This is a genomic window from Roseomonas alba (assembly GCF_019430885.1).
In the GTDB taxonomy this organism is placed as follows: domain Bacteria; phylum Pseudomonadota; class Alphaproteobacteria; order Acetobacterales; family Acetobacteraceae; genus Neoroseomonas; species Neoroseomonas alba.
This window is the reverse complement of sequence record NZ_JAHYBZ010000006.1, coordinates 392,544-446,402: the sequence shown is the minus strand read 5'-3', so window position 1 is coordinate 446,402 and position 53,859 is coordinate 392,544. Positions and strand designations below refer to the sequence as shown.

At 68.8% G+C, this 53,859-nt stretch carries 58 protein-coding genes and 1 pseudogene (2 of these 59 running past the window's edge); 28 read left to right on the top strand and 31 right to left on the bottom strand.

What is annotated here, in order from left to right:
- The 5 genes from KPL78_RS19005 to KPL78_RS18985 all read right to left on the bottom strand — a co-directional run.
- A protein-coding gene (locus KPL78_RS19005) for a hypothetical protein (RefSeq protein ID WP_219764550.1) crosses the window boundary here: on the bottom strand, positions 1–219 show its 5' portion. It extends 99 nt beyond the left edge of the window; the window shows 219 of its 318 coding nt (coding positions 1–219); it begins with the start codon at positions 217–219; its stop codon lies off the left edge, out of view.
- The gene (locus tag KPL78_RS19000) at positions 212–616 is read right to left on the bottom strand and encodes a hypothetical protein (protein WP_219764549.1); all 405 of its coding nucleotides are present in this window, start codon (positions 614–616) and stop codon (positions 212–214) included. Before KPL78_RS19000 ends, KPL78_RS19005 begins: the two co-directional genes overlap by 8 nt.
- Positions 616–1,560 carry an AAA family ATPase gene (locus tag KPL78_RS18995; protein WP_219764548.1) on the bottom strand — a complete coding sequence of 315 codons (945 nt, stop codon included), beginning with the start codon at positions 1,558–1,560 and terminating at the stop codon, positions 616–618. Before KPL78_RS18995 ends, KPL78_RS19000 begins: the two co-directional genes overlap by 1 nt.
- A gap of 81 nt (positions 1,561–1,641) precedes the next feature.
- Complete coding sequence (locus tag KPL78_RS18990) at positions 1,642–3,624, bottom strand: transposase domain-containing protein (protein ID WP_219764547.1); 1,983 nt, start codon at positions 3,622–3,624, stop codon at positions 1,642–1,644.
- Positions 3,621–4,079, bottom strand: a complete 459-nt coding sequence (locus KPL78_RS18985) for a DNA transposition protein (protein WP_219764546.1) — start codon at positions 4,077–4,079, stop codon at positions 3,621–3,623. Before KPL78_RS18985 ends, KPL78_RS18990 begins: the two co-directional genes overlap by 4 nt.
- Before the next feature lie 209 nt (positions 4,080–4,288).
- Between KPL78_RS18985 and KPL78_RS30300 the strand changes: the two genes are divergently transcribed.
- Positions 4,289–4,672 (top strand): hypothetical protein, encoded by a 384-nt coding sequence (locus KPL78_RS30300; RefSeq protein WP_255569188.1) that lies wholly within the window; start codon positions 4,289–4,291, stop codon positions 4,670–4,672.
- A gap of 37 nt (positions 4,673–4,709) precedes the next feature.
- Here KPL78_RS30300 and KPL78_RS30855 read toward each other — a convergent pair.
- The 4 genes and pseudogenes from KPL78_RS30855 to KPL78_RS18960 form a co-directional block, all read right to left on the bottom strand.
- A pseudogene (locus KPL78_RS30855) lies at positions 4,710–4,835 on the bottom strand (hypothetical protein); the annotation flags it as partial.
- A 17-nt stretch (positions 4,836–4,852) separates the two neighbouring features.
- Positions 4,853–5,014 carry a hypothetical protein gene (locus KPL78_RS18970; RefSeq protein ID WP_219764543.1) on the bottom strand — a complete coding sequence of 54 codons (162 nt, stop codon included), beginning with the start codon at positions 5,012–5,014 and terminating at the stop codon, positions 4,853–4,855.
- Positions 5,014–5,886: a ParB/RepB/Spo0J family partition protein gene (locus KPL78_RS18965; protein ID WP_219764542.1), complete on the bottom strand. Its 873-nt coding sequence runs from the start codon at positions 5,884–5,886 to the stop codon at positions 5,014–5,016. Before KPL78_RS18965 ends, KPL78_RS18970 begins: the two co-directional genes overlap by 1 nt.
- The gene (locus tag KPL78_RS18960) at positions 5,883–6,191 is read right to left on the bottom strand and encodes a helix-turn-helix domain-containing protein (RefSeq protein WP_219764541.1); all 309 of its coding nucleotides are present in this window, start codon (positions 6,189–6,191) and stop codon (positions 5,883–5,885) included. The genes KPL78_RS18965 and KPL78_RS18960 overlap by 4 nt, the downstream gene beginning before the upstream one ends.
- A gap of 187 nt (positions 6,192–6,378) precedes the next feature.
- Here KPL78_RS18960 and KPL78_RS18955 point away from each other — a divergent pair, with 187 nt between their 5' ends.
- Positions 6,379–6,960, top strand: a complete 582-nt coding sequence (locus KPL78_RS18955) for a helix-turn-helix domain-containing protein (protein ID WP_219764540.1) — start codon at positions 6,379–6,381, stop codon at positions 6,958–6,960.
- Positions 6,961–7,377: 417 nt separating this feature from the next.
- Here the strand turns inward: KPL78_RS18955 and KPL78_RS18950 are convergent, their stop codons facing one another.
- Positions 7,378–8,058, bottom strand: coding sequence for a cytochrome b/b6 domain-containing protein (locus KPL78_RS18950; RefSeq protein WP_219764539.1), 681 nt, complete (start codon positions 8,056–8,058; stop codon positions 7,378–7,380).
- Positions 8,059–8,191: 133 nt separating this feature from the next.
- On the opposite strand from KPL78_RS18950, the gene KPL78_RS18945 reads away from it, so the two are divergent.
- Entirely contained in the window at positions 8,192–9,388 is a 1,197-nt protein-coding gene (locus KPL78_RS18945) for a LysM peptidoglycan-binding domain-containing protein (protein ID WP_219764538.1), read from the top strand.
- A gap of 476 nt (positions 9,389–9,864) precedes the next feature.
- Here KPL78_RS18945 and KPL78_RS30295 read toward each other — a convergent pair whose 3' ends face one another.
- Complete coding sequence (locus KPL78_RS30295; RefSeq protein WP_255569185.1) at positions 9,865–10,269, bottom strand: hypothetical protein; 405 nt, start codon at positions 10,267–10,269, stop codon at positions 9,865–9,867.
- A 51-nt stretch (positions 10,270–10,320) separates the two neighbouring features.
- Between KPL78_RS30295 and KPL78_RS18940 the strand changes: the two genes are divergently transcribed.
- The 6 genes from KPL78_RS18940 (at position 10,321) to KPL78_RS18915 (ending at position 16,134) form a co-directional block, all read left to right on the top strand.
- A complete protein-coding gene (locus KPL78_RS18940; RefSeq protein WP_255569183.1) occupies positions 10,321–10,995 on the top strand; it encodes a phosphatidylserine decarboxylase in 675 nt (224 codons plus the stop codon).
- Positions 10,992–11,867 carry a CDP-alcohol phosphatidyltransferase family protein gene (locus KPL78_RS18935; protein WP_369412779.1) on the top strand — a complete coding sequence of 292 codons (876 nt, stop codon included), beginning with the start codon at positions 10,992–10,994 and terminating at the stop codon, positions 11,865–11,867. The genes KPL78_RS18940 and KPL78_RS18935 overlap by 4 nt, the downstream gene beginning before the upstream one ends.
- A 78-nt stretch (positions 11,868–11,945) precedes the next feature.
- Positions 11,946–13,496, top strand: a complete 1,551-nt coding sequence (locus KPL78_RS18930) for a sensor histidine kinase (RefSeq protein ID WP_219764536.1) — start codon at positions 11,946–11,948, stop codon at positions 13,494–13,496.
- Positions 13,497–13,795: 299 nt separating this feature from the next.
- A complete protein-coding gene (locus tag KPL78_RS18925) occupies positions 13,796–14,647 on the top strand; it encodes a cytochrome c (RefSeq protein WP_219764535.1) in 852 nt (283 codons plus the stop codon).
- Positions 14,644–15,057, top strand: a complete 414-nt coding sequence (locus tag KPL78_RS18920) for a protein-tyrosine phosphatase family protein (protein WP_219764534.1) — start codon at positions 14,644–14,646, stop codon at positions 15,055–15,057. The genes KPL78_RS18925 and KPL78_RS18920 overlap by 4 nt, the downstream gene beginning before the upstream one ends.
- 96 nt (positions 15,058–15,153) lie before the next feature.
- Positions 15,154–16,134 carry a Bug family tripartite tricarboxylate transporter substrate binding protein gene (locus KPL78_RS18915; RefSeq protein ID WP_219764533.1) on the top strand — a complete coding sequence of 327 codons (981 nt, stop codon included), beginning with the start codon at positions 15,154–15,156 and terminating at the stop codon, positions 16,132–16,134.
- 16 nt (positions 16,135–16,150) lie between these two features.
- Here KPL78_RS18915 and KPL78_RS18910 read toward each other — a convergent pair whose 3' ends face one another.
- The 5 genes from KPL78_RS18910 to KPL78_RS18890 all read right to left on the bottom strand — a co-directional run bounded on the left by KPL78_RS18910 (position 16,151) and on the right by KPL78_RS18890 (position 20,626).
- Positions 16,151–17,260, bottom strand: a complete 1,110-nt coding sequence (locus tag KPL78_RS18910; RefSeq protein ID WP_219764532.1) for an enolase C-terminal domain-like protein — start codon at positions 17,258–17,260, stop codon at positions 16,151–16,153.
- 78 nt (positions 17,261–17,338) lie between these two features.
- Positions 17,339–18,583, bottom strand: a complete 1,245-nt coding sequence (locus tag KPL78_RS18905) for a CaiB/BaiF CoA transferase family protein (protein WP_219764531.1) — start codon at positions 18,581–18,583, stop codon at positions 17,339–17,341.
- A gap of 76 nt (positions 18,584–18,659) precedes the next feature.
- Entirely contained in the window at positions 18,660–19,031 is a 372-nt protein-coding gene (locus KPL78_RS18900) for a hypothetical protein (RefSeq protein ID WP_219764530.1), read from the bottom strand.
- Between the two features lie 15 nt (positions 19,032–19,046).
- A complete protein-coding gene (locus tag KPL78_RS18895; protein ID WP_219764529.1) occupies positions 19,047–19,799 on the bottom strand; it encodes a CoA-transferase in 753 nt (250 codons plus the stop codon).
- Positions 19,796–20,626: a CoA transferase subunit A gene (locus tag KPL78_RS18890; protein WP_219764528.1), complete on the bottom strand. Its 831-nt coding sequence runs from the start codon at positions 20,624–20,626 to the stop codon at positions 19,796–19,798. Before KPL78_RS18890 ends, KPL78_RS18895 begins: the two co-directional genes overlap by 4 nt.
- 85 nt (positions 20,627–20,711) lie before the next feature.
- Between KPL78_RS18890 and KPL78_RS18885 the strand changes: the two genes are divergently transcribed.
- From KPL78_RS18885 to KPL78_RS18875, 3 genes are all read left to right on the top strand, one after another.
- Positions 20,712–21,254 (top strand): GNAT family N-acetyltransferase, encoded by a 543-nt coding sequence (locus KPL78_RS18885; protein ID WP_219764527.1) that lies wholly within the window; start codon positions 20,712–20,714, stop codon positions 21,252–21,254.
- Between the two features lie 37 nt (positions 21,255–21,291).
- A complete protein-coding gene (locus KPL78_RS18880) occupies positions 21,292–21,801 on the top strand; it encodes a hypothetical protein (protein ID WP_219764526.1) in 510 nt (169 codons plus the stop codon).
- Between the two features lie 163 nt (positions 21,802–21,964).
- Positions 21,965–22,459 (top strand): flavin reductase, encoded by a 495-nt coding sequence (locus KPL78_RS18875; protein ID WP_219764525.1) that lies wholly within the window; start codon positions 21,965–21,967, stop codon positions 22,457–22,459.
- 248 nt (positions 22,460–22,707) lie between these two features.
- Here KPL78_RS18875 and KPL78_RS18870 read toward each other — a convergent pair whose 3' ends face one another.
- A complete protein-coding gene (locus KPL78_RS18870) occupies positions 22,708–24,129 on the bottom strand; it encodes a mannose-1-phosphate guanylyltransferase/mannose-6-phosphate isomerase (RefSeq protein WP_219764524.1) in 1,422 nt (473 codons plus the stop codon).
- A gap of 162 nt (positions 24,130–24,291) precedes the next feature.
- Here KPL78_RS18870 and KPL78_RS18865 point away from each other — a divergent pair, with 162 nt between their 5' ends.
- Positions 24,292–24,744: a PaaI family thioesterase gene (locus tag KPL78_RS18865; protein WP_219764523.1), complete on the top strand. Its 453-nt coding sequence runs from the start codon at positions 24,292–24,294 to the stop codon at positions 24,742–24,744.
- A 310-nt stretch (positions 24,745–25,054) separates the two neighbouring features.
- Here KPL78_RS18865 and KPL78_RS18860 read toward each other — a convergent pair whose 3' ends face one another.
- From KPL78_RS18860 to KPL78_RS18850, 3 genes are read right to left on the bottom strand one after another with little or no spacing between them, the layout of a single operon-like run.
- Positions 25,055–26,560 carry a tripartite tricarboxylate transporter permease gene (locus tag KPL78_RS18860; protein WP_219764522.1) on the bottom strand — a complete coding sequence of 502 codons (1,506 nt, stop codon included), beginning with the start codon at positions 26,558–26,560 and terminating at the stop codon, positions 25,055–25,057.
- 18 nt (positions 26,561–26,578) lie between these two features.
- On the bottom strand, positions 26,579–27,175 hold the full coding sequence (locus KPL78_RS18855; protein WP_219764521.1) for a tripartite tricarboxylate transporter TctB family protein: 597 nt from the start codon (positions 27,173–27,175) through the stop codon (positions 26,579–26,581).
- A 38-nt stretch (positions 27,176–27,213) separates the two neighbouring features.
- Positions 27,214–28,191 carry a Bug family tripartite tricarboxylate transporter substrate binding protein gene (locus KPL78_RS18850; protein ID WP_219764520.1) on the bottom strand — a complete coding sequence of 326 codons (978 nt, stop codon included), beginning with the start codon at positions 28,189–28,191 and terminating at the stop codon, positions 27,214–27,216.
- A 149-nt stretch (positions 28,192–28,340) separates the two neighbouring features.
- On the opposite strand from KPL78_RS18850, the gene KPL78_RS18845 reads away from it, so the two are divergent.
- From KPL78_RS18845 to KPL78_RS18825, 5 genes are all read left to right on the top strand, one after another.
- Positions 28,341–29,516, top strand: a complete 1,176-nt coding sequence (locus KPL78_RS18845; protein WP_219764519.1) for a M20 metallopeptidase family protein — start codon at positions 28,341–28,343, stop codon at positions 29,514–29,516.
- A gap of 102 nt (positions 29,517–29,618) precedes the next feature.
- A complete protein-coding gene (locus tag KPL78_RS18840) occupies positions 29,619–30,410 on the top strand; it encodes a creatininase family protein (RefSeq protein WP_219764518.1) in 792 nt (263 codons plus the stop codon).
- Positions 30,411–30,728: 318 nt separating this feature from the next.
- A complete protein-coding gene (locus KPL78_RS18835; protein WP_219764517.1) occupies positions 30,729–31,712 on the top strand; it encodes a ketopantoate reductase family protein in 984 nt (327 codons plus the stop codon).
- A 63-nt stretch (positions 31,713–31,775) separates the two neighbouring features.
- Positions 31,776–31,922 carry a hypothetical protein gene (locus tag KPL78_RS18830; protein WP_219764516.1) on the top strand — a complete coding sequence of 49 codons (147 nt, stop codon included), beginning with the start codon at positions 31,776–31,778 and terminating at the stop codon, positions 31,920–31,922.
- 635 nt (positions 31,923–32,557) lie between these two features.
- Entirely contained in the window at positions 32,558–33,916 is a 1,359-nt protein-coding gene (locus KPL78_RS18825; protein ID WP_219764515.1) for an LLM class flavin-dependent oxidoreductase, read from the top strand.
- A 257-nt stretch (positions 33,917–34,173) separates the two neighbouring features.
- Here the strand turns inward: KPL78_RS18825 and KPL78_RS18820 are convergent, their stop codons facing one another.
- The 3 genes from KPL78_RS18820 to KPL78_RS18810 all read right to left on the bottom strand — a co-directional run bounded on the left by KPL78_RS18820 (position 34,174) and on the right by KPL78_RS18810 (position 37,660).
- Positions 34,174–35,763 carry an ABC transporter substrate-binding protein gene (locus KPL78_RS18820; RefSeq protein WP_219764514.1) on the bottom strand — a complete coding sequence of 530 codons (1,590 nt, stop codon included), beginning with the start codon at positions 35,761–35,763 and terminating at the stop codon, positions 34,174–34,176.
- A gap of 182 nt (positions 35,764–35,945) precedes the next feature.
- Positions 35,946–36,701, bottom strand: coding sequence for a metallophosphoesterase family protein (locus KPL78_RS18815; RefSeq protein ID WP_219764513.1), 756 nt, complete (start codon positions 36,699–36,701; stop codon positions 35,946–35,948).
- Complete coding sequence (locus KPL78_RS18810) at positions 36,686–37,660, bottom strand: hypothetical protein (protein WP_219764512.1); 975 nt, start codon at positions 37,658–37,660, stop codon at positions 36,686–36,688. Before KPL78_RS18810 ends, KPL78_RS18815 begins: the two co-directional genes overlap by 16 nt.
- A gap of 63 nt (positions 37,661–37,723) precedes the next feature.
- Here KPL78_RS18810 and KPL78_RS18805 point away from each other — a divergent pair, with 63 nt between their 5' ends.
- Complete coding sequence (locus tag KPL78_RS18805; RefSeq protein WP_219764511.1) at positions 37,724–38,314, top strand: cytochrome b; 591 nt, start codon at positions 37,724–37,726, stop codon at positions 38,312–38,314.
- Positions 38,315–38,583: 269 nt separating this feature from the next.
- Here KPL78_RS18805 and KPL78_RS18800 read toward each other — a convergent pair whose 3' ends face one another.
- The gene (locus tag KPL78_RS18800) at positions 38,584–38,796 is read right to left on the bottom strand and encodes a hypothetical protein (RefSeq protein WP_255569178.1); all 213 of its coding nucleotides are present in this window, start codon (positions 38,794–38,796) and stop codon (positions 38,584–38,586) included.
- Positions 38,797–38,880: 84 nt separating this feature from the next.
- Here KPL78_RS18800 and KPL78_RS18795 point away from each other — a divergent pair, with 84 nt between their 5' ends.
- Together KPL78_RS18795 and KPL78_RS18790 are read left to right on the top strand one after the other, a co-directional pair.
- Positions 38,881–39,213, top strand: coding sequence for a DUF1491 family protein (locus tag KPL78_RS18795; RefSeq protein ID WP_219764510.1), 333 nt, complete (start codon positions 38,881–38,883; stop codon positions 39,211–39,213).
- 108 nt (positions 39,214–39,321) lie between these two features.
- Positions 39,322–39,615, top strand: coding sequence for a GYD domain-containing protein (locus tag KPL78_RS18790; protein ID WP_219764509.1), 294 nt, complete (start codon positions 39,322–39,324; stop codon positions 39,613–39,615).
- A gap of 272 nt (positions 39,616–39,887) precedes the next feature.
- On the opposite strand, the gene KPL78_RS18785 is transcribed toward KPL78_RS18790, so the two are convergent.
- From KPL78_RS18785 to KPL78_RS18765, 5 genes are all read right to left on the bottom strand, one after another.
- The gene (locus tag KPL78_RS18785) at positions 39,888–40,751 is read right to left on the bottom strand and encodes a GGDEF domain-containing protein (protein ID WP_219764508.1); all 864 of its coding nucleotides are present in this window, start codon (positions 40,749–40,751) and stop codon (positions 39,888–39,890) included.
- 6 nt (positions 40,752–40,757) lie between these two features.
- Entirely contained in the window at positions 40,758–42,788 is a 2,031-nt protein-coding gene (locus KPL78_RS18780; protein WP_219764507.1) for a peptidoglycan -binding protein, read from the bottom strand.
- A 352-nt stretch (positions 42,789–43,140) separates the two neighbouring features.
- A complete protein-coding gene (locus KPL78_RS18775; RefSeq protein ID WP_219764506.1) occupies positions 43,141–44,277 on the bottom strand; it encodes a flagellar motor protein MotA in 1,137 nt (378 codons plus the stop codon).
- Positions 44,274–44,810, bottom strand: a complete 537-nt coding sequence (locus tag KPL78_RS18770) for an OmpA family protein (RefSeq protein WP_219764505.1) — start codon at positions 44,808–44,810, stop codon at positions 44,274–44,276. Before KPL78_RS18770 ends, KPL78_RS18775 begins: the two co-directional genes overlap by 4 nt.
- Positions 44,807–45,652, bottom strand: coding sequence for an inositol monophosphatase family protein (locus KPL78_RS18765; protein ID WP_219764504.1), 846 nt, complete (start codon positions 45,650–45,652; stop codon positions 44,807–44,809). The genes KPL78_RS18770 and KPL78_RS18765 overlap by 4 nt, the downstream gene beginning before the upstream one ends.
- A gap of 144 nt (positions 45,653–45,796) precedes the next feature.
- On the opposite strand from KPL78_RS18765, the gene KPL78_RS18760 reads away from it, so the two are divergent.
- Complete coding sequence (locus KPL78_RS18760) at positions 45,797–46,255, top strand: hypothetical protein (RefSeq protein WP_219764503.1); 459 nt, start codon at positions 45,797–45,799, stop codon at positions 46,253–46,255.
- 177 nt (positions 46,256–46,432) lie between these two features.
- On the opposite strand, the gene efp is transcribed toward KPL78_RS18760, so the two are convergent.
- Positions 46,433–46,999: an elongation factor P gene (gene efp, locus KPL78_RS18755; RefSeq protein ID WP_219764502.1), complete on the bottom strand. Its 567-nt coding sequence runs from the start codon at positions 46,997–46,999 to the stop codon at positions 46,433–46,435.
- Positions 47,000–47,186: 187 nt separating this feature from the next.
- On the opposite strand from efp, the gene KPL78_RS18750 reads away from it, so the two are divergent.
- From KPL78_RS18750 to KPL78_RS18735, 4 genes are all read left to right on the top strand, one after another.
- Positions 47,187–48,146 carry a winged helix-turn-helix domain-containing protein gene (locus KPL78_RS18750; RefSeq protein WP_219764501.1) on the top strand — a complete coding sequence of 320 codons (960 nt, stop codon included), beginning with the start codon at positions 47,187–47,189 and terminating at the stop codon, positions 48,144–48,146.
- A gap of 686 nt (positions 48,147–48,832) precedes the next feature.
- Positions 48,833–49,630 carry a hypothetical protein gene (locus KPL78_RS18745; protein WP_219764500.1) on the top strand — a complete coding sequence of 266 codons (798 nt, stop codon included), beginning with the start codon at positions 48,833–48,835 and terminating at the stop codon, positions 49,628–49,630.
- An 87-nt stretch (positions 49,631–49,717) separates the two neighbouring features.
- Complete coding sequence (locus KPL78_RS18740; RefSeq protein WP_219764499.1) at positions 49,718–50,278, top strand: transposase; 561 nt, start codon at positions 49,718–49,720, stop codon at positions 50,276–50,278.
- Between the two features lie 210 nt (positions 50,279–50,488).
- The gene (locus tag KPL78_RS18735) at positions 50,489–51,388 is read left to right on the top strand and encodes a DMT family transporter (protein ID WP_219764498.1); all 900 of its coding nucleotides are present in this window, start codon (positions 50,489–50,491) and stop codon (positions 51,386–51,388) included.
- 82 nt (positions 51,389–51,470) lie between these two features.
- Here KPL78_RS18735 and KPL78_RS18730 read toward each other — a convergent pair whose 3' ends face one another.
- Complete coding sequence (locus KPL78_RS18730) at positions 51,471–52,457, bottom strand: lysine-2,3-aminomutase-like protein (protein WP_219764497.1); 987 nt, start codon at positions 52,455–52,457, stop codon at positions 51,471–51,473.
- Positions 52,458–52,494: 37 nt separating this feature from the next.
- On the opposite strand from KPL78_RS18730, the gene epmA reads away from it, so the two are divergent.
- Together epmA and KPL78_RS18720 are read left to right on the top strand one after the other, a co-directional pair.
- On the top strand, positions 52,495–53,517 hold the full coding sequence (gene epmA, locus KPL78_RS18725; protein ID WP_219764496.1) for an EF-P lysine aminoacylase EpmA: 1,023 nt from the start codon (positions 52,495–52,497) through the stop codon (positions 53,515–53,517).
- Positions 53,518–53,551: 34 nt separating this feature from the next.
- Positions 53,552–53,859: the beginning of a hypothetical protein gene (locus KPL78_RS18720; protein WP_219764495.1), read on the top strand. It continues 391 nt past the right edge of the window; 308 of the gene's 699 nt are visible here — the first part of the coding sequence; its start codon is at positions 53,552–53,554; its stop codon lies beyond the right edge, outside the window.

Below are 53,859 nucleotides of genomic sequence, written 5' to 3'. Positions count from 1 at the left end.
GATGAAGTCGATCGCGGCCTCCAGCGCCGCATCGTCGTCGTCCGCTTCCGGCACGCCGGGGACGAGCCAGGTGGTGTTGTCGTAGGCGACGCGGCCGACGCGCTCGATCGCCTCCTGCAGGACCGGCTCGCTCTCGCCCTGGCGGAGCAGCAGCGAACCCTCGGGCGCCTTCTGGCCGATGCCGATGACGCCGTCGCGATGGCACCAGGCGTCAGCCACGGGTGCGGCCCTCCGCGGCGGCGATCGTCGCATCCACGCTCTCCAGCGCGGCCTTCTTGCGCTGCGCCACCTGCTCCATCTCGGGATCGCAGAACGTCGATGGCAGCGGTTCTTCCACCTGCCATTCGAACGCGAGGCGCGTCGTGCTGCGGACATGCGCCGCGAGATCCTCGCGCAGCTCGAAGCGCGCGAGCGTCAGCGCCAGGTGCATGGACGTCGCGATATCGGCGGCCAGCGCCATGCGCTCCAGCTCATGCTCCGCGTCCGCGCGCGCCTTGGGGTCCTGCGCCTCGCGCGCAGCGAGCAGGAGCACCTGGAGTGCCCCGACCCAGGTGGCCTTCGGCAGCTTCACATTGCGCCCGCGCCCATCCAGGGGATTGTCCATCTGCCGGGGCATCACGCGGCCTCCGCCTGCAGGGCGGCGCCGCCGCTCAGCCGATCCCACGCCATGGCGATGTGGCCCTCGCCCATCGCCTCGGCGCCATCGCCACCCGCCAGCATGTGCGCCATGCGCACTACCTTGTTGACGTTGCGCAGGGCACCGGGCTTCCGCGCGATTTGGTGCAGCAGCTTGCGTTCGGCCGCGCCCTGCACGCCCCACGCGTCCAGCAGCGCCTCGATATCGTCCTTCAGCACCCGCGGGCGACGCAGCGGCATGCCGATGCGGCTGAAAAGCTGCGCGTACTGCGCGCTGCGCGCCCCGCCTTCGAGGCGGGCATAGACGTGCTCATTGCCCATGAGCGCGATGCCGACGCCCGCGATATCGAAGAAGCTGCGCAACTGGTCCAGCGTCGGGCTGGTGAGGTGCTGCGCCTCGTCGATCAGGATGAGACCCTGGCTGCCCGCCATCTTGCGCATCAGGGACCGCGACATGCGTAGCGCGGACACGCCGGCGGGTTCCACCCGCAGCTCATCATTGAGGGCGTGCAGCAGGGCATTCGGCGAGGACATCGCCGGTTCCGCCGTCACCATCCACACATTGGGATTGCGGGAGGCATGCCAGCGCGCCGCGGACGTCTTCCCCACGCCCGGGATGCCGGTGATGACCACCATCTCCGGCGTGTATTGCCCGTGCTCCAGCGTCGCGAGGATCGCCTCGGCGGTCTTCGTCAGCACGAAGGCGGGCGCGCGGGGCTGCATCGCGCGGGTGCGTTCCTGCGTCTCCAGGCTGTTCAGCCAGGACAGCACCTGCTCGGCCACGCGCTCGTTGCGCCCCTTGTAGGTGCCGCCCATCCAGTTCGTGAACGTGCCGTAAGGCAACTGCATCCGGCGGGCGATCTCGGCCATGGTGATCTTGCGGTCGGCCATCACCGCACGGACACGGACGCGGATTGCGTCCATATCCTCCGGGCTCATTGTGGGTTCAGCGACGTCGCTGGGCATGATAGGTCTCTCTCTGTCGTGGGTTCCGAGGGCCGCTGTTCAGGCCTGGTCCTCGGCGTCTTCGTCCGGCACCAGCCGGAGCGTCGCGGCGGCTCCAACGCCGCGACGCTGCCGCTGGAAGGCGACAAACAGGCGCTCGGACCGTTCCTCCGAGGTCTCCTCCTCCTGATCCGTGATGGGTTTGACCGCGGCATTGCCGCGGAACAGCGGGCGCACCACGCGGGGTGCGGTCGTGGGCGGCAGCGGGCGTTCGAGATCCGCGAGATCGCGCGCGAGCTGCTCGGCATCGATCCGCCGTTCGGCGTCCGCGACCATCTTGATGCCCTTGTTGCGCTGCTTCTTCGCCTGCGCCGTGCGGCGCGCAGCGTCCACGTCGCCGAAGCCGCTGTCGGCGATGCACTCGGCGGTGACGAAGAACTCGCCCGAGGCCAGGAAGATATGCACCGGCGCGTGCAGGTGCTCGGGGTCGAAGCGGATGGTGACGGGCCGGCCGCGCAGCTCGACCAGGCGCGGATCGTGGTAGCGGTTGCCCATCAGATGGACCGTCGCGTCGCGACGCACCCGGACCTCGTCCGCGGCCAGCAGGAAAACGCGGCGCTGTGCGTCCGACGCCATGGTGATCGGCGCCTGCGCGTAGCTCTCGGCGAAGGTCTCGTCGAAGGACCGCCCGCGGCAGTTCGCGGCGGTGCGGCCTGGCCGCGCATTGTGCTCGGCGATGCCGGCCTCCAGCACCGCCAGGAAGGTCGCGAGCGGCACGGCCTTCGAACCGTAGTCGTGCGGCTTGTTCGACGTGCTGTTGCCGGTCCACGCCCCGACGAAGGCCGGGTGCCGCGCGATGTCCCGCGCGAAGTCGCCGAAGGCGCGCTCGATCGGCTTGGAGCGGCCGCTGTACGGCTTCGCCCAATGCACCTCGACGCCCAGCGTCGGGAATATTCCGAGCGGCTCCTCGGCCCGGACCTTGAAGCGAAAGCGGCGCTTCAGGCCGCCCGACATGGTCTTGTTCGCCGCCGCCAGCGTGTTGTCGATCGTGACCCGGCTGGGGATGCCGTACTTCTCGACAACATCGCCGAAGGCGAGGCGGAAGGTGTCGCCGGTCTCGTCCGGCCCCACGCGGTAGCCCAGGAATTTCCCGCTGTAGAGATCCTGGAAGCACACCACCATCGGGCGCGCCTTCTCGCCGTCCGGCCATTCGACGAAGTTGTCGAAGCGATGGCCGTCCGCGTTCAGCCATTCCATCGCGTGCAGCATCGAACGGTCGCGGCGCTGCGTCGGGAACAGGGCGTCCGTCGCCTCCGGTCCCTCGCGGTGCCAGGTGCGCACCACCTCCGGCAGGGCGCAGATGCGGCGATACAGTGTCCGCTTGGATGGCAGCGTCCAGCCACGCTGCGCCGCAACCCTTTCCAGGTCGCGCCAGCACGTCTCGAACGTGGGCTGGTTCGGCAGCAGGTAGCGCGCGCGCAGCCATTCCCAGGCCTCGTCGCTGCAGGTCGCGCGAGCGCCGGTTGCGCCCGCATATTGCGGGACCAGGCGCGCCAGCCAGGACGCGCGCGGCACGCCATCGACCAGACTGGCCCATTCATAGAGCTGCGAGCGCGACACCTGGTGCGTGGCCGCGACTTCCATCATCGCCAGCCTGCGCGGCCGGCCCTGGTTCACCAGGGTGGCCACCGCATCCAGCGCCGCGACACGCGCGGCGGCGCGCGCCTTGTGTTTCTCGGGCTGGCGCTCATAGGCGGCCCAGGCGGCCTCGTCCGACAGGCGCTGGAGCGTCGCGTCCTTCTCGGCCGTCGCCGCCGTCGCCGCAGCGCGGGCCAGGATCTTCGCCTGGACGTAGCTGGGCAGGACCGCGAGGGCGTATTCGACCCCGCCACCGCGCCCCTGGCGGCGGCGCCAGAGGCGACCTTCCGCATCGGGGTGGTTCCATTCCTCGCGCTCGGCCTGCATGGCGAGGCCCCGGCGCGTGTCCGGCAGGCCCGGCAGGGCCATGGCAGAGAGTTCGGTAAGGGTGAGCCAGACGCTCACAGGCCACCCCCTGTCCGCGACAGGCGATCAAGCCGCCGGAGCTGCTGGCGCATCTCCTCGCGCTTCTCGCGGATGGCTTCCTTGGTGATGGCAGGCAGGTGCTGGCGCTCGATGACGGCCCAGCCCATGGGCTCGGCCAGCAACTCCAGAAGGCGCCGGTCTTTGGTGGCGTGCAGCAGCGCCAGGAACCGCGGCACGCTGATCTTGTGGTCCGCCCGCGCCTGGCTGGCGTAGGCATCGAGCATCGCGGGCGAGACAGTCTCGCCGAGATAGGCCGACATGCGTGCTGCGATTTCCTCCCGCGGGATGCCGCATTCCCCAAGCGCCACCGACACCGCGCGCGACAGGCGGGCCGCGAAGGTCGCGGCGCGCACCTGCTCTTCCGGGAAGCGCACCGATGCCTCGGGCGGCTGCCAGTCGAGCAGGTCGAGCTGTGCGGGGTGCTGCGGCGCCATGGTCAGGACGTCGCCTTCCAGATGACGGCGGCGACGAAGGCGACGACGATGGCGAGCGAGACCCCACCGATCAGGCGGAAGACCCCGTCGCCACGGCAGCGTTCCGGGGCGCTCATGCCGCGATCCCCCGGGTGGGGCGCACGAGGCGGTGGACCGCCCCGCGCGCCCCTTCCATCATCGGCGTTGCCACACGACCGATGGAGGAACTGATGACAGAGGAGGAGTTCTGGGCCGAGATCGCGCCCAGGAACCTATCCGACGACACGCGCACGGCGCGGATCGCGGAGTGGTATGCGCGTCGCGCCGTCCTGTCGTTCGGAGAGGAAATGGCCGCGATGCTGGCGGAGCTGCTGGCCGGACTACGCGAGACCGGCTCGATCGATGACGCCGCTGCGGCGGCCGTCATGCTGCGCTGGATGGACGCATTCGCCGAATGGCGGAAGGGCGACGGGAAGCCGAACAGGGACGTGGTCATGGCGACCTATCTCCCTGCGGAATTGGCATGGTGCCTGCCTGGCCTGGCGCCTGCGACTGAGACCCGGCCGACACGGCACGGGAGGAAGAAGCGGCCGCGCGGCGCCCCTCCCGCATGACGCTCACCAGCTCCGGCGGCAAAGCCTTGATCGCGCGCCGCATGGCGTGGTCGGAGGGTTCGGGCAGATCATTCTTCAGCGCGAACGCGAGCGCTCGCCTGAGGCAGTCCGCCATCGAGGGCCGCTCGAGCCGGAGGAACTCGGCCTGAAGGAAGGCACTCACCTCGGGATGAAGCCCGCTCACGGCCGCACCGCCTGCGCCATGATGGCGAGCGCGCGCAGCATGTCGCGCGGGCCGACCAGATCGGCGCCCCAGAGCCAGCCGATCATGCCGGTCGCGAACAGCGCGCCGCCGACGCATGCGGTCAGGGTGACGCGCGGCGGGCGGGGGCGGCGCGTCATCACGCGGCAGCCTCCGCGTCCTCAGCGTCTGTCTGGGCTGCGCGCGAGAGGGCGCGCTCAATCATTTTGCGGTCGCCGCGGATGCTACAGAGCACGTCCAGGAACCGGCGCTTCGCCTCGGTGTGCGATGCCTTTCCCCAGGCGCTCATGATCGCGCGATATTCGCGGTCGATCTCCGCGACCGCACTGACCGGGGGGCGCCCCACGATCTCGACCAGGGCCGCCGACACGGTGCGGGCGGTGGCGCCCTCGCGGACCAGGCGCTCGGCGATCTCGCGCTGACGTTCCGGCGCTTGGCCGGCAAGCTGGTCGAGCTCGGCCCCGCTGTCCGCGATCGGGTGGGTCGCGATCAGCGCCCGGACCTCGGGGGCGATGGCGGCGCGGGCCACCGCGCGCTGGATGGTGCGCTCGTCGACGCCCAATTTCAGGGCCGTCGCCTTCCCGAAGGACCAAACCGACAAGCTTGTCGGTTTGCCCGCCTCCCGCTTCCCGCCCCGCTTGGCTGCGGGGTTCATCGCTTCATAGATGGCCTTGCGCTCGGCCAGGAACACGGCCCGGTCGAGGGCTGATAGCTCGCGCCGGACCAAGTTCTCGTCGATCTCGATCAGCCGCGCCTGCAGCTCGTTGACCTCGACCACCTTGGCGGGGATTTCGGTCCAGCCGGCCTTGCGGGCGGCGGCGACACGATGGCCGCCGGCGACCAGGCGGTAGGCGCCGGCGGCTCCGTCGACCACGGCAACGATGATCGGGGTGTCGAGCCCGCGTTGGAGCAGGCTCTCCGCGATCATGGCGGCGTAATCGTCGTCGACCGCGCGGAGGCGCTCGCCGATGTCAATCTGGTCGAGCGGGATGGACAGGACAGGCGTGTTCACGCGGCCTCCGATTTCTGACGGTGCGGGGTGGGTGCCGAGCGGCTACGTTCCGGGCCGATGGCGACGGGCCGGCCCTTGAGGGGCAGCCCTTCGGCGTCGTAGCGACTGGGCCAGATGTCCTGAGGTCTGACCCCGAGCCGGGCGGCGATGATCGCCTCCGCCCGGGGCCAGGGGACATCCAGGGCTCGTTTGGCAGCGCCGACCGAAAGGCCGGCGGCCCGGGACAGGGCAGACAGGGTGGAGCCGGTCTTGCGGACGGCCGCCTTGATGTCCTCCGGGTGCCAGTCGTTAGGGCGCTTCGGCATCGTGTCTCCTGAGCAGGCGGCTGGCGGGCCGCGTGCTCGGGTTTGTGGTTTGGCAAACGGAGATTGGCCGAAAATGGGAAGACACTCAAGGCCGATTTCGGCCAATTCGCCGCTTCCAGGTTCGGCGCAGGCCGACCGTATGGCCAAAATCGGCCATATCATTGAATTCACTTGGTGAATTCGGAACATGGAAGAGGATGCGGAAGATGGAAGCGGCGTTCCATCTTTGAAGCCCAAAGGTGGAAGGCGGGATCGAGCCCGCGGCGCGCGGGTGAAGATGGCTGTCGCGCGCGTCGGTGGGGCCGAGGATTTGGCAAAACTGGCCAACGTTCCTTACGGCACCATCACCAACTACACCGGGGGTGGGGAAATGAAGCTGTCGAATGCTGTCGCGATCGCGGATGCCACCGGTGTGCGGCTGGAGTGGCTGGCCACGGGCGAGGGGGCGATGCTTCGCGCTGCGCCGGATGCGCCGCAGTCCGAGGCGCAGCCTGTCTCCGGCAAGCGTGCACGCTTGCAAGCGAGCGCGCGAGCCAGGAAGGGCGTCGCGGAGCCCAGTCCAGCGAGGGAGGACGCGACGTCCCTGGGTCTCACCTGGTCGGTCAATCTGGACCGCCTGGCCCGCGCCTATGAGATGGCACTGCAGGGCATCGTGGTTCTGCCCGGCCGGGCGCCTGACCCCAAGCGCCTGCTGCAAGTCATGCTGCTGATCTATGATGAGATGGCGGACGCCGAGGCGGCCTCTGAGAGCGCTCCGACGCCCGATTGAGAACCCTCTCAGAGCCTCAGAGCGCGACCCAATTTTTTCCGGAACCCAATGTCAAAATCATCCAATGAGCCCCGATTTCCGGAACCTGCCGCCCGCGCCTGCAGCGTCGCCGTCGAGCGTCGAAAGCCCAATTTTTCTGGGGGTTTGTCCCGCACTATCCCCGACAATCCCGCATGATCCCGGATGTCCGGAAGGATGTGTCAAGGAACACTGGCGCCGGGCGCGCGCTGGCCATTTCCAGACACGCGTTTCGTATTCAACGTCCGGAAGCATGCCCGAGCGCCGCGCACCAGGCTCGCTTCGACACCACGGAACCGGCTTCCTGCCCAACACCAGGTATCGGTTTCCAAAGGCCCTGTGGCCTTTGGTGAGGTGGGACCGAGAGGGGCAAAGCCCCTCTCGGTCCCACAGCCGCCGTCACCCGCCGAACCGCGTGACCCACCACACCGCGGCCCCCGAAGCCGCCAGCAGCACCAGCCCCAACAACGCTGGCGCATGCCGCGGCCCCCGCGCGACCGAATCGGGCAGCCGCTTCACCCCTGTCACCATCGGCCGCACCAAGTCCTGCCGCTTCACCAGCGCGTAGGCCAGCACCGCCAGCACATGCACGGCGATCGCCGCGAGCAGCAGGTTGATGAAAGTGACATGCAGGATGGACGCCCATTCCGACGTCGCCTCGGCCACACTGTTCGCGAAAGGTCCGTGGGCGGAATAGGTGAACCCGACATCATGGTTGGTGAACAGCCCGCTCACCGCCTGCACCAGCAGCATCGCCAGCAGCAGCAGCACCATCCAGGCCCCGGCGGGGTTGTGCGTGGTGTCGGTGTCGGGCTCGTGGCGGCCGAAATGCGCCAATTCCCGCAGCGCCGCGATGGGGGACCGCAGGAAGGTCGCGAATCGGGCGTTCTCCGACCCGACCAGCCCCCAGAGGATGCGGAACACCACCAGGGCTAGGATCGTGTAGCCCGACAGGTAGTGCACATCCCAGGCATCGACCTGCGCGCTGACATAGGAGACGACGAGGCAGGCCACCACGCCCCAGTGGAACAGCCGCACCCAGCCATCCCAGACCTTCACCGCCACGCGCTGCCCGCTCATGCCGCCTCTCCTTGGTCCCGCGGAGCCTGCCACGGCCGCTCCCGGCGCGCGACTTCACGAGTCGTTGGTGTTTTCGGCTGCACAGGGACCGTCATTCGGCTGTAAGCATCGCAGAAGACTGGCGGAATCCGCGATGCGGCGCACTGCGCTCCTCGGCCTCGGCGGGCTCGCCCTGCTGTTCGGCCTCATTTACGGCTTGCGGCCCTCCGAGGAGGTGCCGCCGATGGCCGGCGCCGTGCCCACGCCCGCCACCGCGCCGCAGCCGACGCCTGACGCTCCCCAATCGACCGCCGGCCTCGCCGCCCAACCCGCCGCCACGCTGCCGGCCGCCGCGCGAAGTGCCGAATCCGCCCCGCGGAGCAACGAAGCCGCCACTCCGACGCGAGCCACGGCGACCGAGACCACGGCCGCCGCGACGCCGCGATTCGACGTGGTGCGGGTCAGCGCCCGCGGTTCCGCGGTGATCGCCGGCCGCGCCGCCCCGGGCTCCGAGGTACTGCTGCTGCTCGATGGCCATCAGGAACTCGGCCGCGCCCGCGCCGATGGCCGCGGCGAATGGGTCATCCTGCCGAGCGACCCGCTCCCCTCCGGCGCCTGGGAGCTCTCCCTGCGCTCGCGCCTCGCTGGGGAGGAGACCAGCGGTCCCGACGCCGTCGTGGTGGTGGTGCCCGAACAGGTCGCGTCCCGCGCCGCCGCCCGCACGGCCTCCGAGCCTCGCGGCGCCGAGGCGGCGGAATCGCGTAACGCCGAACCGGCCCCCGGCCCCATCGCCGTGCTGATCCCATCCGCCGCAACCGCCGCGCCGCGCATCCTGCAGGGCCCGCAACCGGCCACGCCCGCGCCCCAGCCCGGTCGCCAGGCCGCTCCGCATCTCGGCATGGATTCAGTCGATTACGAGGAGGGCGGCACCATCCGCTTCGCCGGCACCGCCGCCCCCGGCGCCACGGTGCGCGTCTATGTGGGCGATCGCCATGCCGGCAATGCGGTGGCTGATGCCTCCGGCCGCTGGACCTTGGCGCCGGAGGAACAGCCCCCGGTCGGCCGCAATTCCCTGCGCGTCGACCAACTCACGCCCGCAGGCACGGTCGCCGCGCGCATCGAGGTGCCCTTCCAGCGCGACGAACTTCCCGCAAATGCCTTCGATTCCCACCGCGTGGTGGTGCAGCCGGGCACCAATCTCTGGCGCATCGCGCGCGCCACCTATGGCCATGGCACGCGCTTCACCGTGATCTACCAAGCCAATCGCGACCAGATCCGCGACCCGCACCGGATCTTCCCGGGCCAGATCTTTGACCTGCCGGAGGCGGAAGCCGCCACGGTTGTGCGCTGATCCGCCTTAGCGACTTCCTACTTGTCATCGTAGATCGGCCGCACCGCCAGGAGATCACTCCAGGGTGAGACCGGAGCCCGCCCTGTGATTCGTGTCGCGTGCCTGATCCTGCTTGCCAGCCTTCCGGCCTGTGCGCCGGCCAAGGTGGAGCCATCTCCGCCGGTAACCCCCTCCATCCCGCGACCCGGCACAGCCGGAGCGCCCGGCGGGCTGAGGCCGGACCTCGTCACGGGCGAGCGGTTCTGCCGCTCCTCAGGCCAATTCGTCAGAGACGCGGCCGCTGCGCGCGACCGCGGCGTGCCGCGTGCCGCAGCGCTCGCCACCGTTCCGGAGGGGGCGCCGGGCGCCAGGTACAATCGCGGCCTCATCGCCATGGCCTACGATGCGGCCAGTACGGACGGCGCGAGGCTCGAAGCCGATGTCTATGCGGGCTGCATGGACGCCGTGACCAGCGCGCCGCGGAGATAGTCAGCCAGTCAACCCGCCCCTTCCGCCTCCAACGCATCCAGATACGGATCGAGCGCCAGCGCGAAGCGCACCATCGCCGCCACCAGCGCCGTCGCGTTGGACGGATTGTCCATCGGCGCCTCGGCCTCGATGCGGATGCGGTGGTCGGGCAGCAGCCTTGCCCGCCAGCCATCCGGCAGGTGCCGCGGCAGCCCGGCCAGGGCCGCGAAGGCGCGCGGCCGGTCCTGCGGCCGGTCGGCGGTGGAAGGGATGCGCGCCGCATCCGCACTCAGATGGATCGATCCGAGGTCGAATTGCGCCGCGCAGGGTCGGCCGCGCCAGGCAAAGCGCAGCGCGGGGGCTTCGGGCTTGGGGCGAGGGGTCAGGCCACCATCCGGGGCGACGGCGAAGCGGCCGAGTTCGATCGTGTCCATGGCGGCACAGGGTTGTCCCAAAGGGATGAACACACCATAACCGCGGCCAAGATGGCCCTCGGACAAAGCCTTTCCATGGTGCTCGCGCCGCCGCACCCGGCCGCGCGACCCTTCCTGATCGGCGGGGGCGCTGCGGCGCTGCTCGGCCTGATCCTTCTTGGCAACTGGCTGTTCTGGCTGAGCGCGATCTTCATCGCCTTCTGCCTGTACTTCTTCCGCGACCCGGAGCGCTTCCCGCCGGACCGGGCGGGCCTGGTCCTCGCCCCGGCCGACGGGCACGTCGTCTCGGTCGCCGAGGCGGTGCCGCCGGTCGAACTCGGCATGGGCGACGCGCCGCGCTGGCGCGTGGCGATCTTCCTCTCGGTGCTGGACGTGCATGTGAACCGCATGCCGGCGGACGGCACCGTCACCCGCGTCGCCTACCATCATGGCAAGTTCCTCTCCGCCAATCTCGACAAGGCGTCGGAGGAGAATGAGCGCAACGCCCTGGCCATTGCGCTGCCGGACGGGCGCGATCTCGCAGTCGTGCAGATCGCCGGGCTCGTCGCGCGGCGTATCCTCTGTGACGCCAAGGCGGGAGACTCCGTGCAGGCGGGCGAACGGTTCGGCATCATCCGCTTCGGCAGCCGCACCGATGTCTATCTGCCGCTGGGCGTGCTGCCGATGGCGCGGGAGGGTCAGACGATGATCGGCGGGGAGACGGTGATCGCGGAGCTGTCCGCGTGACCAGCGAGGACGGCCGCGTCCGCCGCCTGCGCCGGCGCTTCCGTCCGCGCACGCGCCCACGCTTCGAAGGCCAGTCCTTCAACCGGCTGATCCCCAACATCATGACCATGCTCGGCCTGTGCTGCGGCCTGGTCGCCATCCGCTTCGGCTTCGAGGGCCGCTTCGAACAGGCCGCGACGTTGATCCTCGTCGCCGGTGTCATCGACGGGCTGGACGGGCGGCTTGCCCGCCTGCTGAAGGCGACCTCCCGCTTCGGGGCCGAGTTCGACAGCCTTTCGGACTTCCTCTGCTTCGGCGTCGCCCCGGCGATGGTGCTGTATCTGTGGACCATGCATGACTACCGCTCGCTCGGCTTCGCGCCCTGCCTGCTCTTCGCGGTCTGCATGGCGCTGCGGCTCGCACGCTTCAACGCGGCACTCGATGTCGGGCCGGCGGTGAAGCCGGCCTACGCATACAATTTCTTCACCGGCGTGCCGGCGCCGGCGGGGGCGGGCTGCGTGCTCTTCCCGCTCTTCCTCGGCATCTGGCTGGAACAGATGGACTGGCCGCTGCTGGCCGGCGCGGTGCGCCATCCGGCTTTCGTCGGCATCGTCATGGTGGCGGTGGCCGGGCTGCTGGTCAGCACCCTGCCGACCTGGTCCTTCAAGAATTTCAAGGTGCCGCGCGACTATGTGCTGCCGCTGCTGCTCGGCACCGGCCTCTTCGTCGCCGCGCTGCTCGCGGAACCCTGGCTGGCGCTGGCGCTGGCCGGCGTCTGCTATCTCGGCATGCTGCCCTTCTCGGTCCGGTCCTATCTGCGGCTGAAGCGGGAGGCGGAGGGGCTTCTCGAACCCGTCGTCGTCGGCGGCAGCGGCACCGGGACCGGCGGCTGAGGCGGGGCGCCCCTGCCCAGGACCATCATCCCCGACACGCGCAGCCCCCGCGGGGCGTGGCGGGCCGCGGGGGCGGCATTGCTGGCGGCCCTCGCGCTGGTCGCCCTCGGCGTGCCGCGCATCGTCGATCTCGCCGGCCAGGGCAGTCGCGCGCGTGACGTCGCCTATGGGGCCGACACGCTCTTCGTCGCCCTGCTGAATGCCGAGACCGGCCAGCGCGGCTACCTCCTGACCGGCCAGGAACCTTATCTCCGACCTTATCGCGAGGCCGAGGCCGGCATCGCCGAGGCGATGGCCGCCATCGCCGCAATGGCCGAGATGCGCCCCGAGGACGACCCGCTGCGTCCGGTGCTGCGCAGCCTTCTCGAAGTCGCCGCGGCCAAGCGCGCCGAGCTCGCCAGCGCCCTGCGTCGCTATGCCGAAGCCGGCCTGGAGGCGACGCGCGAACTGGTGCGGGAAGGCAGTGGCCTGCGGCAGATGGACGAGATCCGCCGCCTGATCGGCGAGATCCGCGCCATTTCCGACGTCGCCAGCGCCCGCGCGGCCGATGCCGCCGAGCAACGCCTGACCTGGGGCGGCCTGGTGGTGGCCTGCCTGCTCGCGCTCGCCTTCGCCGCCGGGCTGCGCGGCCAGCGCATCGGTCGCGCGCGCGAGACCGCCGTCGCCGCCCGCACCCGCGCCATCGTCGAGACCGCGCCGCTCGGCATCGCCATGTTCGATGCGACGCTGCACCTGATGATCGCCAACCACGCCTTCGCCGAGGCCTGCGGCTGGTCGGGCAGCACCCCGGCCGGGCGGACCCTCACCGAGGTGCTGCCCGACCACCTCGCCCCCGCGCTGTCCGCCATGGCGCGGCAGGCGCTCGACCATCCGGGGGAACTGGTCCAGGCCGACATGGATGGCGCAGGCCCGGCGCATGAGCGGCGTTCCTGGCACGGCCTCGCCCGCGCCGTGGTCGGGACCGGGCGGGCACGCGCCGTCGTGCTGCTGCTGCAGGACATCACCGCCCGGCGCGACGCCGAGGCGGAACGTGTCCTTCTGATCCACGAGCTGAACCATCGCGTGAAGAACGTGATCGCCACGGTGCAGGGCCTCGCGACGCAAAGCTGGGACAGCGCCGATGGCGATGGCGAGCTCTTCCTCGACCTGTTTGGTGCGCGGCTGCGCAGCCTCGCCCGCGCCCATGGCCTGCTGACCGAAGCCGGCTGGGCCGGCGCCGCGCTGACCGACGTGCTGCGCGTCGCCCTCGCCCCCTGGACCGGCGGGACGGAAAGCGCGCTGGTGGTTTCGGGCGAGGACGGCAAGGTGCCGCGCCTGTCACCCTCGCAGGTGCTCGGCCTCGCCCTGGTGCTGCATGAACTCGCGACCAATGCCACGAAATATGGCGCGCTGTCGGTGCCCGAGGGCCGCGTGACCCTCGACTGGGCGCGGGAGGCCGAGGGCCGCATCCGCCTGACCTGGCGGGAGCAGGGCGGCCCGGCGATCACCGAACCTCCGGCGCACGAGGGCTTCGGCTCCTTCCTGATCGGCCGCGCCTTCGGCAGCGACACCGAGCCCGGCGAGGTGTCGCGCGACTTCACTCCGGAGGGGCTGGTGGCCGTCTTCCGCTTCACGCCGGAAGAGGCCTAGAGCAGATCCTGTCCGGATGAACTCATCCGGACAGGTGAAGATGCTCGCAAAAACAGATACCTAGAGCTTTGGAGGTGAACGCAAGTTCACCGGAAATGCTCTAGAGTCGCTTCCGTTCGCTCCGGCTCGCGGCAACGTCTCCAGCTCCTCGCTTTCGCGGGCATCTTCAGCCGCTCGTATGATTCCATCCGATCGGGATCCGCTCCAGCGACCCTCATCACGACACCGCGATGTTTTTCGTGGCATGGACCAGCCCGCCAGCGCATCGTCGCGCCTACCGCAGGAAGGGGACATCGAGGATGCAACGTCTGGGTTGGGCGGGGCTGCTGGCCTGCGCGCTGCTGATCGCCGGGCCGGCCATGGCGCAGGGCGGGGATCGGCTCGCGCGCGGGCGCTATCTGGTGGAATCCATTGCCGGCTGCGGCAATTGCCACACGCCGAAGGGGCCGCAGGGAGACCTGCCGGGCATGGCGCTCGCCGGTGGCCAGGTCTTCGACGAACCGCCCTTCCGCGCTGTCGCCTCCAACATCACCCCCGATCCCGAGACCGGCATCGGCCGCTGGACCGACGCGCAAATCGCCCGCGCGATCCGCGAGGGCATCCGCCCCGATGGCCGCATCATCGGTCCGCCCATGCCCTTCGAGCTCTACCGCGGCATCTCCGATGACGACCTCGCGGCCATGGTCGTCTATCTCCGTAGCGTGCCCGCGGTGCGCAACGCCGTGCCCACCAGCGAATACCGCATCCCACTGCCGCCCGCGTATGGCCCACCGGTCGCGCAGATACCGAGCCCGCCGGCCAACGACCAGCTTGCGCGCGGGGCGTATCTGGCGGGGCCGCTCGGCCATTGCGTCGAATGCCACACGCCGATGATGGCGACCGGCCAGCGCGACTGGACGCGGATCGGGGCAGGGGGCCAGCCCTTCAACGGCCCCTGGGGCACCTCCGTCGCGCGCAACATCACTCCCGACCGCGAACATGGCATTGGCGACTGGACCGATGCGCAGATCATCCGGGCGGTGACACAGGGGGTCTCGGCGGATGGCCGGCCGCTCTTTCCACCCATGGGCTATGGCTATTATGCGCGGATGACGCCGGCCGACCTTGCCGACCTGCTGGTCTATCTCCGGTCGCTGCGCCCGCAGCCGTGACGCCGCGCGGCGCCGTCACCCTGCTGGTGGATGGCCAGCCCGTGCGCATCACCGGCGGCCCCTTCGATGCCCTGCCGGACGGCGCGCGAGGGCTGTGCCTGGAGGCCCGGTCGCAACGCGCCGCGGAGGCCGAATGGCACCTCGACGTGCCCGATTTCGGCGTGCCGGACCCCGAGGCCCTGCGCGCCGTGCTGATGGCCATGCTGGCCGCGATGCGCGCCCGGCCGGATGATGCCTACCACATCGGCTGCAAGGCAGGGTTGGGCCGGACCGGTATGGCGATGGCCTGCCTGGCGGCCATGACCGGCATCGCCGAACCGCTCCGCTGGGTGCGCCGGACCTATGATCCCGGCGCGGTCGAAACCCCGGCGCAGGAAGCCCTCGTGGCGCGCTTCGCGGTCACCGCCTGACGCGCGGGGTGGACGCGGGGCCCGTCCGGGGCCCACGCTGGTCATTGCGAAGCCGGCCGACCCACGGGCCCGGTCCGCCACAGGGAGAAAACAACCATGCAGCAGCTCAGCCGACGGGCGCTTTTCGGCGCCGTGCCGGGAGTCCTCGCCGCCAGTGCCGCGCAGGCCCAGGCCCAATGGCCCGACCGCCCGGTGCGCATCGTCGTTCCCTATACGCCAGGGGCCTTCAACGATTCCCTCGGCCGCTTGATCGGCGACCGGATGCCTGCCTTGCTCGGCCAGCCCGGTGTCGTCGAGAACCGTTCGGGCGCCGGCGGGTCGGTCGGCTGCAGCGCGGTCGCGCAGGCGCCGCCGGACGGCTACACCATCCTCGTCTGCAATACCGCGAATATGGCGTTCAATCCCTTCATCTATCCGAACCTTGGCTACGATCCGGTGCGGGATTTCGCGCCGCTCGGCATCTGCGCGCGCCTCGCCAACGTGCTGGTGGTCAATCCGGATGTCCTGCCCGTCGCGAATGTGGCCGAATTGCTGGCCTATCTGCGCGCGCGGCCGGGCCAGGTGAACTATGCGAGCAGCGGCGCGGGATCCTCGCCGCATCTCGCGATGGAGCTGCTGAAGGCGCGCACCGGGGTGAATGTCACCCATGTCCCCTATCGCGGCAGCGCACCGGCGACCGCCGATCTGCTCGGCGGCAGCATCGGCCTGATGTTCGACAATGTTCCCAATGCGCTGCCGCATATCCAGGCGGGCAAGGTGCGTGCGCTCGCCGTGACGGGTAGCGAACGCGACGCCACCATGCCGGACGTGCCGACCTTCCAGCAGGCCGGCGTCGACCGCTACGAGATGTATGTCTGGTTCGGCTTCGCCGCGCCGGTCCGCACGCCCGAACCGATCCGCGCACGGTTGACCGCCATGCTGCGGCGCAGCATCGCCGATCAGGAGGTGGCGGAGCGCATCCGCCGCCTCGGCGCTGATCCCTGGTTCCAGGACCCGGCCCAGATGGCGGCGGTGCTGCGCAGTGACCTCGACACCTGGGGCCCGGTCATCCGGGCGGCCGGCATCCAGCAGGGCTGACCTGCCCGCGCGGGGATCATCGCAGCACGGCGGTGGTCTTCGCGCGGATCAGGTCCATGTCGGGCTCCGCGCCGACGCCTGGCGCGTCCCAGGCATGGACCAGGCCTTCCGCATCCACCTCGATGTCGCGCAGCAGCCCGTATTTCTGCGCGCCCTCGGGCAGCAGAACCTCGAAATACTCGGTGTTGCGGATGGCCATGATCAGATGGAGCTGCGCGACGTTGTTCCAGCTGTTGCCGCCGTGGTGCACCTCGAAGGTCTTCGCGAAGGCCTCGGCGAGATGCGCCGCCTTGAGACATGGCGTCAGACCGCCTTTCACCGCGACATCGCCGCGTAGGTAGTCGGTCGCGCCGCGCTCAATCCAGCTTCCCATCATCTCGAAGCCGCCGGAGGCGTATTCGGTCGCGAGGATCGGCACGTCGATCTTCTGGCGCAGCAGCGGGTAGTTGTGCAGGTCGTCCTCGGAGAGCGGGTCCTCGTACCAGTGGAAGCGCAGCTCCTCGAGCACGCGGCCGAGGCGCACCGCATCGGGGAAGCGGAACATCCCCGCCGGGTCGATCATCAGCACCATCTCGTCCCCGGCGGCCTTGCGCACGGCATGGCAGACACGGATCGTCGCCTCCAGCCCGCCTTTCGGCGGGTGGATCTTGTAGGCGCGGAAACCCTTCGCCTTCAGCATGTGGACCTGGTCGGGATAGGCCTCCTCGCTCGCCAGGGTGGAGGATGAGGCATAGGCGGGAATGCTGCGCCGGAACCCGCCCATCAGCGCATGCAGCGGCAGCCCCGCCGCCTGGCCGGCGATGTCCCACAGCGCGACGTCGCAGCAGCCGATGGCACGCAGTGTGACCGCGCGGCGCATGCCGTGCAGCCGCGCGAACAGCTTCTCCCGCTCCAGAGGGTTTTCCCCGCGCAGCAGCGGCAGCAGATGGCGCACCAGACCTTCGACATCCAGCCGCGCCGAGCGGAAGGAGGCCCCGAGGAAGGCCCGGCCGGTGATGCCCGCATCGGTGCGCAGCTCCAGCAGCCCGAGCTCGCTGCCGCCGGCGGCGGGATTGCGGTCGCCATACTGGGCCGGCGGGATGTCGTCCCAGCGGAACAGGGTGATGGAGGCGTCGTCGATGCGCATGGGCGTTTCCGGTTCCCGGTTCCGCCCAGGCTGGGGGCGGGCAGGGCGCCGGTCAACCGGTGCCTGCCCGCCGCGAGGCTACTTCCGCCGCGTCTGCACGATCACGCCGTCGCTTTCCAGCGCCGCGATCTCCGCCTCCGAGAACCCACGCGCGAGAAGCACCTCGCGCCCATGCTGGTTGAACTTCGGCGGCAGGCTCCGCGCCCCGCCCGGCGTGCGCGACAGCTTGATCGGCGTGTTCAGCGCGCGGAAGTCGCCGATCTGCGCCACCATGTTGCGGAAGGCGGTGTGCTCGGCGGCCATCGCCTCGTCCACATGCAGCACGGGTCCTGCCGGCAGGCCGGCGGCGAGCATGCGGCGGGTCAGTTCGTGCCCGTCCTCATCGGCGAAGCGCGCGTTCAGCACCTCGGTCAGCGCGTCGCGGTTGACCACGCGCTCCCCATTCGTCGCGAAGCGCGGGTCCTTGGCGATCTCGGGGATGCCGAGGAAGTCGCAGAACTTGCGGAAGGCGGGGTCGTTGCCGGCGGCGACGAAGATCTCGCAGGTCTTCGTCACGAACTTCGAATAGGGCGCGAGGTTCGGATGCGGGTTGCCCGTTGCCTTCGGCCGCTTGCCCGACAGGAAGTAGTTGGCGGCGTGCGGATGCAGCAGCGCCATGCCGCAATCGTGCAGCGTCATGTCGCAATACTGGCCACGGCCCGACTTCTCGCGCTCATGCAGCGCCATCAGGATGGCGATGGTGCTGAACAGCCCGGTCGCGATGTCGACGATCGGGTTGCCGAGGCGCGTCGGGCCGGAATCCACGGTCCCGTTGATCGACATCAGCCCCGTCATCGCCTGCAGCACCGCGTCATAGCCGGGGAAGCCGCCGAGCGGCCCCTCGCCGCCGAAGCCGGAGACGCGGCAATGGATCAGGCGCGGGAACTTCTTGGACAGCACGGCCTCGTAGCCGAGGCCCCACTTCTCCATCGACCCCGGCTTGAAGTTCTCGATCAGCACATCCGCGCCTTCGAGCAGGCGCATCAGCACCTCGCGCCCCGCCGGCTTGGACAGGTCGAGACCCACCGACCGCTTGTTGCGGTTCACGCCGACGAAATAGGACGCATCGCCATCCGCGTTGAACGGGGGGCCCCATTCGCGGACCTCGTCGCCCTGCGGGGGTTCGAGCTTGATGACCTCGGCGCCGTGGTCCGACAGGACCATGGTGCAGTAGGGGCCGCCGAGGACGCGGGTCAGGTCCACCACGCGCAGCCCGGCGAGCGCGCCGGCGGAAGGGGTGCGGGCAGGACCCGTCGCTTCGGTGAGTTTGGGCGTGCCGTCCATGGCGGTGCTTCCTCGCAACCCGGTTCGGCCGGGAACTGCCCCGGCCGTTATGTCATGTCGAACAACCTGGCGACGGTCAGGTCAAGCCCAGTGCCATCATTCCGAAGGCCGCGGCAACCAGCGCCAGGCCGGAGACGACCAGCTTCGCCGCCAGGATGAGTGACCCACGCCACCCCATCCCCGGCACCAGCCGCCCGGGGTCGCCGGGCGGATGGACCACGCTGTGCCACGTGCCGGGGATCGGCCGATAGCTGTTCCTGACGGGCCAGCGCACATCAAGCAGTGGCCCCGGTTCCTCGGTTTCTACCGTGGTGGTCCGGCCCGACGCATTGTAGCCGACGATGCGCACGCGCCGTTCGATCCAGCGGCGGTAGCGCACCGCCCTCAGCAGCATCCATATCGCATAGATGATGGCGCAGTAGCCGAGGAAGGCGAGCAGCGAATGCACGGTACGGCAAAGCCCTCAGGCCGCCGCGGCGTCATGGCCCCAGACGCGGGTGCAGAATTCGGGATAGGTCTCGACCATCTCCGCCTTCACCGCGCCGCGCAGCAGGGCGAGCTCGGCCTCGGTCGGATCGGGCGTCGTCGGCACGCTGGCCGGGACATCGAAATCGAAGCCCGTGGCCTCCCGTACAGTTTCCACCGTCTCGCCCGGATGCAGCGATTCCAGGGAGAAGCGTGCCCGGTCCGGATGGAAGCGGAAGACGCATTTGCCGGTGACGAGCGCCTGCGCGGTACCACGGCGGAATACGCCAGGCGGCGACACGCCGGGGGCGGAGATGTTGTCCACCTTCTCGACCAGCACGCGGGGCGAGTGTTCCTCGCGGAACAGGATGGTGCGCGGCGTCATGAAATACATGAAGGCCGACCCGAAGGACCCCGGGAAACGCACCGCCTTGCCCGGCCAGTCGCCGGTGCCGACCAGGTTCAGGTTGGCCTGCCCGTCGATCTGCCCGCCACCCAGGAAGAACAGGTCGATCCGTCCCTGGCCGGTGAGGTCGAAGAGTTCCCGCGTCCCCTCGGTGAAGGGATTGCCGCTGCGCTTGTGCAGCAGGGACAGCCGGACCGGATGCCCCATCAGCTTCACCAGCCAGCAGGCCGCGGCCGGAATAGGGGAGGCCGCCCCCACCGCGATATGCCGCGCCGGCGGCGCCGAGGGATCCATGATCAGCCGGGCCAGCGTCGCGGCGAGGCGTTCTTCAAGCGCGATGCTCATTCCGCCGCGACCTTCTGCGCCGCGCCATACACCTCGCGGTCGAGCCAGGCGCGGAAGCCTTCCTCCGTCTTCGCCGCACGCGCGTAGTCGGACACATAGGCCTGGTCGAAGCCGTATTCGTCGAGCAGCGCCGCCGGCCGCGCCCCGCGTTCCGCGATCGCCGTCGCCGTGACGTAGGTCGCGCTGATCGCGCCCGAGGCGAGCTTCTCGTCTTCCAGGAAATTGCCCTCGACCACGCGCTCCACCGTCACCAGCGCGGCCTTCGACGCATGGGCGATGGTCGCGCATTCGCGCCGCCGGCCGAGCCACACATTGCCTTCGCTGTCGGCCATCGCGGCGTGGAACACCGCGAAGTCCGGCTGCTTCGCCGGCAGCAGTACGATCGGGTCCTCGCCCTCGGTCGCGAAGGGATTCGGGATGACCTTCCAGTCCGGGCGGTTTGCCAGGATGTCGGACCCGATGATCCCGCGCAGCGGCATGAAGGGAATGCCCTTCTCCGACGCCTGCAGCATGGAATGGATGGCCGGGCAGGTGGCATCCCGCAGCCGGATGGAGCCTGCCTTCAGCGCGGCGGTGAAGCGCGGCGCGAATCCCGCCTCGCCGAGCGAGACGGCCGAGGTCTCCACCTCCGCGACGCAGCCCGCTCCGATCAGGATGTCCGTCGCGAAGCCCGACACCGGCACGCCCAGCAGGCGCAGTCCCCTGGCCCCCTTGCGGATCAGCGCCTTGGCCAGCGCCACGGAGGGCAGGGAATTGTCGGGCGGCAGCGCGACCAGCGCCCCATCGGGCACCTGGGCAGCGAGCGCATCCACGGATGGCAGCATCATCGGCAGTTCCTCCGCCAGTCATGTTACGCGGGGGCGAGCGGGGCGGCCAGGGGCAGCACATCCCATCCCCGTGTATGAAGGCCGCATGCGCCCGGTCACCCTCGAGACGCCCCGCCTGATCCTCCGCCCCTGGCGGGAGGAGGACCTCGATCCCTTGTTCGCCATCAATGGCGACGCGGATAGCATGCGCCACTTCCCCGCTGTGATGACGCGGGCGGAAAGCGACGCCTGGGCCGCGCGCATCCAGGCCCATTTCACCGATCACGGCTGGGGCTTCTGGGTGGTCGAGGCCAGGGACGATGCCGCCTTCCTTGGCGTCGTCGGCCTGCTCACCATCCCCTGGCAGGCCCGCTTCACCCCGGCGGTCGAGATCGGCTGGCGCATCGCTCCCACCGCCCGCCGCCGCGGCTTCGCCGGGGAAGCCGCGCGCGCTGCCCTCGATTTCGGCTTCGGCCCGCTCGGCCTGCCGGAGATCGTCGCCTTCACCGTCCCGGCGAACGAACCGTCCTGGCGGCTGATGGAGCGGCTCGGCATGCGGCCGGATGGGGATTTCGACCATCCGCGCCTGCCGGCCGGGCACGCATTGCAGCGGCACCTTCTCTATCGCCTGCCGGCACCGCGACGGTAATATCATCGGAAATACAAGTGACCGGCAGGAGGTTTCCGTGTCCCGCATCCATCGTTTCGCGCTCGCGGCTGCCTTCGGCCTGGCGGCGCTGCCGGCCCTGTCGGCTTCGGTGTCCACCGGCTGGGTGGAACTGCGCTCCAACGACCAGGAAAGTTGCATCGACCAGGGCCAGCGCGCGGTGCAGGGCGTCGGCTTCCAGTCGACCGTCTCGCGCGACCGCCAGAGCATCTTCGGCTGGCGCGGGGAGGAGTCGCTGACAGTGCGCTGCATCAGCGCGCGGGGGATCGCGGTAGTCTTCGCCTGGGTGAACGACCAGTCCAACGACAGCGCGCAACTGGTCGAGGCGATCACCCAGGCCTTCCGCAATCCGCAGGGATCGGGCGGCGGCAACCTGATGGGCGGCGGTGGTGGCGGCAACCTGACCGGCAGGGGCGGCAATTTCGGCGGCGGTGGGGGCAGTCCCGGCAGCGGCAACTTCGGTGGTGGCGGCAGCGGCAATCTCGGCGGGGGCGGCAATTTCGGTGGCGGCGGTGTGGTGAAGCGCTGAGCATCGGCAGCCGCCATCAGGCCAGTATCGCGGCAGCCCCAGGCCGATTGCGTGCCGGGGCCTGCGATCAGAGGGTTGCACAGCCGCTCTCTCGCGCGCACCTCTTCAAGATTGCATTTCATCAGCATGCGGCCGCGCCTCCGGCCGCCGGGGGACTGGCTGGATGTCCGTGACGCGTCAGGAATTCCGCGATGCCATGGCGCGATTGGGCGCCGCGGTGAACATCGTCACCACCGACGGCCCCTCGGGCCTGGGCGGCCTGACGGTCAGCGCCGTCTGCTCGGTCACCGATGACCCGCCGACCCTGTTGGTCTGCCTCAACCGCGGCAGCCCGCAGAACCGGCTGTTCAAGGACAACGGCGTGCTCTGCGTGAACAGCCTCGCCCCGGGGCAGGAAGAGCTGTCGGGCCGCTTCGCCGGCCGCAGCGCCGAGGCCGACATGATCGAGCGCTTCTCCCATGCGAGCTGGGGATTGCTCGAGACGGGGTCGCCCGTGCTGGATGGCGCGACCGTGTCCTTCGACTGCCGCATCGCCGAGGTGATCGAACGCGGCACCCACAGCGTGATCTTCGCCGAGGTCGAAGCCGTGCGGCAGGGCGCGGCGAGCCGCGGGCTGATCTGGTTCAGCCGGGATTACCACTCGATCGGGGCGGGGTGAGAAAGGGCGGGGAAGAGAACTCCCCCGCGCCCCTCCTCTTTCTGGCTGTCAGCAAGGCGCGCGGCGCGACCTGATTGCCCATCCTGGGACGGGCGAACATCGGGATCGCGGCTCTGCCGCGACCCCGCCCAGACCGACAGCGATCCTCGGCGCGGCAGCACAGGGCGCGAAGGCAAGGGCCGCGGATGCGTCCCGCCCGCTGTCTGAGGGACGGAAAAACCTCAGCTACGATGATAGCTGCGGCGCGCTTACGCGCGGCCGTAGGTATCTTCGTAGCGAACGATATCGTCCTCGCCGAGATACGACCCGGACTGCACCTCGATCAGCACCAGCGGGATGATCCCCGGATTCTCCATCCGGTGCACGCAGCCGAGCGGCAGATATACGCTTTCATTCTCGCGCAGCATGATCTCCTCCGCATCGCGCCGCACGATGGCGGTACCGGAGACGACCACCCAGTGCTCCGCGCGGTGGAAGTGCTTCTGCAGCGACAGCTTGGCACCCGGTCGCACCTGGATCTTTTTCACCTGGAAGCGGTCGCCGAGGATCAGACCCTCATAATGCCCCCAGGGCCGATAGGCGCGGCGGTGTTCCGTCGCCTCCTTGCGGCCCTTGGCCTTGAGCTGGTCGACCAGCTTCTTCACGTCCTGGGCGCGGCTGCGGTGCATCGCCAGCACCGCATCGTCGGTCACCACGACGACGGCATCTTCCAGCCCCACCACGCCGGTCACGATGCCTTCGCTGCGCACCAGGCAGTTCTTCGCATCGACCAGCTCGATCGGCCCCAGCGTTGCATTGCCGGCGGCGTCCTTGCCGCTGATCTCCCACAGCGAGTTCCACGACCCGATGTCGGACCAGCCCATGGCAGCGGGCACCACCGCCGCATGGTCGGTGCGCTCCATGACCGCATAGTCGATCGAGATGGACGGCGCGGAGACGAAGGCTTCAGGGGCAAGACGCACGAAGTCGAGGTCGCGCTTCGCTCCCTCGACCGCGCTGCGCACCGCGGCGAGCAAGGCGGGTTCGTAGCGCTCGAGCTCCGCCAGCAGTGTCGCCGCCGTCGCGACGAACATGCCTGAATTCCACAGATGCTTGCCCCCGGCGACGAACTCGCCCGCGCGCGCGCCGTCCGGCTTCTCAACGAAGCGCGCCACCGCCTGAACGCCCGACAGGCCGGGCAGGGCATGGCCGGACTCGATATAGCCGTAGCCGGTCTCGGGCGCCGTCGGCTTCATGCCGAAGGTCACGATCCAGCCGGACCGCGCCGCCGCCGCCGCCTGGTCCAGCGCGGCCTTCAGCGCCGGCAGGTCGCCGATCGCCGAATCCGCCGCCATGATCCACATGACGGTTTCGGGGCCGGCCTCCTCGGCCAGCAGCGCGGCCGCGGCGATGGCAGGCGCGCTGTTGCGCCCAGCGGGCTCCAGCACGATGCGTGCGCCATGGCCGCGGAGCTGCTCGGCGACGAGGAAGCGGTGCGCCTCATTGCAGACGACCATCGGCGGCAGGAAGCCTGCCCCCTCGGCGCGTGCCGCCGTCTCCGCCAGCATCGGCTTGTCCGAGGCCAGCGGCCAGAACTGCTTCGGATAGCCCTCCCGCGACAGCGGCCACAGGCGGGTGCCGGTGCCGCCCGAGAGAATGACGGGCAGGATCTGCGAGGTCGTCTGGGTCATGTCGTCCGGTGGTCTGCTACGCGAATGGTTCCCGTATGCGATGCAAAGGCGGCAATTGGAAGGCGGCCTCTTCGCGCCTGCGGCATGCTGTGCCATGGCCTGGATCATGACTGCCCCGGGGCTCGAACGCTCCGGGGCGCCCGATCGGCAGAAGGATGCGGCATGGTGGACGGCAGGGCGGCGGATGGCGTGCTCGAAGGCGCGCCCGGAATCCCGGAGGGTTTCGCGCCCCGGCGGGCCGGGGGACCGTTCCTGGAACCGATCGGCCCGATCTGGCTGCGGCCGGGGGAAGGGGGCTCGACCTTCGGCATCCGGCTGGAACGGCGGCACTGCAACAGCCACTCGGTGGCCCATGGCGGGATGCTCGCGACCTTCGCGGACCTGGTGCTGGGCATCGGCGGACTGGAACAGGCCGGCACGCCGGGGAATTTCATCACGGTCAGCCTGGTGTCGGACTACCTGGCCCCCGCCCCACTCGGGGCTTGGCTGGAATGCCGGCCGGCCCTGCTGCGCCGGACGTCACGGCTGATGTTCGTGGAAGGACGGTTCGAGGCGGACGGGATGCCGGTGCTGCGGGCTAGCGGGGTGTTCAGCACGCCGCGGCCGAAGGCGTAGGGCAGGGTGGGGGAGGGAACTCCCCCGCACCCCCTCCTTTTTCTGACTGTCGGCAAGGCGCGCGGCGCCACGCGGTCGCCCAACCGGCGGAGAGCGCGCCCCAACGGATCGCGGCCCTGCCGCGATCCGGGAGCGCGAAGTGCGACCGCGCCCAGTCCAACAGCAACCCCGGCGCGCCAGTGCACGGCGCGAAAGCCAAGCCGGCGGATGCCGGCGCCGGCGTTTGAGGCACCAAAAAAACGCGGAAGGCGGGTCCCCCAGGGAACCCGCCTTCCAATCATCCGACCAACCTAGCCGGTCGGTACTAGCCTCAGCCGCCTTCCGCCAGGGCCGCGTCCTTGCCCTTGCGGATGTTGGGCAGGAGCATGGCGACCAGGGCGACGGCCGCGATGCCGAGCATCGTCGCGCTGATCGGGCGCTCGATGAACACCATGGGGTCGCCGCGGGACAGCAGCATCGCGCGGCGCAGGTGCTCTTCCATCATCGGGCCGAGCACGAAGCCGATCAGCATCGGCGCGCCCTCAAGCCGCAGCTTCGAGCAGAGGTAGCCGAAGATGCCGAAGACCACCGTCTGGTACACGTCGAACACGTTGTTCTGCAGCGAGTACACGCCGATCGCGCAGAAGATCATGATGGACGGGTACATGTGGCGGTAGGGCACCGCGAGCAGCTTCACCCACATGCCGACCATCGGCAGGTTGATGACCAACAGCATCAGGTTGCCGATCCACATCGACGCGATCAGGCCCCAGAACAGGTCCGGCTGGGCCTCCACCATGCGGGGGCCGGGCTGGATGCCCTGGATGATCAGCGCGCCGACCATCAGCGCCATCACGGCGTTGGCCGGGATGCCGAGGGTGAGCAGCGGAATGAACGAGGTCTGGGAGGCGGCATTGTTCGCCGATTCCGGACCGGCCACGCCCTCGATCGCACCGGACCCGAACTGGTGGCGGTACTTCGAGAGCTTGCGCTCCATCATGTAGGAGCCGAAGGAGGACAGCGCCGCGCCACCACCCGGCAGGATGCCGAGGATGGAGCCCACCGCCGTGCCGCGCAGCACGGACGGGATGGAGCGCCGGACTTCCTCACGCGTCATCATCAGGCTGCCGACCTTGCCGGACATGACCGAGCGCGCTTCCGGGCGCTCGAGGTTGAGGATGATCTCGGCGATGCCGAACATGCCCATGGCGATCGAGACGAAGCCGACGCCGTCCGACAGTTCCGGGATGCCGAAGGTGAAGCGCTGCTGGCCCGTCTGCACGTCCGTGCCGACCATGCCGAGCGAGACGCCGAACACCACCATCGCGATCGACTTCACCACCGAGCCCTGCGCGAGCACGGCGGAGATGACGAGGCCGAGGAACATCAGCGAGAAGTAGTCTGCCGGGCCGAAGGACAGCGCCACCTGCGTCAGCAGCGGGCCGGATGCGGCGACCAGGATGGTCGCGACCGTGCCGGCGAAGAAGGAACCGACGGCCGCAATGGTCAGCGCCGCGCCCGCTCGCCCGTTGCGGGCCATCTTGTAGCCTTCGAGCGTTGTGACGACCGAACTGACCTCACCGGGCAGGTTCAGCAGGATGGCCGTGGTCGAACCGCCATACTGGGCGCCGTAGTAGATGCCGGCGAGCATGATGATGGCCGTCGTGGCAGGCTGGCCGAAGGTGATCGGCAGCAGCAGCGAGATCGTCGCGACCGGGCCGATGCCCGGCAGCACGCCGATCGCGGTGCCGATGATGCAGCCGATGAAGCAGAAGAGAAGGTTGTTGAGTGTCAGCGCGACGCCGAAGCCGTGCGCCAGGTTCGTGACGAGGTCCATGGGTTCCGCTTCCTGTCCTTAAAAGACCGGCCAGACTGGCACGCGGATGTCGAGTTCGTAGATGAACACCGCCCAGCACAGCACGCAGAGGAAAACCACCAGCCCGGCGACGCCGGCCGGCTTGTGCGTTTCGTCGGCGAAGGCAGACAGGATCACCGACGCGGCGATGGCGACCATCAGCCCCAGCGGCTCAAGCACCAGGCCGAACAGCGAGAACGCGGCACTGACCAGAAAGAGGGGGCGCCACGACTTCACGATGCTCGGGATCATGCAGCCGACGAACAGGCCGATACCGAGCGGGTTCCAGCTCGACGACACCCAGCCGTCCATATGCGCCGCGACCAGCCCCGCCGCGGTGCCGCCGGCGGCACCAAGGATCAGGAACAGGGTTTCCGGGCCGGTCCACTTCTCGATCGGGTCCGGCCCGTTGAACAGGCCGAGCACCAGCACGATCACGGACAGGCCGAGCAGCAGCCAGAAGGCCAGCATCGGCATGTAGCCGGGACCCATGCGGCGCGCACTGCCCAGTGTGTGGTCCATGTTCAACCATAGTCCGACGACCGCGAACGCGATAAGTATCGCGGCCGAGATCAGGTCCTTTGTATTCAGCTTCATCCGCTTTCGCCCACCCAATCGAAGACGTTGAAAAACTGCTAGTCGACCGACGCGCCGGAAGCCCGCACGAGCGGCGCCCACGCGGCGACCTCCCGACGCACGAAATCCGTGTAACCGTCCACGGACAGGTCCCCCGAGGCCCCGCCCAGTTCGACGAAACGCGCCCGGATGTCGGGGTCGGCCAGAACCGCCCGCGTCTCCCGGTTCATCCGTTCCACGATGACAGCCGGCGTGCCGGCTGGAAAGGAGAGTCCGAACCAGGACTCGCTCGCGACGTCGAAACCCTGCTCACGGAAGGTCGGGATATCTGGGAAAGCCTGGTGCCGCTGGGCCGAGGCCATGCCAAGTGGCACCACCGATCCCTGCCGGATATGGGCGACGGAGGAGGGCAGGCTGTCCGACATCACCGGCACCTGGCCCGCGATCACCGCCTGCATGGCCGGGCCCGCGCCGCGGAACGGGATGTGGTTCAACTCAACCCCGAGGAGCCGGCTCATCTCCACCACCATCATGTGGTTCGACGACCCGACGCCCGAGGTCGCGACATCGAGCCCGCCCGGCGCTCGCGCCTTGGCGGCGACATCGGCGAGGGTGCGCAGCCCCGCATTCGGATTGGCCACCCAGACCGAAGGATTGGTCACGACCAGCGCCGCATGTGCGAAATCCCTGACCGGATCATAGCGCACGCGATGGCCATACAGCGCCGGGCTGATGGCGTGGCTGGCGATGTTCGACATGACCATCGTGTAGCCATCGGGGGCGGAACGCGCGACGGCCTCGCTGCCGATCGTGGCGCCGGCGCCGGCCCGGTTTTCGACCACCACCACGACGCCCAGCCGTTCCTGCAGGCCCGAGGCCACGAGGCGCGCGACGATATCCGTGGTTCCGCCGGGTGCGAAGGGCACGACGAGCTTGATGTTCTGCGAGGGCCACGCCTGCGCGAAGGCACGCTGCACCGTCATCGGCACCATCGCGGATGCAGCAAACAGAGCACGGCGGCGGATCGCCCAGGACATTGAACCTCCCCTCTTCCCGAATGGCCCTATGGCATGCGACTTGCCCCGCGACAAGTCAGTGGTCACGTGAAACCCTGGCAATGCCTTGCCTGCACGAGTGGCTCACCTATGCTCCGCGCAGCATTTTTCACGCATCGGACCTGAACGCCATGCTCGCCAACGACCCGCAGCGCGCGATCCGCGAGGCCACTGCAGCGGCTGCCCCGCGCCTCATCGCGCTGCGCCGCGACATCCACCGCGTGCCTGAGCTCGCCTTCCAGGAGACCCGCACCGCCGGCATCGTCGCCGCGGAACTGTCGCGCCTCGGCATCGCGCACCGCACCGGGGTGGGCGTGACCGGCGTGGTGGGTGAGATCCGCGGCGGCCGACCCGGTCCAACCCTCGCGATCCGCGCGGACATGGACGCATTGCCGATCCATGAAGAAGCAGAGAGCGACTATGCCTCAACCGTGGATGGACAGATGCACGCATGCGGGCACGACATCCACACCGCGACGCTGCTGGGCGTCGCCGCCGTGCTGAAGGACCTCGCGCCGCAGCTCGCCGGCACGGTTCGGCTGATCTTCCAGCCGGCCGAGGAGGTGCTGGAAGGCGCCGCCGCGATGATCGCGGATGGCGCCGCCGATGGCGTCGATCTCGCGATCGGGTTCCACAACCATCCCGACATGCCGGTGGGTAGCTTCGGCTTCGTCCGCGGTGCCTGCCTCGCGGCCTCGGACCGTTTCGATCTGGTGGTGCAGGGCAAGTCGGGCCATGCCGCGCACCCTTATGCGGCGGTCGATCCGATCGTCGCCGCCGCCGCCTTCATCAGCCAGGCGCAGACCGTGGTGAGCCGCGAGATCAGGCCGCTGCACCCGGCGGTCGTCACCGTCGGCATGGTGCAGGGCGGCACGACCTACAACATCATCCCCGAGCGCGTGGCGCTGAAGGGTACGATCCGCACGCTGCACGGCGATGCGCGCGACACCGCCGAAGCCGCGCTGAAGCGCCTCGCCGGCGGATTGCAGGCAACGATGCGGGTGCGCTGCGACATGCGTTACCAGCGCATGGTGCCGGCGCTGGTGAACGATGACCGGGTGTTGGAACCGGTACTGGCGTCCGTCGCGCGGCAGACCGGCGTGGCGCCGGAGGAGGGTGAGCCCTCCATGGGGTCCGAGGATTTCGCCGCGTTCGCCGCGCGTGCCCCGGCGTTCCAGCTGCGCATCGGCTCCGGCGCGCCCGGCCGCGACGACCGCCTGCACAACGCCTTCTACCAGCCTGACGAGCGCTGCATCGCCCATGGCGTCGAGGCCCTGTCCCGCGCCGCCCTGGACCTTCTGGCGTAACCCCGTTGCCGGTGGGGCGATCGTGCCGCGCCGGTGTGCCTTGGTGACAGACAGAAAAAGGAGGAGGCGCGGGGGAGTTCGCTCGCCCGCCCTGATGTGACCATGACCCACCGCATCGCCGAACTGACCGCCCCCGAAGTCGCCTCCCGCCTCGCGGCCGGCGCCGTGGCCCTGCTGCCCATGGGCAGCCTCGAGACCCACGGCCCCGCCCTTCCGATGGGCGACTACCTGCTGGCGGAGGAGATCGCGGAGCGCATCGCCGCGGCGGCCTCGGCGCAGGGCGCCGACGCCCTGGTCGCGCCCGCCATTCCCTTCGGTGGCGAGGATTACTTCACAGGCATCGCCGGCGGCATCACGCTGTCGGTCGCGACGCTGACGGCGGTGATCGAGGAGATGGCCGAGGCCTTCATCCGCACCGGCACGCGCCGCATCATGATCGTGAACGGCCATGCCGGCACGATCGGCCCCGCCGAGGCCGCCGCACGCGCCGTCCGCCGCCGCCATGGGGTGATCGTCCCCGCGCTGCATCTCTGGCGGGAGGCGGGGAAGCTGCACACGGCGCTCGGCGGCACCGCGGAGAGCTTCGGCCATGGTGGCGACCCTGTCGCCTCGGTGGCCTATGCGCTGCGGCCCGAGCTTTGCCGCCCGCAGGACATGCGGCTGCGCCAGCCGGTGGGCCCCTATCTCGGTCTGCCGCCAGCGAATTTCGGCGTGGTGCGCACGCATGGCCTCGATTTCTCCGTGCCCATGTGGGTGGAGGAAGTGGCGCCGGGCGGCCTGATCGCCCCGGATGCGCGCGTGGCGAATCCCGACCATGGCAAGGCGATCGTCGAGCGCCTCGTCGCCGGCGGCGCAGCAATGTGTGCGCAATTGCGCGACGCCGTCGGGGATTGATGGCGTTTCGGTGACGCGCCTGTCGCGCCGGATGCGGACCCCGCCACTGGCCCTGACCGTGCTGCGAGGTGCCAGCTAACGGAACCCGATGGCCGTGCGGCGTCCGGCGGGGGAGCGGGGGAGGGTGGCGCCCTTCCCGCACCGCCATGACCGTCACGCGCACGGGACAACCGCTCCGATCCTTCCGCGCCGCGCGATCGTGCCGCCTGCCGGACATCGCGGCGGACGGGAGCGGAGCGTCACACGCTCCGGCCATCCGCTTGCCCCTGGCACGAGTCTTGATTACCCACCGCACGACGTCCCGAGGACCAGTCCCCCATGACCCGTATCTGTGTGTTCGGCGCCGGCGCGATCGGCGGCCATCTCGCGACCCGTGCCGCGCTGGGCGGTGCGGAGGTCTCCGTCATCGCCCGCGGCCCGCATCTCGAGGCCATGAAGGCGAATGGCATCACGTTGCACGCCCATGACGGCGTGAAGACGGTGAAGGTGCACGCGGCGGCGAGTGCGGCGGAGATCGGTCCCGTGGACGCCGTGCTGATCACCACCAAGGTGCCTGCCCTGCCCGTGGCGGCCGAGGCGATCCAGCCGCTGCTCGGCCCCGACACACCGGTCGCCTTCGTCACCAACGGCATTCCCTGGTGGTATTTCCTGCGCCACGGTGGCGCGGCGGAAGGCAGGCGGCTGCCGCAGCTTGATCCGGACGGCGTGATCGAACGCCTGGTCGGCATCGAGCGCACGGTCGGCGGCGTCGTCTATTCGGCGAGCGAGGTGGTCGCCCCCGGCGTGGTGAAGTCGGAGCACGCCGACATCCGGCTGATCCTTGGCGAACCCGACGGCACGATCAGCGAGCGCGCCGGGATGATCGCGGGCTTCGTCGCGGCCGGCGGCATGCCCTGTCCGGTAGTGGACGACATCCGCAACCGCATCTGGGCCAAGCTGATGGGCAACATCACCTCGGGCCCGCTGTGCATTCTGTCGCGCACGCACATGAAGGCGACGCTCGCCGACCCCGCGATCTTCGCTGCGGCAGTGCGCGTCGCGGAGGAAGGCGCGGCGCTCGCGCGCGCCTATGGCTGCGAGATCGGCGGCATCGCCGAGGAACGGATGCGGCGCGCGGCGACCATCACGCACAAGCCCTCCATCCTGCAGGATCTCGAGCTCGGCCGCGCGATGGAAATCGATGCGATCCTCACCGTGCCATTGCAGATGGCGCGGGATGCCGGCGTTCCGATGCCGACGCTCGGCCTGACCGCGGGCCTGGCAATGCTCGCCGCGCGCGAGGCGGGGCTCTACGGCGGATGAAACCCCCGTCCTTCCGCGGCGTTGATGGGCACGACCCCATCACGTGGCGGAAGGACGATCCCGATGACCAACTCGAATGCCCTCTACCTGCTCGTCGGCGCCGTGATTGCCGGCGTGATCGGTGCCGGCATCTGGGCGTATCAGGACAGCCGGCGCTCCGGCGTCGAGATCAGCGTCGGGCGCCACGGCGTGTCGATCGAGGAACGCTAGCACCTGTTCGGGTTTCGGATTGGTGCTGGGCTCGCCGCGTGGAGGTTGAGCGGAAGGCGGCGCGTCAGAAGGCCGCCTGCCCGTCATGCATCGGCGCGGTCGTCGTGTCCTCGGCCAAACCCACCGCTGTCTCGGCGATGAATGCGGCGTAGCATTGCCCGTCTCACCCCTTGGCGCGTGACGTATCACCGCCGACCGTGGCGTCGCAGTGGTCCACCATGGCGACGGCGCGCAGACATCGACGTCGCCGAACGTCACCATGGTAAGCGCGCCGGTCGGCAGGCCGGGTTGGGCCGCGTCACGATCACACCGGACTTCTGCGCAATCTGGTCGGCCGGCTCCAATCGCGAGCAGGTCGTTGGTCATGGGGTTGCACGGCCCCGGCGGCTCAACGCTGCCGAGCGGGATGACGATGACAAGGTCGTCGCGCATCCGCTCGCGGAAATCCAGAAGGGTTCTCTCCGCCGGCCTGGGGTTGCCCGTCATCGTCTCCTGCCGCTTGCGCGAAGCAGCGCGCCCATGCCTTGCTGATCGGAAAGGCGCGATTTTTGCATGGAACTAGTCGCGCGGCGGGGTGACGCGCTTCGCGACTCGCGCCTATCTTTCGCCCCCCTCGCGGCCGAAGGAGCCTTGCCATGGCGGAGAAGCGGCAACTCAAGCTCGGCGTCTCGATCCGGGGTCTCGGCTATCACGCCGGCGGCTGGCGCCATCCGGACGTGCCCTCCGGCGGCGCGATGGATTTCGAGCATTTCGTCAACGTCGCGCGCATCGCCGAGGCCGCGAAGCTCGACATGGTCTTCCTCGCCGACGGCGTCGGCATCCGCCAGAAGGACGAACCGCCCGGTTCGCTCTGCCGCTCCAACCAGAATGTCGAGCTCGAGCCGATCACGCTGCTCTCGGCGCTCGCCGCGGTGACGAAGCATATCGGTCTCGTCGCCACCGCCTCGACCACCTACAACGAGCCCTATCACCTCGCGCGCAAATTCGGCTCGCTCGACCACATCTCGAAGGGCCGGGCGGGGTGGAATCTTGTCACCTCCTGGTCTGACGCCGAGGCCTTCAACTTCGGCCGCGAACACCAGATGGCCTATGCCGATCGCTACGAACGCGCGATGGAATTCGCCGAGGTCGTCACCGGCCTGTGGGATTCCTGGGAGGGCGGCGCCTTCGTGCACGACAAGACCTCGGGCGTCTTCTACGACCCCGATCGCCTGCACACGCTGGCGCATCGCGGCAAGCACTTCTCGGTGCTCGGTCCGCTCAGCGTGGACCGCACGCCGCAGGGCCGGCCCATCATCGTGCAGGCCGGGGCCTCCGACCAGGGCCGCGACATCGCCGCGCGCTTCGCCGATATCGTCTTCTCGGCGGAGCAGGACCTCGCCGCAGCCCGGGCCTACTACGCCTCGGTGAAGGGGCGCCTCGCCACCCATGGTCGGCGCACCGACGAATTGCTGATGCTGCCTGGCCTCGTCCCCATCGTCGGTGCCACCCGCGCCGAAGCCCAGGCGAAGCACGAGGCGTTGCAGGAGCTGATCGACCCCCTCGTCGGCCTCTCCTACATCTACGGCAATTTCGGTGACCTCTCCGCTTATCCGATCGACGGCCCCGTGCCGGAACCCAAGGACCCGAAGCTGCGCAGCCGCGCTGCCGTGATGTTCAACCTGGCGCAGGAGAAGGGCTACACCATCCGCCAGCTCTGCCAGGCCATCGCCTCCGGGCGCGGCCATCGCACGGTGATCGGCACGCCCGCCGACATCGCCGACACGATGGAAGAATGGGTCGACCAGGGCGCGGCCGACGGCTTCAACATCATCCCCACCCACCTGCCGGTCGGGCTCGAGGATTTCGCCGCGCTGGTGCTGCCCGAACTGCGCCGGCGCGGCATCTTCCGCGAGGAATACGAGGCACGCACCTTCCGCGGCAATCTCGGGCTGCCGGAACCGCAGAATCGCTACACCGAGGCGCGCGGGCAGGGCACGGCGCTGTCGGCTTAAGCGGGGGTGGAGAACCGGAGGGGTTCTGCCCCTCCGGACCACCCCGCCAAATGCTGAGAGCATTTGGAATGCCGGATACTTGGCGCCGTGCCCCAAAGGCATGCTGCGCCCTCATAGCGCGTTCCGTGCGCAGGTGCGGGTTTCGGTATTCTTCCTGTCAGTGGCGCCCGGCGCCAGGTGACGGTTTCCAAAGGCCCTGTGGCCTTTGGCGGGGTGGCTTGGAGGGGCAGAGCCCCTCCAATTCCGCCCGCGACCTTTCAGCGCTTCTCGATGTTCCAGAAGATCGTGATCAGCGACGGGGACCGCACGAAGCCGCTGATGTTGTTCCGCCACGCATAGAGCTGCGCGCGCTGCCCCAGGATCACCGTCGGCATCACGTCCCAAAGCCTGCGGCTCAGCCGTTCGAGGATCTCGCGCTGCTTCGCCTCGTCGGGTTCGTGGATGTATTCGTCGCGCAGCCGGGCGGCTTCCTCGTCGCAGGCCCAGCCGGCGAAGTTGCGCGCGCCGCAGGTTGTGTCCGCAATCGAGTTCGACAGCGGCGAATACACGCCGCTGCCCGAGATGCTGGTGATGAACAGGTTGAAGCCGCCGCGATCCGGCGGGTTGCGGCTGTTGCGCCGCGCCATGAGCGTGCCCCAGTCGCTTTCCGCCAGCACGATGTTGAAGCCGGCCTCGCGCAAATTCTGCGCGGCGAGTTCGCCGGCGACGCCGACGAACAGCGTCTCGCGCGAATTCAGCAGCACGATCGGCTCGCCGCGATAGCCGCTGCGTTCGAGCAGCCGTCGCGCTTCCGCGAGGTTCTGCTGGCGGTAGGGTTCCGACCCCGTCGTGATGCCGTTCGGGCTGCCGCAGACGAAGAAGGAGTGGCAGGGCTGCCCCCATTCCGGCCGCACGAAGGACACTGCCATGTAATCCGGCTGGTGGATGGCGAGCGCGAGCGCGCGCCGGGCATCGGCGTTGTTGAAGGGCGGGTAGAGGCTGTTCGGCCGCATGAAGAACGGGTTGTAGATGCGCGACAGCGCCGCGACGGTGATGCCGCGCCGGCCCTGCATCGCTTCGGCCTGGTCGAAGGGCACCTGGTCGATGAAGTCGATCTCGCCTGCCTGCAGCGCCGCCGCTTTGGTCGAGGCATCCGGCAGGATGTGGAATTCGAGGCGCGGGATGCGCACCACCTTGCCACCCGCGAAGCCGCTCGGCGGTTCCACGCGCGGACGATAGCCGTCGAAGCGCTCATAGACGAGGCGATCGCCGGGGCGGAACTCATTCGCCACGAAGCGGAAAGGGCCCGAGCCGATAAGCTCCGTCCCACGCGTGAAGGGGCCGGCCGAGGCTTCGCGCTCGCGAAGAATCACCGGCAATCCCGACCCGCTGTTGGCGAGCGCCGCGCGCACCGGGAAGGCACGCTTGAGGCGGATGCGGAAGGTGCGCGCATCGACCGGTTCCATGGCCTCGACATCGAGCGCCATGGTGCGGCCCACCACATCGAGCCCCATCCAGCGGCGCAGGGAGGCGATCACATCCGCCGTCGTCACCGGGCTGCCGTCGTGGAAGGCGAGGCCCTCGCGCAGCGTGATGGTCCAGGTCAGGCTGTCGGACGAGACCTCGTCGCGCTCGACCATCTGCGGGTGGATGCGCAGCTCCTCATCCTGACCGTACAGCGCGTCATAGACCATCATGCCGTGGATATAGGCGGCGGTGCCGGCCGGCCCGGTCGGATCGAAGGTGTTGACGTCCGATCCCGGCGTGACGCGGAGGATGGATGTGTCCGATTGCGCCAGCGCCGCGCCGCCCGAGGCGAGCAGGCCGGTCAACAGGCCGATGGATGCGATAGCCCGGATTGGTGACATGCGATCCCCCGCAAGACAGGACCGCGTGCTGACGAGGCGTTTTCAGCAGGATAGGTGAGTGGCGCGGCTGCGCAAGAGACCAGGGCATGCTGCGTTCGCTTTCGCTCGCACCGCATGCTCAACCCCGGTGTATTGCGAGCATCTTCACGTGTTCGGATGAGTCCATCCGAACACGATCCGCTTCATGCGCTTTCCGGCAGCAGCCCGGTGCGGATCACATGCGGCCAGGCGGCGTTGAAGCCGATCTCCTCGGCGCGCTTCGCCGCCGCGTCCCAGTCATAGGCGATGGCCAGCATCTCCACCTGCACCGCATCGCCATCGAGGTGCAGCACGGCATAGCGTGCATGCGGCGACCCCGCCTCCTGCCGATGCGCCGGCTCGCGCGAGATGCGGAAGCCCGGCAGGCCAAGGCTGCCCGGATTGACCACCAGCGGCCCGCCCGGCACCTGCACCATGCCCGATCGGTGGCTGTGCCCACACAACACGACGCGCGCGGCCATCCCCGCCTCGCCGAGCCTTTCGCGCAGCACCGCCATCGGCGCCGGGCGCAGCCGCTCGGCGACGACTTCCTCGATCAGGTTCTGCACGTCGGACCCGGGCGAGCCATGCACCGCCAGCACGCCGGGCGCCGGCTCCAGCGCCGTCGGCAGGTCCATCAGCCAGGCGCGCTGATCCGCGCTCAGCTCGTCATAGGCGAGGCGATCCTGCTTCCCCATCGTCGCGGGATCATGCTCGCTGATCCAACGGTCGTGATTGCCGCGGATGCTCGGGATGCCGGTCGCCATCAGCATCTCCACGGTCTCGCGCGGCCAGCCGGCGCCCGAGGCGATGTCGCCGAGGCAGATGATCTCCCGCAGGCCGCGCGCGGCCGCATCCTCCAGCATCGCATCGAGTGCGGCCGCATTGCCGTGGATATCCGTGATCACCGCGATCCGCATGCCGCCACTCCATTCCCAAGCTGCGCCGCGATTGAACCATCCCGCGGCAACGCCGTCTGCCCCAGCACCCAGCCTTCCCAGGTGCGGATTGCCGGATCTTGCGGCACGAAATCGGGCCGCACCCCGTCGAGCACGCCGATCAGGCCGAGCAGGCCGATCACGGAATCGAAGCGGTCCTCGCCGGCCGCATCGGCCCCGAAGCCGCCCCGAGCGGCATCGCGCAGCGCGGCGCTGGGAGCAACCCGCCGTGCGGCCATCACCGCCAGCAGCGCATCCGCGATCGCCGCCCGATCGGCCCGCACCCGCTTCGACCCGCGCAACACCAGCCCGCAATGGCGCAGCGCCTCGGCCGGATAGACCTCGGCCAGCACCGCGCGCCCCGGCGCCAGCAACCCGTGCAGCGGCCCGTCGAAGGGCCAGATCGCATAGGGCGCCCCCACCGCGAGCCCCGGCGCCAGCCAGTCCCGCCAGGCCGCGATCGCGGCCTTGCCGGACTGGTTCGCCCCCAACGTCCAGAACACCGGTGCCCCGGCCGGCCGCTCGGCCGTCGCCCGGTCGCACAGCCGCGACAGCCCCATCGCATCCGCGAAGCCAAGGGCCGCCGCATGCCCCGCCCGCGTCATCCCCTTCACCCCGCGTGCCGGATAGAAGGGCCGCAGGCGTGAGACCTGATCCAGCGTCTCCGCCACCGCGAAAAAGCCGGCATTCCCCGCCAGCCCGCGCAGGAACGCCACGAACCCCGCCTCCGCCCGCCCCGCCGCGAAGCCGCGCGGCACGCCGAGCGGCAGGTCCAGCCCCAGCGCGACCGGCGCCCCTTCCGCCAGCAGCCCCGCCACCAGCGCCGCGGGATCGCCCACCGGCACCGGCGCCTCGGCGCGCCATCCCCGCGACCCGCGCCGCGCGATGCTCACCCAGCGCTTGCGGGGATCGGTGCTCCAATCCGCGTGAGCGGCGATCATTCCCACCTGCGCGACACCCCCGCCATGCGATACGCTGATGTCGGACGCCAGCGGAGACCCCCCATGGACGCGAGCCAGACCGTCATCCTCCGAGGCCAGGACGCCGCGCATCCGGACGGGCAATACGGCAGCATTGCGAAGTGGTTCCATTGGATCACGGTCGGCCTCATCGCCATCGCCCTGCCGACCGGCTTCGTCATCAAGTACATCACCGATGCGTCGGACGGCGCGACCAAGATGGTCTTCTACGCCATCCATGAAAGCACCGGCGTCACCATCCTGGCCTGCGCCGTCGCGCGGCTGATCTGGCGGGCGATGAACCCGCCGCCCGCCTATCCCGACCATCTGCCGGCGGTGCTGCGTGCCGCGGCGGCCGGGACGCATCACGGGCTCTATGCGCTGCTGATCATCCAGCCGCTGCTCGGCTTCTTCGCGACCAATGCCTGGGGCTTCCCGCTGCAAGGCCAGACCGCCTATCTCGGCTTCATCGACTTCCCGAAGTTCATGGACACTTCGGAAGGACTGGCGAAGATCCTCTCTCTGCTTCACACCATCGGCGGCTATCTCTTCGTCGTGCTGCTGATCGCGCATGTGGGGGCGGCGATCTTCCACCACGCGATCCGCAAGGACGGGACATTGATGCGGATGCTGTGAAGGGGCGACGGAAGGTTGGAGGGGCTCTGCCTCTCCAAACCACCCCGCCTTGGGGACCCATCGGCCACAGGCCCTTTGGAAACCGTCACTTGGCATGGCGCAGTGAGGGCACCCCGTTCCCCTCCCGGCGCGTTTCGTGCGCGAGGGCGGGTTTCGGCATTCATCCTGACAGCAGCGCCCGGCGCCAAGTATCGGTTTCCAAAGGCCCTGTGGCCTTTGGTGGGGTGAGCCCGAGAGGGGCAAAGCCCCTCTCGGTCCCCTGAGCCATATCAGAGCGGCTTCTGCGCCTTCTCCAACAGCCGCCCAAAGAAGCCCGGCTTCTTCGCCGGGGCGGCGGGCTTCGTGGCCACGGCCTGCTCGCGCGCCTCGGCGGCGGCGCGCTTTTCCTTCTCGGTCAGCCACTTCTCCAGGCTCATGCCTGCCTTGGCGGCGCGCTTCGCCTCATAGGCGCGCTGCGCCTCGGTCATCTTCCGATCGCTCATGACGGGGGGTCCCACATACGTCGCCGGGTGAATGGCGCGCGCCGCGACTTCCGGCAAGGGGCTGTGCATGGCAGGGTCGGCGCCATGGAAGCGAAAGTGAAGGCCGGCATCTGGGTGTCCATGGCGATCCGCCTGTCGGACATGGCCGGCCGCCCGGCAGCGGTGCTGCGCAAGGGCGACCCGGATTCAGGCGGCATCCTCTGTGTGCTGCGGGGCAGGGAGGGCTGTATCGTCCTTGCCCAGGCCCGCGACGCCGAAGGCCGCCCCGCCTGGGTCCGCGGCACCGGTCCGGCCCCGGTCGAGGAAGACGCGGCCACTGCCTATGTCGATCGCCAGGTGAAGCGCGACCCCGACCTCTGGGTGCTGGAATTCGAAGCCCCCGACTTGGTGCCGCCCTTCGAGGCCCGGCTGATCTGACGCGGCGGCCCATCGAGAAAACCAAGGCATCTCCCCGCGGACAGTGGTAGGTTCCGTGTCGGCAACATTTCTCCATCCCCTGACCAAGGCCGGAAAGGAGCGGTGCCGATGACCACATACATCATGTTCGGGTCCTGGACCGACCAGGGCATCTCCGCCATCGCGGAATCCCCGCGCCGCTTGGATGCGGCGAAGGGCATGCTCACCGAGATGGGCGGCAAGATGCTCAGCTACTACATGACCATGGGCGAGTGCGACATGATCGCCATCTACGAAGCCCCCGACGACGCGGTCTCGGCCCGCTTTTCCCTGATGCTGGGCCGCATGGGCAATGTCCGGACCCGGACCGTGAAGGCGTTCCCCGAGGAAGCGGCGCGGCAGATCATCGCGTCGTTGCGATGAGGTGGCGGATGGATATCGGAAGGGGCTTTGCCCCTCCCGGACCCACCCCACCAAAGGCCACAGGGCCTTTGGAAACCATGACTTGGCGCTGGGCAGGGCGTGTGGTGCCGGACGTCGAAGTGCACTCTGGCATTCTCCTGGCGCTGCGCCTTCATGACCCTTGGTGCCCGGTACCAGGTAGCGGTTCCCAAAGACCCTGTGGCCTTTGGCGGGGAGAGAGCAGAGCCCATCTGTAATCACCAGCGCCCGGGAGTGCCCCTCCGGGCGTCGGATCATGCCGCAGCCGTCGCTGCGTCGGCCGCCTCGAGACTCCCGGCGATCGCCACGCGGTCCCGCCCGGCTTTCTTCGCGGCGTAGAGCGCCTGGTCGGCAGCGACCAGGGCGCCCTCGAATCCCGCCTGCGGCCGTTCCACCACCGCGACCCCGGCCGAAGTCGTGACCACCGCCCCGTCGCCCGCCGGGTGCGGCACGGACCGACGGATCTCGTCGCGCACGCGCTCGGCGAGAGCTGCCGCCTGCTCCGTCGTCATGCCGGGGCACAGCAGCGCGAATTCCTCGCCGCCGAGCCGCCCCGCGATGTCCGAGGCGCGCACATGCCGCCGCAGGGCCGCGGCCGCCCCACGCAGCACGGCGTCGCCAGCCGCGTGACCATGGCCGTCATTGATGCTCTTGAAGCGGTCCAGGTCGAACATCACCATCGCGGCCGTCTCGCCGCGCCGCTGGCAGGCCTGCAGCGCGGCGGCCGCCGCCGTGGAGAAGCCGCGCCGGTTTGCAAGTTCCGTCAGCGCGTCGGTCACCGAGGCCCGTTCCAGTGCCGTGAGCGCCGCACTGCGCTGGCGCATCAGCCGCAGCGCCAGGATCACGAGAAGTGGTACGCCGGCGTCGTACAGCAGCCAGAGCCAGGCGCCGTCATAGGTCGCCATCTGTTCGCCCGGGCTGAGTGCAGCATGGATATCGTTGAGCGTCAGAAGGCTTGCGGACAGCAGCAGGCCTATGGTGAGGCCCATCAGCAGCCTCGGCCTTTCCCCGCGATCCGCGTCGGTTCGCGCGTGCCACCACACGACCAGCACCGTGACCAGGCACAGCGTCACGATGCAGATGCGGGCCGTGACGAAGATGGTCTCAGTCTGGGTCATGGCCGTTCAGCGGTCGGTCAACCGCACCTCGATGCGCCGATTGCGTGCATAGGCGGTCGATGTTTCGCCTTCGTCAATCGGCTGCGTGTCGCCGAAGCTCGTCGCGGCCACGCGGTTGGCCGGCAGGCCCTCCGCGATCAGCAACTGAGCCACCGCGATGGCGCGCGCGGCGGCGAGTTCCCAGTTGCTCGCGAAGCGGGCGCTGCGGATTGGCGTGCGGTCCGCATGCCCGTCCACCCGCACCACCCAGGGGATCTCGGCCGGGATTCGGGGTGTGACTTCCAGCAGCACGCGCGCCAGGTCGCGCACCTGGGTCCGCCCGGCCTCGGACAACTCGGCCGAGGCCGGGGCGAACAGCACCTCGCCCTGGAAGACGAAGCGGTCGCCGACGATGCGCACCTCGGGCCGTTCGCCCAGCACCTGGCGGAGGCGGCCAAAGAAGTCCGACCGGAAGCGCTGCAATTCCTCGACCCGCGCGGCAAGCGCCGCGTTCAGCCGCTGGCCCAGCACGCTGATCTGCGCTTCCCGGTCGCGCCCCGCGGCTTCCTCCAGGTCCAACGCCGTGACCAGCCGCGCGATCTCGGCGCGCAGCGCCTGGATCTGTTGGGTCAGCAGGGCGACCTGCGCGCGGGCGCTGTCGGCGATGCGGGTCTGCTCGGCGGCGCGCGCCTCGGCGCTGCCGGCGCGGGCGGTGGCGTCGCCACTCTGGGCCACGGCCTGGTCACGCTGGGTCTGGGCTTCGGCGCGCAGGGCCTCGGCCTCGGCGCGGGCGCGCTCCGCGGCGGCGATGCGCGCGGCGGCCTGGCGTTCGGCCTCGGCCCGGGCCTGCTCTGCGGCCTGCTGCACGGTGGCAGCCTGGCGGGCGATGTCCTCGGCGCGTTGGCGCGCCTGTTCCGCCGCGGCGGCGCGGGTCACGGCGTCCCGCGCGGTGACTTCGGCTGAGCGTTGGGCGGTCTCGGCCGCAGTCGCGCGCTCTGCCGCCGCGCGCGCCGCGGTGTCTGATGTGCCGGCCCGGGCGATCGCGTCGCGCGCTGAAGCCTCCGCCGCGCGCTGGGCCTCTGCTGCCGCAGCGGCGCGCTGCGCGGCGGCCCGCGATTCCGCCTCCGACGCGCCGGCGCGCGCATTGGCGGCGGCGGCCAGGCGTTCCGCGGCCTCCCGCTGGCGCTGGGCCTCGTTGATCTCGGTGGCGGCGAGTGCGGCGGCCTGTTCGGCGGCGTGGCGGTTGCGTTCCTCCTCGGCGGCCCGCGCCAGCGCCGCTTGCGCCTGCCGCTCCAGTTCCTCGCGCAGTGCCGTCAGCGCCTGCACCTGCTGGTTCAACTGCGCGAGGTCCGCCAGCCGCGCCTGGATCGTCTGCCGGTCCGCGGTCACCTGCTGGTTCAGCCGTGCTGCCTCGACCCGCAGCGCCTCAAGCTGCTGCCGTGCCGCGGCAAGCTGCTCCGCCGTCTGCGCCGCCTGGCGTTCCAGCGCGGCGCGCTGCTCCTCGGTCTGCGCCAGGCCGCGCCGCGTTTCGGTCAGATCGCGCGCGGTCCGCGCTGCATCGCCGCCCACTGCCTCGGCCCGCGCCAACGCCTCGGCCAATTGCCGTTCCAGCGTCGTCACGCGTTCCTCGGTGCCGCGCGCGCCCATGCCCAGATCCGCCAGCCGCGCGGCCAGCCGTTCCTGCTCGCTGCGCGCGGTGTCGCGTTCAGTCGCGATCCGGTCCCGCTCCTCCCGCAACGTCCCGAACTGCCGCAGTGCATTGTCCCGCGCCGCCGCCGCCGTCGCGAGCTCCGCTGTCGCCCGCGCCAGCCCGCTGCGCAGTTCCTCTGCCTGGCCACGCTCCAGCGCCAGCATCTCGGCCAGTTCCGCGACCTGCCGGTTCAGCCGGTCCAGCGCCCGGTCGCGCGTGGACAGCGCCACCGACAGGAAGCCCTGCGCCAGCACGAAGACCAGCAGCACGAAGATGATGACCATGAGCAGCGTGGACAGCGCATCCACATAGCCCGGCCAGGCATCGAGGCCGCCACCGTTGCGGCGGCGGTTGGGGGAGCCGGCCACTACGCGGCTGACCGGGAAGGGTTTTGCCCCTCCCAGACCCTATCGGTGAGGGGGGCGAAGACTGCCCCGTCAACGCCGCTGTCGAGTTGGAGGGGCTTTGCCCCTCCAAGCCACCCCACCAAAGGCCACAGGGCCTTTGGAAACCGATACCTGGTGTTGGGCACGGCGGGCGCGGCGAAACGGGCGAGCCTACGCGGTGCCCAGCGCCCGGATTTCCCACGAACAGCGCGCGAAACGCGCCCCCCAGTGCCGGACCGCCCCCGATGCAGGGCACCAGGTATCGGTTTCCAAAGGCCCCGTGGCCTTTGGCGGGGAGGGGCAAAGCCCCTCCTCGGCGACACCGCCGCCACCCTCACCGCGGCGGCTCCTCCGCGATCGCCGCGATGGTCCGCGTCAGGATCTTGATCTCGTTGCGGATCTCGGACGTCGCCTGGTTCCGCCCCTGCGCCACTTCCTCGTTCAGCCGCGACAGCAGGATCTCGATGTTGCGGATATGCCCGCGCGTCGCTTCCTCAGTGGCGTTGCCTTCGCGCGTGTCGGCTATCTTCGCCAGCGCATTCGCGATCGTCGATTGCCCTTCCGCGACCCGCACCATCACCTGGTTGTTCGCGCGCATCTGCTCGGTCAGCACGGTCAGCCGCTCGGTCATGGTCATCATGGCCTGGGAGGTCTGCGCGCGCCCTTCCTCCCCCCGCTGCAGGATCGTCTGCAGCCCTTCGAGGTTCTCCGCCGTCTGTTCCAGCAGCGCGTTCACATAGGCCGGGATGCCGCCTTCGCCTTCCTGCCCCAGCACGCCCGAGGACAGCCGCGTCAGCCCCGCCAGCCATTCCTCCAGCTCATTGGTGAAGCGCGTCTGCGCCTGCCCGGCCGTGAGGTCCATGAACCCCAGCACCAGCGCCCCGGCGAGACCCAGCATCGACGACGAGAACGCCGTCCCCATGCCTTCCAGCGGCCGCGCCAGCCCGGTCTTGAGCTGGTTGAACATCTGGTTCAGGTCGCCCGAGCCCACCGACATGTTGCCGATGACATCCGCCACCGACGCGATGGTCAGCAACAGCCCCCAGAACGTCCCGAGCAGACCCAGGAAGATCAGCAGCCCCGTCATGTAGCGCGACAATTCACGCGTCTCGTCGAGCCGCGACACGATCCCGTCCATCACCGACCGCATCGCGATCGCCGACAGCGACACCCGTTCCGACCGCCGCGCCGACAGCATCGACGCCATCGGCGCCAGCAGCCGCGGCTGGACCCGCTCCTCCGCCCCGCGCACCGACCGGAAGCCCTCCAGCCAAGTGACCTCCACCCGCAGCGACAGCACCTGCCGCAGGTTCCACACCACGCCGAACAGCAGCACCGCGACGATCACGGCATTCAGCACCGGGTTCGCCTCGAAGGCATGGCGAAGCTGGCTGTAGAGCAGCGCCGTCACCAGCACCACACACAGCAGGAACCCCAGCATCCGCCACAGATAGACCACCGGCTGCGTCATCGGCCGCTCCGTGCCTCCGCATTCGGGCTTGCCACGCCGGGCGGCACCACGTCCACCGCATCCACCCCCGCGGGCAACCGCCCCAACGGGCGCAGATCGACCCGAGTCGCGTCCAGCCCCCCGGCCACCAGCGCCGCCTTCACCGCCTGCGCCCGCGCCAGCGACGCCCGTCGCGCCAGCGACACGTCATCCGCCGGCCCCGACACCTGCGCCTCGACCGTGATCCGCCCCGCCGGCAGCGCCGCGAACCGCGCCCCCAACGCGCGCAGCACACTCTCCACCGCCGGATCGAGCCGTTCCCCGCGCAGCCTCACCCGCACGATGCCATCCGACCCGGCCACCACCTCCGGCGGCAGCCCACCCGGCGGGGGCGGGGCAGGGGGCGGCACCATCGGCGCCCCCTGCGGCGCCAGCACCGCCGGCGCCGGAGGCGCAGGCGCCGGATCAGGCAACGTCGCCCCCTCCGGCACATCCTGCCCCCGCGCCGCCATGGCCGGCAGCACCAGTGCGACGATCAGCGCCCGGCGCCTCATCCCGCCACGCGCGCCTTCACCGCGGCGATCCCCTCGACCACCACTTCCCGCAACTTCGGCTGCAGCGTCTGGTTCCCCGCCACCACATTCCCCGCGGCATAGGGATCGCCCCCATCCGGGTCGGTCACAAAGCCGCCGGCCTCCTTCACCATCACCAGCCCGGCCGCGATGTCCCAGGGCTTCAGGTTCAGCTCCCAGAACCCCTCGTACCGGCCGGCCGCCACCCAGGCGAGGTCGAGCGCCGCCGCCCCGAACCGCCGCACGCCCGCCACCTGCGGCATCAGCCGATGCAGGATGGAGCTGAACTCCGCCTTCTTCGGCACGGCACCGAAGGGAATGCCCGTGGCGAACACCGCCTCCCGCATGTCCTTCCGCCCCGACACGCGCAGCCGCCGGTCGTTCAGGAAGGCCCCGACCCCCTTCTCCGCCCAGAACAGCTCGTCCGAGGCCGGGTTGTAGATCACCCCCGCCACGATCTCGGTCTTGTCGGCGGAAATCCGCTTCTCGATCCCCACCGACACCGCCCAGTGCGGAATGCCGTGCAGGAAGTTCGTCGTCCCATCCAGCGGATCGACCACCCACCGCCATTCCCAGTTGTCGTCGCCCGACGCGCCCGACTCCTCCATCAGGAAGGCGAAGTTCGGCCGCGCCTTGGACAACTCCTCCTTCAGGGTCTGCTCGGCCCGCAGATCGGCCGTGGACACGAAATCCGACGGACCCTTCACGCTGACCTGAAGCTGCTCGACCTCCCCGAAATCCCGCAGCAGCCGCTTGCCGGCCTTGCGAACGGCCGAAGTGACAACCTGCATCGCAGGGGACAAACGCGGGGACACGGGCGGCATGTTCGGATGACCTTGTGCGAAGGAAACAAAGAACGGGACGGCGAGGCCGCGTCGTAGCGGATGCGCGGTCGGGAGGCGAGGGCGCTTGCCCACCCATCCCCTGGCGATACGATCGCGCGAAACAGAACCGGGACCACCCGACGCATGCACAGCACCCTCAGCGTGGTGACGGCCATCGTGCTGCCCGCCGCCTTCACCCTGGCCGCCGCCCTGAACGGCGCCCCGCTGGATGAGGCCCTGGCCGGCTGGTTCGCCTTCTGGGCCGTCGGCGCCCGCCTGGCCGCGACGGGCCTGAACGACCTGCTCCGCCCCCGCTACACCACCGAAACCATCTTCCGCGTCACCGACCGCAAGGCCCGTGGCCTCACCCGCGAAATCGGCTTCCGCAACCTGGCCCTGGGGACGATCGGACTCGGCAGCCTGGCCTTCCCGGGCTGGGTGACACCCGCGGCCATCGGCGGCGCCGTACTCTACGCCCTGGCCGCGGCCGCCCACGCGATGGCACGGCAGCGGACCCCGGCACGGATGATAGCCATGGGCGCGGAACTGGCGGTCGCAGGAGTGCTGGTGGTGGGCGCGGTGTGGATGCAGATGGAGGCGTGACGGGCAGGGGGGGGCAACAGGGCAGGCGGCGCCGCCCCCTTGCACCGGACCCGCCCACGGCAGATGCAGGCATCTGCCATGGGAACCCCAAGCCCACCCGGGACCGTCCGCGGTCCCCGGACCCCGCGCGATTACTGAAGCACGGCAGGCGAGGGCCAGAGTTGGCCCTGCCCGGGCTTACTTCGCGCGTTCGTAGTAGGTCGAATCCGCCGTCTTCACGACGATCTTCTCGCCCGCCGTGATGAAGGGCGGGACCATGACCTTCACGCCATTGGACAGCACCGCCGGCTTGTAGCTGGACGACGCGGTCTGGCCCTTCACCACCGGATCGGCCTCCACCACCTCCAGCGTCACCTGCTCGGGCAGGTCCATGGAGACGGGCTCACCCTCGATGAGCTTGACGTTGACCGTCATGTTTTCCTGCAGATAGGGCAGGCGATCGCCCAGGATGTCCTGCGGAACCATCGTCTGTTCGAAGGATTCCGGGTCCATCAGCACCAGGTTGTTGCCGTCGGCGTAGGAGTAGGTGAACTCCTTGTCCTCGGTCGTCAGGCGCTCGACCGTGTCGGCGGTGCGCCAGCGCTGGTCCTTCTTCGCACCCGTCTTGACGTTGCGCATCTCCACCTGGATGACCGCCGCGCCCTTCCCCGGGATCATGATGTTCTGCTTGAGGATGGTGTAGCGAGCCCCTTCGAACTCGATGACCATGCCGGCACGCATCTGGTTGGCTTGCATCTTTGCCATGAGAGTCTCGCCTATCGTGAGTCAGGAGGCCGAAAGATTGGAGCGCCGGCATCTACACTTGGACGCAGGAGCGAGGCAACCACGGAGGTAGGATGACACCGAGGACAGGATGGGTAAGGTAAACGCTTTGGGGTGTATGGTGCGTACGTGTGAATCTCATTCGTTCGAGCGTTGAGTGAACGCATATTTGAAGATCGCTGAGGACGTTCTAAAGGACACCGGGCGGCCGATGTCGGCTCGCGAAATTTTGGATTTCGCGTACGAATTCTACCGAGTTCCAAATCATCTCTACGGAAAGACTCAGCACCGCACATTGCAGGCGCGAATTAGTGTTGACATAATAGAGCGCGGCGCAAAAAGTAGATTTCTGCGCGTTGGTCCCGGTATGTTTTTCCTTAGGCCCTTGAGTGAGGGTTTATTTTCAAGTTCTGCTAAAATAAAAGAGTATTTCGCGAGAAGAAGGATAAGAGATTATTCATTTATAGAGATTTTTTTCTGCGATGACGTAGATAATTATATGGAGGACGGAAGAATATTATTACGAAGTGAAAGTATTTCGATATTTGATCGTATTTTTTCCAACGATGTCCAATTTGATCGGTATAAAGATATATTGAAGAGGGAACGATCGTCCATTTTTGCCGTCCTAACGATAATTCAGGCGGGCGATATGACTCTCGTGCATAAAATTGGCAAATTTGACGGAAGAAAAATTGGTTTATTCGGGTTTAGTAGTATCGGATTTCAGTTTTTGCTCGGATATGACGACTTTGATTTATTCCACGATCGACTAGAAAGTGTCGAGAATTGCGCTGTTCGGGGGGCTTGGCTGGAACTGGGTTTGCCTAGGACGCGGCTTTCTAAAGATGTTGTCGGTCACGATGCAAGATTATTGGGACTATTTTGGTCTCGTCGGCGCTCTATCGAGCCCAGTGCCATCGTGGCGGTCGTTAGGTACCGCATTCGCCCCGAAGACAATGCGTTCCGTCGTGCACTGTCCTTTGCGGGAATGCGTTGGATGACCCGGCAAGGAGTCGCTCTTGCCGCCCCGCGTTTCGATCCGTGGTCCAAGGCGATTTGGTCTAATAGGGCGCTAGTTCGCGATCTTGGTTTTGGTCGAGGCAATCAGCGTCTGGATGAAGTCTGATGCCAACCGCGCGCGACAGGATAGAAAGGAGCACCTTGTTAAGTTCAATTGAAGAAAAATATATAGAACTTCAATTGAGAAGCTCAGATACGCGGAATCAACGAGAGGCATTGAAACTTCTTTGTGATCAATATCAGCGAGGGAGGCGCTTCTCGGATACTAGATTTATCGCGCCTATTGTTACGCATTTGCTGTTTAGCAGAGACACCGACGTTGAGCGGTGGGCTATCAAGGCGGTAGCGGAGATGAAAGAGCCTCATTCGCATCTCGAGGCCATCTTGACTAAAATCAGGGGTGGGACAAAGGATTTAGAGAACCTTGCCTGGCTTTTCGGAGCCTTGATATCGATCGCAGATAAGAGGGTCATCGATGAAATAGTCGGAGAAGGGAGAATCCCTTTAGAAGGCCCGAATCTCGTAATGACTAGGATGTTTCCGCATTCTAGATTTAAGACGGAACAAAGAATTCAGCCCATTAATATATCATCATCTGATGATATAACATTGAAGTTAATGTGCCTTCTATATCGATTTGGACGACTAGATAGATCAATCGTAAGAGGAAGAAGGGACGTAAAGAAGGTCATGTCTGATCTAACTGGGCATGATTCCGAAATAGTGGTGCAATATGCGGTGTGATCATTTCTCGAAAGAGATGATGCTTCTATCAGGGATATTGATTTTTCGATGGATGAGATCGATAAGAAGAGTGAAGATACGCGAGCGTATACTTTTCAGCTCGCGATGCGACAGCCGCAATATCTGACTGATCCAGTTGAGTTTGTGGAAAGAGGGTCACTTGATGCTTATAGCGTGGCGCGCGAAGGGCTCGCGTTGGGGGTTGTGCCGTTCTGGACGGAAGGGATCTCTCCAATCCTCCTCAAATGGTGGTCGAGCGAGAGGGTGCCGGCAGTTAAGGCCAGTCTCGTAGAGCACTTTTCCCGATTCTCGGATCGGTCGAGCGACTACAAAGGGCTTGCTCTGGAGGCTTACCGATCCAGCGGACGTGACGATGCCTTGCGCGCGCAGATCGAGATCGCTTCCGGAGGTACAACTTTGTATGCAGAACTCCAAAGATACAAACGGTCGGAACGGGAGAGGGAGATTCTCCCTGGGCTCGCTGGAGGGGCAACTGGAATGGCAGCCGTAAGCATCAATTCGGGCGGTGGACCAATTACGATCGGTCAGCTCGGCGACCATGGCACCAACTTTGGGGAACTGAAGACCCTGGTCGCTACCAAAGCCCCAGAAGGCGATCAGATCTCTGAAATCCTGAAGAAGACGATTGCCGATCTTGAAGGCATTCCTCCAGACGTGCGCGAGGAGGTAAGCCGATCGATCAAGGCAGAAGTCGTTGAGCGGAAGCCCGGATTTGTTTCGAGGATCGGGGCGAATCTTCGTCGCATAGCTGGTGTGGGAGCCAATATGGGCGCAACTGCTGAGAAACTCGTCGCCTTGGCTGAACTCTGGGATCGAATTCAGTAAGTAGCAATCTAGCGCGCAGCCAACGGGCTCATTCCCCCCGAACATTGGGCTTGTGGAAATAGGGTTAAAATCCTACAAACTAGCCCCATGCGCCCCCACCCCTTCCACCCCCTGACCGACCCCGAATTCACCTACCTCGCCACCCACCTCCCCACAGCCACCGCCCCGCGCAGGGGCCGCCGCCCCGCCGACCTCCGCCGCACCCTCGATGCCATCTTCTGGGTCGCCTGTTCCTCCGGCCCCTGGAAGGACCTGCCCGAGGAATACGGCCGTCCCGGCACCGCCTCCCGCCAGCTTCGCCGCTGGGCGCGCTCCGGCGACATGGACCGCCTCCTCGCCCTTGTCGCCGCCGCGACGCCCGAGGATACCATTCCCAACGCCCTCGCCTGGCGCATCTGCCGCGCCTGGCGCCGGGTCAGCCGCATCGTCCCGCTCTCCAGCCTGATGCGCGCCAAGGATCTCGGCTTGCGAGCGGCCTTGCCGGCCCCGCCGAACTTCCTGCCCAATCCGAATTTGTCCAAAACAGCACAAGCTCTCGTGATCGCGGCCCTGCAAACCCCGGCCGCCCACCCGCCCGGCACCTTCAACCGCCTGGGCAAACTCCTGCTCGATGCCGGTGGCCGCCCCCGCCACTGGCGCCTGCGCTGACCATGCCGGCGCGCGCCAAGACTCACGGCGGGGTCCGGGGTAACACGGTTACCCCGGCGGGCTTGGGCCCCCATGGCAGATGCTCGCATCTGACATGGGCGCCGGTGTCGGGGGCGGCGCCCCCGACAACACCCTCACCCTGCATGGACACCACCCCTTCGCAGGCGCACCCTGCCGCCCGTCCAAGACAGCAAGGCGTCCACCCCCGGCGTGTCCTCATCCACCTCCGCGCATCAGCCGCCGCCGCAGCGCATTCTCGTCGGTATTCTCTTCATCTGCCTGGCGGGGGCCTTGTTCTCCGTGATGACCGGCAGTGCGAAGTATCTCGCCACCCACTACTCCTCCCTGCAGATCTCCTGGGCGAGGGCCTTCGGCCACATCCTCTTCCTCCTCGCCGCCTTCCTGCCCCGGCATGGCCTCAAGGTCCTGCGCACGGCGCGGCCTGTCACGCAGCTCGCGCGCTCGGCGTTGCTCTTCACCTCCAACCTCGCGACCTTCTTCGCGCTGGCCTTCATCCCGCTCGCCAAGGCGGCGTCGATCAGCCTGACGGCGCCGCTGATCGTCACCATGCTGGCCGGCCCGATGCTCGGCGAACGCACGACCCTGCCGAGGGTCATCGCCCTGCTCTGCGGCTTCGCCGGCGTGCTGCTGGTGATCCGGCCGGGGAGTGCGGTGTTCCACTGGGCGGCGCTGGTCGTGCTGGTCAGCGCGACCTCCTATGCCGTCTATCAGATCCTCACCCGCAAGGTGGCCGGCGTCGAAAGCCCCGAGACCTCGGCCTTCTACAGCAGTGTCGTCGGCGCCTTCGGCATGCTGCTGGTGATGCCTTTCGTCTGGATCACGCCGCATGGCTGGCTGGATATCCTGCTGTTCTGCGGGGTGGGGGTGCTGGGGGCGCTCGGGCATTACTGCATCGCGATCGCCTTCGGCTTCGGGCCGGCGAACATCCTCTCGCCCTTCCAGTACTTCCAGCTTCTGTCCTCGGTGACGGTCGGCTTCTTGGCCTTCGGGGAGGTCCCGGACGCCTTCACCTGGATCGGCGCCGCGGTGATCGTCGCCAGCGGCATCTTCATCGGCCTCAACCAGGCCCGCCGCCCGAAGGGGGGCTGACGCATGACCGGTTCACCCTCGTGCACCGACCATGCTCTCCCGATTCAGACCTTCCGTGCGTGCGCGCCTTCGGTCCGCACGCTCAGGACGCGCCGATGGGCCGCTTCCCCCCGCCGTGTGGCAACTCCCGCACGAAGGTCGGGATGGCGAGCCCCGGCACCCGCCCGCGCAGCGCCCGCAGCAGGACGAGCCCTTCGTCATCCGGCACGGCAAACCGCGCCGTCCCCGGCGCGGGGTCCAGCGCATGCAGGTAATACGGCTTCACCCGGGCGCGGAGCATCGCCCGGAACAGGTCTTCCAGCGCCTGCACGCTGTCGTTCACCCCGCGCAGCAGCACGGATTGCCCGAGCAGCGGCGTCCCGTTCCGCGCCAGCCTCTCCAGCGCCGCGACGGCGGCGGGCGCGAATTCCCGCGCGTGGTTGGCGTGAACGGCCATGAAGACCGGCTTGCCCACATCCAGCGCGGCGAGCAGCGCCGCATCCACCCGCGACGGTTCCGCGACCGGCACGCGGGTATGGATGCGCAGCGTGTCGATATGCGGCACCGCCGCCAGCCGCCGCAGGATGGCGCCGAGCCGGCGCGGGCTCAGCATCAGCGGGTCGCCGCCGGTCAGCACCGCCTCGCGCACCGCTGGCGTGGCTTCGAACCAGGCGAGCGCCGCGTCCAGCTCCGCTTCGGTCAGCAGCCCGCCATCGGGGCCCACGACCTCGCGGCGGAAGCAGAAGCGGCAATACACCGGGCAGGCGAGCAGCGGCTTCAGCAGCGCCCGGTCCGGATACCGGTGCACCACACCCTTGACCGGGGTGAAGGGGGCGTCGGCGGTGGGGTCCTCGACCTCATGCGGCGCGGTCACCAGTTCCGCCGCGTCGGGGATGTATTGCCGCGCGATGGGGTCTTCCGCGTCGGCGCGGTCGATCAGCCCGGCGACATGGTCGGTGACCGAGATCGCGAAGCGTTCGGCGACGCGCGCGGCGTCGGCTTCGGCGCCGGGGCGCAGCAGCCCGGCCTCGCGCAGCGCGCTTGGTGTCCGAAGGGTCCGTCCCTGGCGTGTCGTGTCACCGTCCGGCATGGTCGCCGGCCCCTACCGGAAGCACCAGGCGCGCACAATGGCGAAACCCGAATGGCACCCCGAACGCCTGGCCGCGCGGCTGCCTTTCCTCGATCGCCGGGCGGCGCTGACCGCCGCGACCCGCGCCTTCTTCACCGCCCGCGGCTATCGCGAGGTCGAAACCCCCTGCCTGGTCCCCGCACCGGGTGCCGAGGTCCATATCCGCGCCTTCGAAACCCGCTTCGATCCGCATATCGGGGCAGGGGAGGGACGCCCGCTCTGGCTGCGCACCTCGCCCGAACTCGCGATCAAGAAGCTGCTCGCCGGCGGGTGCGGCCCGGTCTTCGAACTGGCGCGGGTGTGGCGCAATGGGGAGGTCTCCGCCCGCCACGCCCCCGAATTCACCATGCTGGAATGGTATCGGCCGGGCCTCACCTTCGCCGGCCTGATGGACGAGACCGAGGCCTTCATCCGCGCCGTCTGCCCCCCGGTGGTGGAACACGCCGGGGTGCGCACCGACCTGACCCAACCCTTCGAGCACCTGACCATGCAGGACGCCTTCGCCCGCCACTGCAACGGGCTGGACCTGCTGGCGACCGAGGGCAACACGGCGCGCCTGCACGCCGCCGCCGCGTCCGCCGGCCTGCCCCCGCGCCCGGACGAAAGCTGGGAGGACCTGTTCTTCCGCCTGCTGCTGGAACGGGTGGAACCTGCGATCGGCCGCGACCGCGCGACCTTCCTGACGCATTGGCCCGCGCCCCAGGCGGCGCTCGCGCGGCGCGACCCTGCCGACCCGCGCGCCGCGTTGCGCTTCGAGCTTTTCATCGCCGGCATCGAACTGGCGAACGCCTTCGACGAACTGACGGACCCCGCCGAACAGCGCCTCCGCTTCGCCGAAGCCAATGCCGAACGCCGCCGCATCACCGGCGCGCATGGCTGGGATGTGGACGAGGATTTCCTTGCGGCTTTGGAACAGGGCCTGCCCCCGACAGCGGGCATTGCGTTGGGCTTCGACCGGCTCGCCATGCTGGCTTCGGGTGCGAGGCGGATTGAGGACGTATTGTGGCTGACCGTCACTTGACCCGTCGCGGGTGCGTCGCGTCTAAAGGCCCCCGATGTCGATCGGATCCAGACGCAGCCGGGAACGCCGGCGCCGTACCGGGCAACTCGCCCTGCGGGTGGCCAAATGGCTGTTCGTGCTCGCGATTTTCGTGGGCCTCGGCTTCTGGTCGTACCAGGGCGGCCTCGACCTCGCGCGGTCCGAGGTCACGGTGCTCGAGGAGCGGCTGGAACGCCTGTCCGCCGACACCCGCACCACCTATGCCCGCAACACCCAACTCGAAGGCGAACTGCGCCAGGCGCGCGAGGACAATGTCGCGCTCCAGCGCCGCTATGACCGCGACGTGCCGAAGGGCGATGCCGC

Bases quoted from the DNA above. Each gene is read 5' to 3' on its own strand.
- KPL78_RS19000 (WP_219764549.1), bottom strand. From the start codon at position 616: ATGCCCCGGCAGATGGACAATCCCCTGGATGGGCGCGGGCGCAATGTG.
- KPL78_RS18995 (WP_219764548.1), bottom strand. From the start codon at position 1,560: ATGGACGCAATCCGCGTCCGTGTCCGTGCGGTGATGGCCGACCGCAAG.
- KPL78_RS18985 (WP_219764546.1), bottom strand. From the start codon at position 4,079: ATGGCGCCGCAGCACCCCGCACAGCTCGACCTGCTCGACTGGCAGCCG.
- KPL78_RS30300 (WP_255569188.1), top strand. From the start codon at position 4,289: ATGACAGAGGAGGAGTTCTGGGCCGAGATCGCGCCCAGGAACCTATCC.
- KPL78_RS18970 (WP_219764543.1), bottom strand. From the start codon at position 5,014: ATGACGCGCCGCCCCCGCCCGCCGCGCGTCACCCTGACCGCATGCGTC.
- KPL78_RS18960 (WP_219764541.1), bottom strand. From the start codon at position 6,191: ATGCCGAAGCGCCCTAACGACTGGCACCCGGAGGACATCAAGGCGGCC.
- KPL78_RS18955 (WP_219764540.1), top strand. From the start codon at position 6,379: ATGGAAGAGGATGCGGAAGATGGAAGCGGCGTTCCATCTTTGAAGCCC.
- KPL78_RS18950 (WP_219764539.1), bottom strand. From the start codon at position 8,058: ATGAGCGGGCAGCGCGTGGCGGTGAAGGTCTGGGATGGCTGGGTGCGG.
- KPL78_RS18945 (WP_219764538.1), top strand. From the start codon at position 8,192: ATGCGGCGCACTGCGCTCCTCGGCCTCGGCGGGCTCGCCCTGCTGTTC.
- KPL78_RS30295 (WP_255569185.1), bottom strand. From the start codon at position 10,269: ATGGACACGATCGAACTCGGCCGCTTCGCCGTCGCCCCGGATGGTGGC.
- KPL78_RS18940 (WP_255569183.1), top strand. From the start codon at position 10,321: ATGGCCCTCGGACAAAGCCTTTCCATGGTGCTCGCGCCGCCGCACCCG.
- KPL78_RS18925 (WP_219764535.1), top strand. From the start codon at position 13,796: ATGCAACGTCTGGGTTGGGCGGGGCTGCTGGCCTGCGCGCTGCTGATC.
- KPL78_RS18915 (WP_219764533.1), top strand. From the start codon at position 15,154: ATGCAGCAGCTCAGCCGACGGGCGCTTTTCGGCGCCGTGCCGGGAGTC.
- KPL78_RS18910 (WP_219764532.1), bottom strand. From the start codon at position 17,260: ATGCGCATCGACGACGCCTCCATCACCCTGTTCCGCTGGGACGACATC.
- KPL78_RS18905 (WP_219764531.1), bottom strand. From the start codon at position 18,583: ATGGACGGCACGCCCAAACTCACCGAAGCGACGGGTCCTGCCCGCACC.
- KPL78_RS18895 (WP_219764529.1), bottom strand. From the start codon at position 19,799: ATGAGCATCGCGCTTGAAGAACGCCTCGCCGCGACGCTGGCCCGGCTG.
- KPL78_RS18890 (WP_219764528.1), bottom strand. From the start codon at position 20,626: ATGATGCTGCCATCCGTGGATGCGCTCGCTGCCCAGGTGCCCGATGGG.
- KPL78_RS18885 (WP_219764527.1), top strand. From the start codon at position 20,712: ATGCGCCCGGTCACCCTCGAGACGCCCCGCCTGATCCTCCGCCCCTGG.
- KPL78_RS18875 (WP_219764525.1), top strand. From the start codon at position 21,965: ATGTCCGTGACGCGTCAGGAATTCCGCGATGCCATGGCGCGATTGGGC.
- KPL78_RS18870 (WP_219764524.1), bottom strand. From the start codon at position 24,129: ATGACCCAGACGACCTCGCAGATCCTGCCCGTCATTCTCTCGGGCGGC.
- KPL78_RS18865 (WP_219764523.1), top strand. From the start codon at position 24,292: ATGGTGGACGGCAGGGCGGCGGATGGCGTGCTCGAAGGCGCGCCCGGA.
- KPL78_RS18860 (WP_219764522.1), bottom strand. From the start codon at position 26,560: ATGGACCTCGTCACGAACCTGGCGCACGGCTTCGGCGTCGCGCTGACA.
- KPL78_RS18855 (WP_219764521.1), bottom strand. From the start codon at position 27,175: ATGAAGCTGAATACAAAGGACCTGATCTCGGCCGCGATACTTATCGCG.
- KPL78_RS18850 (WP_219764520.1), bottom strand. From the start codon at position 28,191: ATGTCCTGGGCGATCCGCCGCCGTGCTCTGTTTGCTGCATCCGCGATG.
- KPL78_RS18845 (WP_219764519.1), top strand. From the start codon at position 28,341: ATGCTCGCCAACGACCCGCAGCGCGCGATCCGCGAGGCCACTGCAGCG.
- KPL78_RS18840 (WP_219764518.1), top strand. From the start codon at position 29,619: ATGACCCACCGCATCGCCGAACTGACCGCCCCCGAAGTCGCCTCCCGC.
- KPL78_RS18835 (WP_219764517.1), top strand. From the start codon at position 30,729: ATGACCCGTATCTGTGTGTTCGGCGCCGGCGCGATCGGCGGCCATCTC.
- KPL78_RS18830 (WP_219764516.1), top strand. From the start codon at position 31,776: ATGACCAACTCGAATGCCCTCTACCTGCTCGTCGGCGCCGTGATTGCC.
- KPL78_RS18825 (WP_219764515.1), top strand. From the start codon at position 32,558: ATGGCGGAGAAGCGGCAACTCAAGCTCGGCGTCTCGATCCGGGGTCTC.
- KPL78_RS18820 (WP_219764514.1), bottom strand. From the start codon at position 35,763: ATGTCACCAATCCGGGCTATCGCATCCATCGGCCTGTTGACCGGCCTG.
- KPL78_RS18815 (WP_219764513.1), bottom strand. From the start codon at position 36,701: ATGCGGATCGCGGTGATCACGGATATCCACGGCAATGCGGCCGCACTC.
- KPL78_RS18810 (WP_219764512.1), bottom strand. From the start codon at position 37,660: ATGATCGCCGCTCACGCGGATTGGAGCACCGATCCCCGCAAGCGCTGG.
- KPL78_RS18805 (WP_219764511.1), top strand. From the start codon at position 37,724: ATGGACGCGAGCCAGACCGTCATCCTCCGAGGCCAGGACGCCGCGCAT.
- KPL78_RS18800 (WP_255569178.1), bottom strand. From the start codon at position 38,796: ATGAGCGATCGGAAGATGACCGAGGCGCAGCGCGCCTATGAGGCGAAG.
- KPL78_RS18795 (WP_219764510.1), top strand. From the start codon at position 38,881: ATGGAAGCGAAAGTGAAGGCCGGCATCTGGGTGTCCATGGCGATCCGC.
- KPL78_RS18790 (WP_219764509.1), top strand. From the start codon at position 39,322: ATGACCACATACATCATGTTCGGGTCCTGGACCGACCAGGGCATCTCC.
- KPL78_RS18785 (WP_219764508.1), bottom strand. From the start codon at position 40,751: ATGACCCAGACTGAGACCATCTTCGTCACGGCCCGCATCTGCATCGTG.
- KPL78_RS18775 (WP_219764506.1), bottom strand. From the start codon at position 44,277: ATGACGCAGCCGGTGGTCTATCTGTGGCGGATGCTGGGGTTCCTGCTG.
- KPL78_RS18770 (WP_219764505.1), bottom strand. From the start codon at position 44,810: ATGAGGCGCCGGGCGCTGATCGTCGCACTGGTGCTGCCGGCCATGGCG.
- KPL78_RS18765 (WP_219764504.1), bottom strand. From the start codon at position 45,652: ATGCCGCCCGTGTCCCCGCGTTTGTCCCCTGCGATGCAGGTTGTCACT.
- KPL78_RS18760 (WP_219764503.1), top strand. From the start codon at position 45,797: ATGCACAGCACCCTCAGCGTGGTGACGGCCATCGTGCTGCCCGCCGCC.
- efp (WP_219764502.1), bottom strand. From the start codon at position 46,999: ATGGCAAAGATGCAAGCCAACCAGATGCGTGCCGGCATGGTCATCGAG.
- KPL78_RS18745 (WP_219764500.1), top strand. From the start codon at position 48,833: ATGGATGAGATCGATAAGAAGAGTGAAGATACGCGAGCGTATACTTTT.
- KPL78_RS18740 (WP_219764499.1), top strand. From the start codon at position 49,718: ATGCGCCCCCACCCCTTCCACCCCCTGACCGACCCCGAATTCACCTAC.
- KPL78_RS18730 (WP_219764497.1), bottom strand. From the start codon at position 52,457: ATGCCGGACGGTGACACGACACGCCAGGGACGGACCCTTCGGACACCA.
- epmA (WP_219764496.1), top strand. From the start codon at position 52,495: ATGGCGAAACCCGAATGGCACCCCGAACGCCTGGCCGCGCGGCTGCCT.